Below are 57462 nucleotides of genomic sequence, written 5' to 3'. Positions count from 1 at the left end.
GCGAAAAGGCCCGCCAGGCCCAGGGCATGGCCCGTGAAGCGGCCGACAAGGTGCGCCATGCCGCGCATATGGATGGCCATGGCCACCAGGGTGCTGCGGCGCGTGGCCCGGCAGCGCCTGTGGCGCCAGTGACGCCTTCCGCACCGGTGGCATCGCACCACGATATCTTTGCCCCGGCACCTGCGCCGGTCGCATCTGCTGCACCTGCAGCGCCCGTGGCGCCAGTCCCTGCACCGGTGGCCGCGCCGGTACCCGCGCCTGCGCCTGTGCAGCCACCAGCCCCTGTCGCTCCGGCTCCTGTAGCCCCGGCGCCCGTGGTGGCTCCTGCCCCGGTGCAAGCCCCTGTGGCGCCAGCGCCAGCAGCCGGCCTGGGTACTGCAGCGGTAGCAGGCGGTGCGGCAGCCGCATCGGCCTTGCCGCCTACAGCAGCGCCAGCGGCACCGGCGGCCTCCGAGCCGTTGCTGCGCTGCCGCAGCTGCTTTGAAGTGGTGGCGGCCGACGATGTGTTCTGCGGCCACTGCGGTTTCCAGCTCAAGCCTTGACGGGTTGTGGCATTCTTTGAGGGCGCGCAAGCGCCCTTTTTTATGGCACTCTGTATCCGCCCGTAAGCGCGGCTTCATTGGTAAAAGAGTGTTGTCAATCCGGGCAAAACGGCAGACCGGCCGCGGCGATTCACGTCAGGCAGGTTACACTTTGCCGATTCATGTCCAGTAACTAGATCGGCTTATAACCATGTCAGGTGAAACGACCCAGCGCAGCGGTTTCGATATGAAAAGCGCCCAGTTGCCGGTGGTTGCGTTCGCTCTGCGTTCGGCCGACCTGGAGCAGTTGGCGCAGGAGTTTGCCGAGCGTTTTGGCAGCGATTCCGCCTTTTTCGACCATGACCCGGTGCTGGTCGATCTGGCGCAGCTGCGCGAGGCCGATGAGGACATCGACTTTGCCGCCCTGGTGGCCTTGCTGCGCCAGTACCGCACCACACCGGTGGCGGTGCGCGGCGGCAGCGAGGCGCAGATGGCCAGTGCCTATGCGGCCGGCCTGATTGCCGCGCCCGAGGCGCCACCGGCGCGCAAGGCGGCCGAGCCCGAAGTGCGCGAGGTCGAAGTCGAGGTCATCAAGGAAGTGCAGCTGCCGGCCAAGGCGACCATGCGGGTCGACAAACCGATGCGCTCGGGCCAGCAGGTCTATGCGGCGGGCAGCGATGTGATCGTCAACGCCATCGTCAGCTACGGCGCCGAGGTGATTGCCGATGGCAACGTCCATGTCTACGGGCCCTTGCGGGGCCGGGCCGTGGCCGGCGCCCGGGGGGACAAGAGTGCACGTATTTATTGCACCTGTTTTGAGCCGCAGCTGGTGTCCATCGCGGGCATCTACCGCACGGTCGAGTCGGATTGGCCCGCCGAGCTGTCGGGCAAGGCAGCCGTGGTGCGGCTTGAAGGTGAGAAACTGTTGATCGAGCCGCTGTGACAGGCGCACGGGGACGGCCCGCACCGGGCTTTGGACATTTGAGGACGTAAAGGGATCGGATCGAAAGATGGCAAAAATCGTCGTTGTAACTTCCGGCAAGGGCGGAGTTGGAAAAACTACCACCAGTGCAAGCTTTGCGGCCGGACTGGCACTGAGCGGCCACAAGACTGCGGTGATCGACTTCGATGTCGGCCTGCGCAATCTGGACCTGATCATGGGCTGCGAGCGCCGTGTGGTCTATGACCTGATCAATGTGATCCAGGGCGAGGCCAACCTCAACCAGGCGCTGATCAAGGACAAGCAGCTGGAGAACCTCTACATCCTGGCCGCCTCGCAAACGCGCGACAAGGATGCGCTGACGCAGGACGGGGTCGAGAAGATCCTCAAGGACCTGGCGGCGATGGACTTTGACTTCATCGTCTGCGACTCGCCCGCCGGTATCGAGAGCGGCGCGCTGATGGCGATGCACTTTGCTGACGAGGCGCTGGTGGTCACCAACCCTGAGGTGTCGTCCGTGCGTGACTCGGACCGCATTCTGGGCATGCTCAGTTCCAAGACCAAGCGCGCCGTCGATGGCGGCGATCCGATCAAGGAGCACTTGCTGATCACGCGCTACAACCCCAACCGGGTGCAGGACGGCCAGATGCTGTCGCTGGAAGATATCCAGGACATTCTGCGCATTCCGCTGATCGGTGTGATTCCCGAGTCGGAATCGGTGCTGCAGGCGTCCAACCAGGGCACGCCTGCGATCAACCTGAACCAGACCGATGTGTCCGAAGCCTACAAGGATGTGGTGGCACGCTTTTTGGGTGAAGACAAGCCGATGCGCTTTACCGATGCGCAAAAGCCTGGTTTCTTCAAACGCATTTTTGGGAGGTAAGTTCAATGTCCTTGCTGTCCCTGTTCTTGGGTGAAAAGAAAAAGACCGCGTCGGTCGCCAAGGAGCGGCTGCAGATTATTTTGGCGCGTGAGCGCACGGGCCGTAGCAACAACCAGCCAGACTATCTGCCTGCGCTGCAGAAGGAGCTGATGGCTGTCATTGCCAAGTATGTCTCCATCAACCCAGATGACGTCCGCGTCAATCTCGAACGACAAGACAATCTCGAAGTCTTGGAAGTGAAGATCGAGCTGCCGGATAAGTAAGTTTTCTAGGTCTGAAGTGTTTGTTCGTGGTGCATGTGTGCTGCGGCGAATGCTTAGTCTGGCTGGGGCTTGGGTGGTTTTCGTATGGGGGTGGCGATATGGGCCCGCATGCGTTGTTGTGGCGCCTTGCCATACCAAAGTATTGTCTGCGGCCCCACGCCTAGCCTGCGGGCCCATCTCGCCATTGGGGTGGGTGGCTTGGGCGCTGCGCGCGCTGCTGACTTTGCTGTTGAAAACCGAATTCCACTGTTGGGTTCCCTATTCGGTTCTCCAAAAACAAACGCGACCTTCGGGTCGCGTTTTCGTTGGGGGTAAGTCGGTGGATTTCTGGTGGGTCGTGGATAAGTTGGTGGCTTATCCACAAAACTATGCACATGGCTGTGCTTTTCCCCTCAGTTATGCACTGGGTTCGGCCGTGTTGTCGTAGGCGTGGGCTTTCCAGTATTTGAAGGTGCCTTGGGCGGTGGCCAGGATGCGGCGGTTGGCGTCGTAGATGTTGGCCTGGCAGGTGCACAGCGAGCGGCCCTGGTTGATGACCCAGCCTTCGGCGACCAGCGGGCCACGGCCCGGGTAGATGAAGCGCGAGGACATCTCGACGGTGACGGCGGTGCTTGACGGCGCGCCGGGCGCGAGCACGGCAGCGCGCGACATGGCCACGTCGAGCAGGGTCATCAGGATGCCGCCATGCGCGGCGGGCAGCTGGTTGCACAGCTCCTCGCGCAGGTCGGGCAGGTGCACGCGCACGATGCCGTCTTCAAAGTTCGGGTCCTGGCGCGCGCCGATGAGGCGCAAAAAGGGCACGCGGGTGTTGAGGTCCTCGATGCTCAGCTGCTGGCGGGGTGGGGTGGTGCTCATGCGGCGGCCTTGGCGTCGCGCACCATGTTGCGCGCAATGATGATCTGCTGGATCTGGGTGGTGCCCTCGTAGAGGCGGAACAGGCGCACATCGCGGTAGAAGCGCTCGATGCCGTACTCGGCCATATAGCCCGAGCCGCCCAGGATCTGCACCGCACGGTCGGCCACGCGGCCGCACATCTCGGTGGCAAACATCTTGGCGCTCGATGCCTCGGTCGAGACGTTCTGGCCCGCATCGCGGCGGCGCGCGGCGTCGATGGTCATGCACTCGGCGGCATAGAGCTCGGCCTGGCTGTCAGCCAGCATGGCCTGCACCAGCTGGAAGTCGCAGATCGCCTGGCCAAACTGCTTGCGCTCGAGCGAGTACTGCAGCGCATCGCGCAGGATGCGCTTGGCGCAGCCCACCGCTACGGCGGCGATGTGGATACGGCCCTTTTCCAGCACCTTCATCGCGGTCTTGAAGCCCCGGCCCTCTTGCAGGCCAATCAGGTTGGCTGCGGGCACCTTGACGTTGTCAAAGATCACATCGCAGGTGTGGGCGCCGCGCTGGCCCATCTTCTTGTCGTACTTGCCAAAGCTGATGCCCGGGCTCTTGGCATCGACGATGAAGGAGGACACGCCCCCGGCGCCCTTGTCGGCAGGGTTGGTGCGCGCCATCAGGGTGAACATGCCGGCATGGGGCGCATTGGTGATGAAGCGCTTGGTGCCGTTGACGAGGTAGTGGTCGCCCTGCTTGACGGCGGTGGTGCGCAGGGAGGCCGCGTCCGAGCCGGCTTCGGGCTCGGTCAGCGCAAACGAGGCGATCACCTCGCCGGTGGCCAGGCGCGGCAGCCATTCGGCCTTCTGGGCATCGGTGCCATCCATCAGGATGCCTTGCGAGCCGATGCCCACCGTGGTGCCGATCACCGAGCGGAAGGCGGGCGAGGTCTGGCACAGCTCCAGCAGCACATGCACTTCCTCTTCCATCGTCAGCTCCAGGCCGCCGAACGCTTCAGGAATGGTCAGGCCGAACAGGCCCAGATCGCGCATCTCCTGCACGATGGCTTCGGGGATCTCGTCGGTCTCGGCAACTTCGTTCTCGGCGGGCACCAGGCGCTCGCGTACAAAGCGGCGCACGCTGTCGAGCAGCGCGTCCAGGGTTTCTTGGTCTCGGATCATGGATGGTTCTCTGTTGCAGGGCTTTAGAGCGTTGCCGCCGTACCCAAAATCGCTGTGGCCTGGCTGGACAGGGTGCCGCCATTGCCGTGGGCCAGTGCGAGCTGGGCGCCCGCCACCTGGCGCTCGCCGCAGTTGCCGCGCAGCTGGCGCACTGCCTCGATCAGCGCAAAGATGCCGTACATGCCCGGGTGCACGCAGGACAGGCCGCCGCCATTGGTGTTGACCGGCAGGCTGCCGCCCGGTGCAATCGCGCCGCTGGCAACAAAGGCACCGGCCTCGCCCTTTTTGACAAAGCCCAGGTCCTCCAGGAAGAGCAGGGTGTTGATGGTGAAGGCGTCGTAGAGCTCGACCACATCCATGTCCTGCGCCGTCAGGCCCGCCATCGCAAAGGCCTGCGCGCCCGACTGGCTTGCGGCGGTGACGGTGAGGTCGGGCATCGACGAGATCTGGCGGTTCCAGCAAGCGGTCGCATTGCCCAGCACATAGATGGGCGCGTTCGGGCCGCGCTGGGCATCTTCGGCGCGGCTGAGCACAAAGGCGCCGCCGCCATCGGTCACCAGGCAGCAGTCGCGCACGGTGAAGGGATCGGCCACCATGCGCGCGCCCAGCACCTGCTCGATGGAGAGCGGATCGCGCATGAAGGCTTCGGGGTTCTTCTGCGCCCACTGGCGCGCCGAGACGGCGACGGCCGCAAGCTGCTCGCGCGTGGTGCCGTACTGGTGCATATGGCGCGCCGCAGCCATCGCATAGGCCGCGACCGGCATCGTGGGCTCAAACGGGTGCTCAAAAGGCTGCGGGTCCATGAACTTGCGCGCAGCGGTCGATTCTTTGCGGCCAAAGGCAGCAGAGCGCTGGGCGCTGCCGTAGCAGACCAGCACATGCTTGCACTGGCCGGCCTCCAAGGCCATGATCGACGGCAGCAGGTGGGCGATAAAGCTGGAGCCGCCCACCATGGTGCCGTTGATGTAGTTCGGGTAGATGCCCAGGTGCTCGATCACCGGCATGGGCCACATGGTGGCGTTGACGCTGCAGGTGGCCAGGCCGTCGATGTCCTGCATCGTCAGGCCCGCATCGGCCACGGCGGCGTGTGCAGCGCGGGCGAGCAGCAGCATATCGTCCGAGCCCGGGGCTTCGCCGCAGCCATAGGTGGCCACGCCGGTGATGGCGGCCTTGCCGCGCAGCGCGCGCAGGCCGCTGCTGGTATGTACTTGTGCCATGTTTTTATCCCTCGTTATGCGGCTTTGAACACCACCAGGCCCTTGCCGTTGTGCGCGATGACTTCGGCTTTCACCGCCATGCCGATCTTCACATCGGCCGGTGCCATGCCTTCGACGCGGCTCATCATGCGCGGGCCCTCTGCCAGGTCCACCAGCGCGACGTTGTAGTCGCCACCGGCCTCGGCCTTGCGGCGGATCACTGTGGTCGAGTAGACCGTGCCCTGGCCGCTGGGTTGCTCCCAGGCCAGCGCATCGCTGCCGCAATGCGGGCACAGCTCACGGGGGTAGAAGATGGCCTGGGCACAGGCCTTGCAGCGCTGAATCTGGAAGCTGCCCGTATCCAATGCAGCCTGGTACTGGCTTGACATCGAGGGTGTCATTGCGGAATCTTTCTGAGGAGATAGCGGATGGTGAAGCATGGCCCCATTGCCTGCTGCACGCAATTATTGGTTGCCGAAGAGGGGGTTTGGCCGCGCTTGACGAACCTGGGTGACACTGCTTTCGCTTCTGTGGGTATCAGGGTTTTCTAGGCTTTGGCGCAGGCTAAGGCGGCGCTTGGCAAATGCAGAAACCAGGGGGCCAGAAATCTCTAGCATCGTCTGTCAAACGCTTTCTATAAAACCGGAGACAAGACCATGAAAATGACCGCGCTGGCTTTGGCCATGGCCGCATGCTGCACGACGGGCGCGCAAGCGCAGGGCATCTCTGACGATGTCATCAAGATTGCCGTGCTCAGCGATATGTCCGGCCCCTATGCCGATACCGCAGGGCGGGGCTCGCTCGAAGCCGCGCGCATGGCGGTCGAGGACTTTGGCGGCACGGTCGGGGGCAAGAAGATCGAGGTGGTGTTTGCCGACCACCAGGGCAAGGCCGATGTCGGCGCCAGCCGCGCACGCACCTGGTTCGATACCGATGGCGTGGATGTGGTGGTGGACCTGAACAACTCGGCCGTCGCGATGGCGGTCTACAACCTGGCCAAGGAGCGCAACAAGCTGGTGCTGACCTCGGGCGGCGCATCGGATGCGCTGACCAGCGAAGCCTGCATCCCCACCGGCATCCACTACACCTATGACACCTATGCGATGGCCAGCGGCGTGGCCCACGCGATGCTGGAAAAAGGCAAGAAGGACTGGTACATCATGGCGGTGGACTATGCCTTCGGCAAGGCTGGCGCCGAGACGGTGACCAATATCGTCAGCAAGGGCGGCGGCAAGATCGTGGGGCGCACCAACTTCCCGCTCAATGCCAGCGATTTCTCATCCTTCGTGCTGCAGGCGCAAGAGTCGAAAGCCTCGGTGGTCACCCTGGTGAGCGCGGGCAATGACACCATCAATGCGATCAAGTCGGCCAAGCAGTTTGGCCTGATGCAAAAGCAGACGGTAGCGCCGCAGTTCATGTTCATCCAGGACGTGCATTCGCTGGGCCTCAAGACCGCGCAGGGCCTGACCTTTGCGACCGCCTTCTACTGGGACCGCACCCCCGAGACGCGCGCCTTCTCGCAGCGCTTTTTTGAGCGCATGGGCAAGAAGACCATGCCCTCGATGGTGCATGCCGGTACCTACTCGGCCGTGACCCAGTACCTGAAGGCCGTGGCCGCGACCAAGACCGACGACGGCCCAGCGGTGACCAAGTACCTCAAGTCCAACAAGATCGAGGATTTCTTCAGCCAGAACGGCCATGTGCGTGAGGACGGCCGCATGGTGCACGACCTCTACCTGGTGCAGGTCAAGTCGCCCGAGGAATCCAAAGGCCCTTGGGATTACTACAAGGTGCTGGCCACCATCCCGGGTGACCAGGCCTTCCGGCCCATGGCCGATGGCAAGTGTGGTTTCGTGAAGAAGTAACCACAGACTTATCCACAGGCAACGCGGTCTTCAGCGCTGAAAGACCGCGTTATGCATTCCAAACCCCCTTGCAGGAGCCCAGCATGTCCCAAGCTTATCCACAGTTGCAACTGTTTATCAACGGCCAATGGCTGTCCGCCGACGGCCGCAAGAGCGAGCCGGTCATCAACCCGCTTGATGAATCCACGCTGGGCCAGCTGCCCCATGCCAGCGCCGCCGATCTGCAGGCCGCCCTGCAGGCCGCCAACGCAGCGTTTGAAGGCTGGAAGCGCACCTCACCACTGGCCCGCTCGGACATCTTGCGCAAGGCCGCCAGCCTGATCCGTGAGCGTGCCGACCATATCGCCCGCTGCATGACCCTGGAGCAGGGCAAGCCCGTGCGCGAAGCCAAGCTCGAAGTGCTGGCCGCTGCCGACACCTACGACTGGTATGCCGAAGAAGGCCGCCGCAACTATGGCCGCCTGGTGCCGGGCAAGACCCCGACCCAGCGCATTGCCGTGCACCATGAGCCCGTCGGCGTCTGCGCCGCCTTTGCGCCCTGGAACTTCCCGGCCATCACCCCCGCGCGCAAGATCGCCGGCGCCTTGGCTGCGGGTTGCACCCTGGTGCTCAAGCCCGCTGAGGAAACCCCTGCCACCGCCCAGGAGCTGGTGCGCGTGCTGCACGATGCCGGCCTGCCCGCCGGTGTGCTGAACATGGTGTTTGGCGTGCCCGCCGAGGTCTCGGGCTACCTGCTCGACCAGCCCGAGGTGGCCAAGTTCTCGTTCACCGGCTCCACCGCCGTGGGCAAGATGCTGGCCTCGCATGCCGCCAAGAGCATGAAGCGCGCGACCTTGGAGCTGGGCGGCCATGCGCCGGTCATCGTCTGGAAGGATGCCGATATCAACAAGGCCGCTGACGCCCTGGTCGCCGGCAAGTTCCGCAACGCCGGCCAGGTCTGCATCTCGCCCACGCGCTTTTATGTACACCGCGATGTGTTCGACAGCTTTGTGACCGCCTTTGTCGAGCGCACCAAAAAGCTCAAGGTCGGCAATGGCCTGGACGAGAGTAGCCAGATGGGCCCGCTGGCCAACCCGCGCCGCATCGAGGCCCTCACCCGCCTGATCGCCGATGCGCAAGAAAAGGGCGCCACCCTGCACACCGGCGGCAAGCGCATGCCCGGCAAGGGCTTCTTCTGGGAGCCCACCGTCATCAGCAACCTGCCCGAAGACGCCGGCCTGATGAACGAGGAGCCCTTTGGCCCGGTCGCGCTGATCAATCCCATCGCCGACATGGACGAAGCGCTGCAGCGCGCCAACCGCCTGCAGTACGGCCTGGCGGCCTATGCCTTCACGCAGGACAGCGCCGTGCGCCAGCAGCTCTCCAACGGCGTGCAAACCGGCATGCTGGGCATCAACACCTTGAACATCTCCATGGCCGAGGCGCCCTTTGGCGGTGTCAAGGAAAGCGGCTGGGGCTCGGAATGCGGCATTGAAGGGCTGCAGGCTTACTGCAATATCAAGCTGGTCAGCGAAGACCAGTAACCGCTGCTGCTGCATCGCCGGCCCCTGCTGCGGGGCCGAGCGATGGAACCAAACACCGCGCCAGGTATTCAGACAGCAGATTCGCCGCTGGTGTGCCCGCACACCAGCGCCTTCTGTTTTTAAAAAATACAACGATGAGCGCAAGTTTGCAGATCGGGCCGTTCTCACTGCCCTGGGGTTTGGTCATTTTGATGCTGGCATGGCTTGCGGCCGATATGCTGCTGGCGCGCTGGGCGCGCAAGCGCGGCCTGTCCACGACGCCGCATGCCTGGCTGCTGCCGCTATTGGCGCTGGTGGCGGCGCGCCTGGGCTTTGTCGCCCGCTATGCCGATGAGTACCTGGCGCAGCCGCTGTCGATGCTCAATGTGCGCGATGGGGGCTGGGAGCCCTGGGCGGCGCTGGCGGTGGTGGTTGTCTATATGTGGTGGCTGTGGCTGCGCAAAAAGGCGGTGTTGCAGCCGCTGGCGGGTGCGGCGGCGCTGTTTGCGGCGCTGTGGCTGGGCGGCAATGCGCTGGTCTACAACTTCTCCGCCAGCGCCAAGGCCTTGCCGCCGCTGTCGCTGGTGGCGCTCGATGCCCAAACCCATGCGCTCGACCAGTTCAAGGGCAAGCCTGTGGTGATCAACCTCTGGGCCAGCTGGTGTACCCCTTGCGTGCGCGAGATGCCTGCGCTGCTGGAGGCGCAAAAGCGCTACCCGCAGGCGCAGTTTCTCTGGGTGAACCAGCAAGAGGCGCCTGAGGTGGTGCTGAAGGCCGCACGCGGCTTTGGCCTGCCCGATGGCCAGGTGCTGCTCGATCCGCGCAACAGCATGGGCGAGGTGGCCGGCAGCCGCGCGCTGCCCACCACCTTGTTCTATGACGCCAGCGGCCAGCTGCAGGGCCAGCGCGTGGGCGAGTTGTCTGCCGCCAGCCTGAACGATTTCATGCAGCAGATCGTGCCGGCTACGACGCCGTAGCGCTTGCGGGCGCGGCAGCGGCCTGCTCGGCCTCCAGCCGGGCCTGCAGCTCGCGCTTCATCACCTTGCCATTGGCATTCACCGGCAGCTCATCGATGGCGATGATGCGCGCCGGCCGCTTGTAGGGCGCCAGGTGTTCGCGCAGGTGTTCCTGCAGCGCCTGCGCATCGGGTGGATGGCGGGCATCCTGCACCACAAAGGCGATCACGGCCTCGTTGCCATCGGCCTCTTTCTGGCCCACGACGGCGGCGCGCTGGATGCCGGGGAAGCTGCCCAGCGTATGCTCGACCTCGCTGGGGTAGACGTTGAAGCCCGAGCGGATGATCATCTCCTTGAGGCGGCCGACGACGAACAGCGCGCCATCGGCATGCAGCTCGCCCAGGTCGCCGGTGGCATACCAGCCGCCTTCGCGCAAGGCGGCGGCCGTGGCCTCGGGGTCACGGAAGTAGCCGGGCATCAAACCCGTGCCACGCACCCAGATCTCGCCGCGCTCGCCGGTCGGAAGCGGCCGGCCGCTGTGCGGATCGACGATCTGCAGCTCCGCGCCATCGATGCAGTAGCCCGCGCTGGTGTCGCTGCGCGCCTCGTCGATGCGCGTCAGGTGCAGCGAGCCAGCGTATTCGCTCATCGCATAGCCGTGGTGCAGGGTCTGGCCAAACAGCGCCTCGACCTTGGTTTTCAGCGCCAGATCGAGCGGGCCGGCGCCGGTGTAGAGGTAGCGCAGATGCGGTGCCGCCGGTTGGCTGATGCCATGCTGCTCGCAGTACTGCAGCAGGCGCGCAAACAGGGTGGGTGGGCCTTGCAGCTGGGTGATGCCATGGTGGGCCAGCGCGTCCAGCAGGTCCGCGGGCTCGAACTGGCTGCGCATCTCCAGCGCAGCCCCTGCCGACAGCGAGGCCAGCAGCACGGTGCCCAGGCCAAAGATATGGGTCATCGGCACAAAGGCATAGACCTTGTCATCGGGCCCCAGCCTGCGCGACTGGGCCGAGACACGGGCAAAGTGCGCCACACCACGCTGGCTCATCAGCACACCCTTGGGGGTGCCGGTGGTGCCAGAGGTGAAGATGATGGCGGCGACCGGATTGCCGTCGGGCTCAGGCTCGGCCAGCGCATCGCTGCGTACTGCGGTGTGGGCTAGGCCGGGTACGCAAGAGGGGCTGACGCCATAGCGCTCGGCGTGGGCGGCTGCGGCCTTGGAGACGCGGTCGGTGAAGTAGACCACCCGCGCATCGGCCTTGTCGGCAAAGCCGCGCACCTCGCCGGGCGCCATGCGGGCATTGACGCCGCAGGCCCAGGCACCGACGCGGCTGCAGGCCAGCAGCAGCGCGGCATGCTCGGGGCAGTTCTCGGCGACCACCAGCACGCGGTCGCCGCTGCGCACCTGCAGCGCGCGCAGCTCCGCCTCCAGCGCATCGACCAGGCGGCCCAGGTCGGCATAGCTCAGGGTGCGATCCGGCAGGTAGATGAAGGGCCGGTCAGGGGCCTCCTGCAGCCAGCGGTCCAGAAACTGGTGAATGCGAAATTCCATCTTGGGTCCTATCAATCCACCACAATGCCCTGGGTCACGGTGGACCACATCTGGCGTTCCTTGGCGGCGCGTTCGACGAGAGTCTGGGGGCTGCCCGTCCATTCGTCGTAGCCCAGCTCCTTGTACTTGGCCTTCAGCTCGGGCTGGGCCAGCGCGGCGTTGATCGCCTTGTTCAGGCGCATCTGCAGCTCGGGCGACATGCCCTTGGGGCCGTAGACGGCGTACCAGCCGCCGACATCAAAGCCCTTGAGGCCTTCGATGCCGCTTTCGGCAAAGGTCGGCACATCGGGCAGGGCCGGGTTGCGCTGGGGCGAGGTCACGGCAATCGGGGTCACCTTCTTGCCGTGGATATAGGTGCCAGCGGTGCTGATGATGTCCATCATCATGTTGATCTGGCCGCCCATCACATCGGTCATCGCTGGTGCGTTGCCCCGGTAGGGCACATGGTTCAGCTCGATGCCGCTGCGCTTGGCAAACAGCAAGGTGCCCAGGTGGTTGGAGCCACCGACGCCGGCCGAGGCATAGCTGAGCTTGCCGGGGTGGGCCTTGGCATAGTCGACCAGCGCCTGCGTGGTCTTGAAGGGCTCGTTGTTGTTGGCCACCAGCACGTTGTAGTAGCTCAGCACCGGTGCGATCGGGGTCAGGTCCTTGACCGGGTCGAACTGCATCTTGCGCATCACATTGGGGCTGATGGTGATCGTGGGGCTGGCGGCAAACCACAGGGTCAGGCCATCGGGGTTGGCGCGCGAAGTTTCGTTGCCGGCCAGGGTGGCATTGGCGCCCGTCTTGTTGTCGACCACGACGGTGCTGCCCAGCTCCTTGGACAGCGCGATGGACAGCAGGCGTGCGCCCTGGTCCACGGGGCCGCCGGCCGAGTAGCCGACGATGAGGCGCACCGGCGCGCCCGATCCCAGGCCCCCCTGGGCATGGACAGAGGCGCAGAGGCTGAGGGCGGCTGCGGCCGTGGCGGCCAGCAGGCCGCGGCGGTGGATGAGGGTCATGTCTTGTCTCCTGGTTTTTTGTAAGCGATGGGGGTGGCGGGCGCTCAGTAGCGCTCGAACACGGCGGCAATGCCCTGGCCGCCGCCGATGCACATGGTCTCCAGGCCGTAGCGCCCCTTGCGGCGTTCGAGCTCATGCAGCAAGGTGGCCAGAATGCGCACACCGGTCGCGCCAATCGGGTGGCCCAGCGAGATGCCCGAGCCGTTCACATTCAGGCGCTCGGCGTCATTCCATTCCAGGCCCTGCAGCACGGCCAGCACCTGGCAGGCAAAGGCCTCGTTGATCTCGACCAGGTCCATGTCGTTCATCGAGAGGCCCAGCTTGCCCAGCAGCTTCTTGACGGCGGGCACCGGGCCAATGCCCATGCGCGAGGGCTCGCAGCCAGCGGCGGCCCAGCCCACCAGGCTGGCCATCGGCGTCAGGCCCAGCTCCTGGAGCTTGTCTTCAGCGACAATGAGGCAGGCGGCCGAGGCATCGTTTTGCTGGCTGGCATTGCCGGCGCTGACGGTGCCGCCCTTCATCAAGGCGCGCAGCTTGCCCAGCGAATCCATCGTGGCATCGGCGCGAAAGCCCTCGTCACGGCTGAACAGCGTGGGCTCGCCCTTGCGTTGCGGCACGCTGACGGGCACCACCTCGGCATCAAAGCGGCCGGCCTGCCAGGCGGCGGCAGCGCGCTGGTGGCTGCGCAGCGCAAAGGCGTCGGCCTCTTCGCGGCTGATGCCGTAGTCGCGCGCCAGGTTCTCGGCGGTCTCGATCATGCCGGAGATGACGCCAAAACGCTCCACCGGTTGCGAGCGCTCGCGGCCCCGGTCCAGGCGGTCATACATGGTGACGCTGCCGGCGCGCTTGCCCCAGCGCATATCGGTGGTGTAGTACTCGATATTGCTCATGCTCTCCACACCGCCGGCGATCACCACATCGGCGGCGCCGCTTTGCACCATCATGCAGGCGGTGACCACCGCTTGCAGGCCGCCACCGCAGCGGCGGTCCAGCTGCATGCCGGGCACTTCCACCGGCAGGCCGGCCTGCAGCGCGGCCCAGCGGCCTACGCAAGGCGTTTCGCTGCTGGCATAGGACTGGGCAAACACCACATCGTCGATGCGGCTGGGGTCGATGCCACTGCGCTCGACCACGGCACGCACGGTGGTGGCGGCCAGGTCCTCGACCGAGACGGGGCGCAGGCTGCCCCCGTAGGTGCCCACCGGGGTTCGCAAGGGGGTGACGATGGCGGCTTTACGCATTTCAATCTCTCCAGAAAAATTCAGTCAATTCAGCTGCTGGCGCGCTTGGGCCGCCAGCAGGTCTCGGTGTTCAGGTGCGGCAATCGCCAGCATGGCGCGCAGGCGTTGGCCCAGGCTCAGGCCGCGCAGGTCGGCAATGCCGTGTTCGGTGACGATCAGGCCGGCATCGGCACGCGGTGTGGAAACCGGCCCGGACAGCTGCGCGACGATGCGCGACTGGCCGCGCGCGGTGGAGGGCAGCGCCACAATCGGCAGGCCGCCATCGCAGGCGGCAGCGGCGCGCAGAAAGTCCATCGCACCGCCGACCGCGCCCAGGTACTGGCCCGCCACGACTTCGGCATTGATCTGGCCCGTTAGGTCGACCTCGATCGCCGAGTTGATGGCGGTGAGCTTCTGGGTCTGGCCCAGCACCCGGGCGTTGTGGGTGTAGTCGGTGCCGGCAATGCGCAGCGCGCCGTTGTGATGCGCCCAGCGCCGCGTGCGGGCACTGCCCATCAGCAGGCCGGTGACGCTGGTGCCCACATCGATGCCCTTGCGCGCATTGGTGATGACGCCGGCTTCCACCAGGTCCGCCACGCGGTCGCCAATGGTGCCGCTGTGCACGCCCAGATCGCGGTGACCTTGCAGCGCCTGCAGCACCGCATCGGGCAGGTTGCCAATGCCCAGCTGCAAGGTGGCGCCATCTTCCACACGGCTGGCGATCAGCTGCGCAATCGCCTCTTCAGCGGGGCCAATCTTGCCGGCAGGCACGTCGACGACGGCCTGGTCGCTTTGCACCCAGGCATCCACATCGGCCAGGCGCAAGCTGGCTCCCGCCACCCAGGGCACATCGGCGTTGACCTCGGCGATCACGCAGCGCGCATGGCGCATGGCAGTGACCAGGTAGTCATGGGCCAGGCCCAGGCTGCAGTCGCCGTCGGCATTGGGGGGCGAGACCTGGACAAACACCACATCAATGGGGATGCGGCGGCTGGCGATCAGCTGCGGTATTTGTGAGTAATGGCAGGGAATCGGATCGAGCACACCGGCCATGCCCAGCGTGCGGTGCGAGCCGCCAGCGGCATAGCCGCGCATGTCGATGGCATCGGCATGCGCGGGCTGCAAGGTGGTTGCGCCGCCAATGCCCAGAAAAACGCTGGTGCGGGCAAAGCGCTGGCGCTGGGCCACATAGGCCTGGATCAGCGACAGCGGCTCGGCGGCCGACTGGCCCCAGACGATGCTGTCGCCAGCGCGGATGAACTGCGCCAGGTCCAGGTCTGCCAGCGCCATCTGCTGGCCTTGGCCCATGCTCATGGCTGTGCAGCGGCCAGGCTGGCATTGCCATGGCTAAGCACGACAATGCCGCGCTCGACCACCAGCGCGCGGAACTGCAGCGCATCGCCTTCCTGCCAGACCTCGGTGCGCAAGGTCTCGCCCGGAAACACCGGCGACGAAAAGCGCGCATGCATGCTGCGCAGCAGGCTGGCATCGCCATTGCAGGCGGTCATCACCAGCGCATGGCAGACCATGCCGTAGGTGGCCAGGCCGTGCAGGATGGGCTTGTCAAAGCCAGCGGCCTGCGCCACCTGGGGGTCGGCATGCAGGGGGTTGTAATCGCCCATCAGGCGGTAGAGCAGGGCAGCCTCGGGGCGGATCGTGTGGGTATAGGTCCAGCGCGGTGCCGTGTCGGGCGTGGGCGCCAGTGCCGGCAGCGAGGCATCGCTGGGCTGGCCACCCAGCGCTTCGCTGTAGCCGCCATCACCCCGGCAGAACGTGACCTGCTCCAAGGTGGCATAGCGCGTGCCGTCTTCGCCTTCCAGGCTGCGTTCGCTGACCACAATCGCGCCCTTGCCCGCGCCCTTGTCGATCACCCGCGTCACCCGCGTCTTGCCCACCACCTTGGCCCCCACCGGCAGCGGCTGGTGGATGGTGGTGCGCTGCTCGCCATGCACCAGCTTGACCCAGTCAATCCCCGTATCCGCCTCCTTGGCCCAAAAGCCCGGATAGCCCAGCACCGAGCTCATCGTCGGCAGCGCCTGCAGCGGCTGCGCCATGCCCTCGTAGACCAGCGGCAGATTGCGCGTATCGAGCGGATCATTGCCCACCCCCAGACTCAGCGCATACAGCATCGTGTCGCGCTGCGAATAATCCTGGTGCACCGGCGCAAACGGCCGGGCCTTGAGTTGCTGGTAATTGATGGTCATGGTCGTTGTCTCTGGGGTTGTTGTGGTGCGAAGGCGGAAGGGAAACGGAACTTCGGTATCGGCTCTGGATATGCGCAGGAGGCTGTTCTGGAGGTTTTGCAGCGCCACCGAAGGGCATCTATGAAACGGTCAGAGCACACCTATAGGGCCGCGTTGTTAGATAACCGCCCGACCTACCGTACGCCACGCCAAAAACTGGCAGAGCCGATCTAACTGGCACCGACGAAGGGCCGCTCCCGCCCGGAGGGTGCCGTCCCCCTTCCCACGCGCAGCGTGAGAGAAGGGGGAAGCCGCAAAGCGGCTCAGGGGGAAGTCCAAGTCAAACCGGATCCCAGCTAAATACCTCCCCCGACCGCTCCATCGGCACAAACGAGGACTTGAGCGCCGGCATCGCATGCGAGGCGATGTCCTCGGGCGTCCAGCCTTCGCCCTGGTGCACCGAGCGCAGGGGGCGCGGTTGGCTCATCAGGAAGATCTCGTTATTGCGCACCGCAAACACCTGGGCGTTGACGTCCTTGGCCTGGTCGCTCAGCAGGTAGACGGCCAGCGGCGCAATCTTGTTGGGGGTCATCTGCTTGAGCTTGTCCACACGGGCCTGCTGCTCGGGCGTGTCGGTGGGGATGGAGCCGATCATGCGGCTCCAGGCAAAGGGCGAGATGCAGTTGCTGCGCACATGGAACTTGGCCATGTCCAGCGCAATGCTCTTGGACAGCGCGACGATGCCCAGCTTGGCGGCCGAGTAGTTGGCCTGGCCAAAGTTGCCGATCAGGCCGGAGGTGCTGGTCATGTGCACCATGGCGCCGCTCTCCTGCTCCTTGAAGTGGTTGGCCGCAGCGCGCGCCACGTAGTAGCTGCCGTAGAGGTGGACCTTGATGACGGCGTCCCACTCGTCCACGCTCATCTTGTGGAAGAAGCGGTCCCGCAGGATGCCGGCGTTGTTGACGATGCCGTCGAGCTTGCCAAAGCTGTCGAGTGCGCATTGCACGATCTTGGCCGCGGCATTGGCGTCCGAGACGCTGTCGGTATTGGCGACGGCCTCGCCGCCGGCGGCTTTGATCTCGTTGACGACCTGCTGCGCGGGGCCGTCGTCATGGCCTTCGCCGGTGGTGGAGGTGCCGATGTCGTTGACGACGACCTTGGCGCCCTGCTGGGCCATGGCCAGGGCCATATCACGGCCGATGCCGCCGCCAGAACCGGTGACGATAACGACTTTGCCTTCGAGCATGGTGGACATGTCTGCTTTTCCTTGGATCTGTGTGTGTCGATGAATGCCACCAGCATGCCGTCCATTAAGCGCATTGCCAATTCGCAAATGCGTAGGCAGGTCTTTGGCAAACTGAAACGACTGGCTCACAAATGCGCGTTAACCCGCTGTCTTCACCGCTGTAAAAGGAGAGGTTCCAATCTCTGCGATTGCGCTGGCGGGCGCAGCCTGCGACAGTGCCACCATGTCGCAAACCCCTGAACCTTCTGCCGCCTCGCTCTCTGCCGAGCAGGTCGCCCATTTGCAAAGCTGGATCAACAAGACCGAGACCATGCAGGACCTGGTGGCCCGCACGGCCGCGGCGGGCCTGTCGGCCACCCTGGACCGCGATGATGCCCCGGCCCAGGATGGCGACAGCCTGCCGCCGCTGTGGCACTGGATGAACTTTCTGCCGATGGCGCGGCAAAGCCTGCTGGGGCCCGATGGCCACCCGGCGCGTGGCGGCTTTCTGCCCCCGGTGCCGCTGCCCCGCCGCATGTGGGCGGGCGGGCGCCTGCAGTGGCAGGCAGACAACCCGCTGCGCATTGGCGAGAGTGTCGAGCGCGTCTCGCGCATCGCCTCGGTGGACCACAAGGTGGGCCGCTCGGGCGAACTGCTGTTTGTGCTGGTGCAGCACAGCTACCGCAATGCCCGGGGCCTGGCGCTGACCGAGGAGCATGACATCGTCTACCGCGCCGCCGCCCAGCCCAGCGACCCGGTGCCCCAGCCCACGGCCGCCCAGACGCAGGCCGCCTGGAAGCGCGAGATCAATGCCGACCCGGTGATGCTGTTCCGCTACTCGGCGCTCACCTTCAACGGCCACCGCATCCACTACGACCGCAGCTATGTCACGCAGGAGGAGGGCTACCCCGGCCTGATCGTGCATGGCCCGCTGATCGCAACCTTGTTGGTCGATCTGCTGCGCCGCAATGCGCCGGATGCCGTGCTGACCGACTTCTCGTTCAAGGCCATCCGCCCCACCTTTGATCTGCACCCTTTTACCGTGCTGGGCGAGCCCCAGGACGATGGCAAGACCATCAAGCTCTGGGCGCATGACCACGAGGGCTGGCTCACGATGCAGGCCACCGCCAAGATCCGCTGAGCGCCGCCACCAACAACGCTTTTCCCAACACCGGCGGGTGGCGCAGACGCTGAAAGCGCCGCCACCCCCAACGCCCGACCCAGAACCATGATCGAACATACCGGCTCCAACAACTTCCCCGAAATCCGCGATGCCATCCGTGCGCTCTGCGCCGAGTTCCCCGATGAGTATTTCCGCAAGGTCGATGAGGCCCGTGCCTACCCCGAAACCTTTGTCGAGGCGCTGACCAAGGCCGGCTGGCTGGCCGCGCTGATTCCGCAGGAATACGGCGGCTCCGGCCTGGGCCTGACGGAAGCCTCGGTCATCATGGAAGAGATCAACCGCTGCGGCGGCAACTCCGGCGCCTGCCACGGCCAGATGTACAACATGGGCACCTTGCTGCGCCATGGCTCGACCGCGCAGAAGGAAAAGTACCTGCCCAAGATCGCCAGCGGCGAGTGGCGCCTGCAATCGATGGGTGTGACCGAGCCCACCACCGGCACCGACACCACCAAGATCAAGACCACGGCCGTCAAGAAGGGCGACAAGTACGTCATCAACGGCCAGAAGGTCTGGATCAGCCGCATCCAGCACAGCGATTTCATGATTCTGCTGGCGCGCACCACGCCGCTGGCCGAGGTCAAGAAAAAGAGCGAAGGCATGTCGATCTTCATGGTCGACCTGCGCGAGGCCGAGAAAAAAGGCCTGACCGTGCGCCCCATCCTGAACATGGTCAACCACGAGACCAATGAGCTGTTCTTCGAGAACCTGGAGATCCCCGAGGAGAACCTGATCGGCGAAGAGGGCAAGGGCTTCAAGTACATCCTGGACGGCCTCAACGCCGAGCGCACCTTGATCGCTGCCGAGTGCATTGGCGACGGCTACTGGTTCCTCGACCGCGTGACCAACTATGTGCGCGACCGCGAGGTGTTTGGCCGCCCGATTGGCCAGAACCAGGGCGTGCAGTTCCCGATTGCCGATGCCTTCATCGAGGTCGAAGCGGCCAACCTGATGCGCTGGAAGGCCTGCGAGCTGTTTGACAAGCACGAGCCCATGGGCGCCCAGGCCAATATGGCCAAGTACCTGGCGGCCAAGGCGAGCTGGGAGGCGGCCAATGCCTGCCTGCAGTTCCACGGCGGCTTTGGCTTTGCCTGCGAATACGACGTCGAGCGCAAGTTCCGCGAGACGCGCCTGTACCAGGTGGCACCGATCTCGACCAACCTGATCTATTCCTACGTGGCCGAGCACATCCTGGGCCTGCCGCGCTCGTTCTGATGGCGCTGCGCAGCGAGAAAAACAGACAACCGGAGTCTTCATGACCAGACCATTGGATGGGATCACCGTCGTATCGCTGGAGCACGCAGTCGCTGCGCCTTTTTGCGCGCGCCAGCTGGCCGATCTGGGCGCGCGCGTCATCAAGGTGGAGCGGCCGGGCAGCGGCGATTTTGCGCGTGGCTATGACAGCCGGGTGCGCGGCCAGTCCTCGCATTTCACCTGGCTCAACCGCAACAAGGAAAGCCTGGCGCTGGACCTCAAGGATGCGGCATCCTTGGAGGCGCTCAAGCAGCTGCTGGGCTCGGCCGATGTGCTGCTGCAGAACCTGGCACCGGGCGCTGCGGCGCGCATGGGCCTGTCCTACGAGGCCTTGCATGCCGCCTTTCCGCGCCTGATCGTCTGCGACATCAGCGGCTATGGCGACAACGGCCCCTACCGCGACAAGAAGGCCTATGACCTGCTGATCCAGAGCGAGGCGGGCTTTCTGTCGGTGACCGGCACGCCCGAGACGCCGAGCAAATCGGGTATCTCGGTGGCCGATATTGCGGCGGGCATGTATGCCTACACGAACATCCTCTCGGCCCTGCTGCTGCGCGGCAAGACGGGCGAGGGCAGCCATATCGATGTGTCCATGCTCGAAGCGCTGGGCGAGTGGATGGGCTACCCGATGTACTACGCGTTTGAAGGCGCTGCGCCCCCACCGCGCACCGGCGCATCGCATGCCAGCATCTACCCCTATGGCCCCTTTGTGGCCGGCGATGGCGGCACGGTGATGCTGGGACTGCAAAACGAGCGCGAGTGGAAGATCTTCTGCGACCAGGTTCTGCTGGCACCGGCGCTGGCGACCGATGCGCGCTTTGACAGCAATGCCAAGCGCAATGCCAACCGCGCCGAGCTGCAGGCCGAGATTGTGCGCATCTTTGGCGCGCTCCATGCCAGCGATGTGGTGCAGCGCCTCGACGAAGCCGGTATTGCCAACGCCCATGTCAACGACATGGCGGGCCTGTGGGCACACCCGCAGCTGCTGGCACGCCAGCGCTTTGCGCAGGTGGATACGCCCGTGGGCACGGTGCCTGCGCTGCTGCCGCCCGGGCGCAACAACCAGTACGACTACCGCATGGATGCGGTGCCTGCGGTGGGCGAGCACACGGCCGCCATCCTCGATGCGCTGCAGCTGCCGGCCGATGCGCTGGCCGCAGTGCGCAAGGCCTCCGGCCTTTGATGCTATCTGTTGGAGAGACAAGAACATGACCACAGCAACCTCATCCCCCACGCCCGCCGCCCAACTGGCCCGCTTTGCGGCCGAGCTGCAATACAGCGACATTCCCGAATCCGTGCTGCAGAAAACCGAAGACCTCTGGGTCGACTGGTTTGGCTCGGTGGTGGCCGGCCACAATGCCCGCCCCGTGGCCAGCATCACCCGCTTTGCACTGGGCCAGGGCCCGGCCCAAGGCCCGGCCGAAGTGATCGGCCCCGAGGGCCGCAGCAGCAGCCCTTATCTGGCGGCCATGGCCAATGCCGCCGCCTCGCATGTGGCCGAGCAGGACGATGTGCACAACGGCTCGGTGTTCCACCCGGCAGCGGTCGTCTTCCCCCCGGCCGTGGCCGTGGCGCAGGCGCTGGGCAAGTCCGGCAAGGAGCTGCTGACCGCCTGCATCGCCGGCTATGAAGTGGGCATCCGCGTGGGCGAGTTTCTGGGCCGCTCGCACTACAAGATCTTCCACACCACCGGCACGGCCGGCACCTTGGCGGCGGCGGCGGCCGTGGGCCATCTGCTGGGCCTCAATGCGCAGCAAATGCTGCATGCCTTTGGCTCGGCGGGCACCCAATCGGCGGGCCTGTGGGAGTTCCTGCGCACTGCGGCCGACAGCAAGCAGCTGCACACCGCGCATGCCGCCGGTGCCGGCCTGATGGCCGCCTACCTGGCCAAGGATGGTTTTACCGGCGCGGCCGATATCTTCTGCGGCGCGCAAGGCATGGCCGCAGGCATGTCCAGCGACAGCGACCCGGCCCGCCTCATCGATGGCCTGGGCACACGCTGGGCGACGCCCGAGACATCGTTCAAATGGCATGCCTCCTGCCGCCACACCCACCCGGCCGCCGATGCGCTGCTGCAGGTGGTGCGCGCGCACCAGCTCAAGGTGTCGGACATTGCCGAGGTGGTGACCCATGTGCACCAGGCCGCGATCGATGTGCTGGGCCCCGTGGTGGACCCCAGCACGGTGCACCAGAGCAAATTCTCGATGGGAACGGTGCTGGCACTGGCCGCGCGCTTTGGCTTTGCCGGCCTCAACGAGTTCGACAACGAATTCCGCGCCGAAGACACGATGGCGCTGCGCGACAAGGTGCGCATGGTGCTCGACCCCGAGGTGGACGGCGCCTACCCGCAGCGCTGGATTGGCAAGGTGACCGTGACCACCACCGATGGCCGCGTGCTGGAAGGCCGGGTGGACGAGCCCAAGGGCGACCCGGGCAACACATTGAGCCGCGAGGAGCTGACCGACAAGGCGCTGCGCCTGGGCGAATTCAGCCGCGCCGTGCCCGCCGCGCAGATGCAGCAATCGGTGCAGAAACTGTGGCAAGTACGGGATTGGACCAGGGTCGAAAAGCTGTTGCTGGCCGTATAAAGAAAGCAGCAGCGCCGAAGCTGGGTGGCTGCGACGCGGGGGCCCGCCCGGGCCCCCACCCCATACCGGGATGGGCGATGTACCCTTCCCAAGACCAGGAGACAAAAATGCGCTTTCGCTTGTTGACCCCGGCAGCCGCTGCCGCCGTGATGGCCTGTACCGGCCTGGGCCTGCACCTCAACGCCCAGGCGGAGGACTGGCCGACCAAACCGGTGGTGCTGGTGGTGCCCTACTCGGCCGGTGGCCCTACCGATGTGGTGGCGCGCATGCTGGCCATTCCGATGGGCAAATCGCTGGGCCAGACCGTGGTGGTGGAAAACACCGTCGGCGCAGGCGGCACGATTGCACCGGCGCGCGTGGCCCGCGCCAAGAACGATGGCTACACCATCCTGATCCACCACATGGGCATGGCGACGGCGCCATCGCTGTACAAGAAGCTGCCCTATGACCCGCTGAAGGATTTCGAGTACATCGGCCAGGTGCTCGATGTGCCGATGACGCTGCTGTCGCGCAAGGACTTTCCGGCCAACAACTTCCAGGAGCTGATGGCCTATGTGAAGGCCAACCAGGAGAAGGTGTCGCTGGCCAATGCCGGCATTGGCGCGGTCTCGCAGCTGTGCGGCATGCTGTTCGCGTACCAGGCCGGCGTCAAGCTCACCACCGTGCCCTACAAGGGTGCGGGCCCGGCGATGAATGACTTGATGGGCGGCCAGGTCGATCTGCTCTGCGACCAGACCACGCAGACCGCGCCGGTCATCAAGGACGGCAACCGGGTCAAGGTGTTTGGCGTGACCACGCCCCAGCGCCTGACTGCCATGCCGCAGATCCCCACGCTCGATGAGCAGGGCCTGAAGGGCTTTGATGTCAAGGTCTGGCACGGCATGTATGCCCCCAAGGGCACGCCGGCCGAGGTGATCACCAAGATCAACACTGCCTTGAATGTGGCCTTGAAGGACCCCGTCGTGGTGCAGCGCATTGCCGACCTGAGCAGCGAGCTGGTCACCCCGGACCGCGCCACGCCGCAGAGCCTGAAGACCTTGCTGGAATCGGAAGTGAAACGCTGGAATACGGTGATCAAGGCAGCCGGCGTGACCGCCGAATAAGAGCCGCTAACACAACCCTTGATACGTCGTTGCCTGGCCGGCCGCGCCAAGCCTTGTCGTACTACTGTACTGCCTGCGGCTCGGCGCCTAGTCGGGGGCGCCCAGCCTCAACCGCAAACCTCCGGTTTGCTGGGCCGTGTTAGCGGCTCAAAGCCTGGCGCTTGACCCGCGCAGGAGCAGGGGCCATGGGCCCCTTTTTTGATAAACGGAAGACTGATGGACATGACTCTCAACACGCATCCGCTCGCCACCGCCACCTCCTGGCTGTTTGTACCGGCCAGCCGCCCCGAGCGCATTGCCAAGGCCCTGGCCAGTGGGGCCGATGCGGTGATCGTGGACCTGGAAGATGCGGTGGCGCCGCAGGACAAGGAAGGCGCCCGCGCCGCCTTGCTGGGCGCCTTTGGCCAGCTGCAGGCAGCAGAGCGCGCCCGCGTGCTGGTGCGCATCAATGCCCATGGCACGCCCTGGTTTGATGGCGACCTGCAGGCGCTGGCGCAGCTGGTGGCGCAGGGCGCTGCTGGCGTGGTGCTGCCCAAGGCCGAGACGGCCGAGGCAATGGCGCTGCTGCTGCCGGCGTTGGGCACGCAAGGGCTGCTGGTGCCCATCATCGAATCGGTGGCGGGCCTGCATGCCATCGATGCGATTGCGCGCGCGCCGCGCGTGCTGCGCCTGGCCTTTGGCCATCTGGATTTTCAGGTCGATGCCGGCATGGCCTGCGCCGAGGACGAGAGCGAACTGGTGCCGGTGCGCCTGGCCGTGGTGCTGGCTGCGCGCCGCGCCCAGCTGCCCGCCCCCATCGATGGCGTGACCGTCAACACCCAGGAGGCAGCCGTGGTGCAGGCCGATGCGGCGCGTGCGCTGCGCGGCGGCTTTGGTGGCAAGCTCAGCATCCACCCGATGCAGGTGGCGCCCATCAATGCCGCCTTTGCGCCGACGGATGCGCAGCTGCAGCGCGCCCAGCAGGTGCTGGCTGCCGCCGAGGCGGCGCAAGGCGGGGTCTGCGTGGTCGATGGCCGCATGGTCGATGCCCCCGTGATTGCACTCGCCCACAAGACCTTGCAACGCCACCAGCAGGCCCAGCGGCGCCTGCAAAGCGCGTCCTGAACAAGTTCTCAAAAAGCGGCCTGCACGGGGTGCAGGGCAGGACACTTTCTGACACAGACCTCCGCAATCTCGTCGATATACTCGCTCCACTACCGCGCCGCTACATTGGCGCACCGATATAGGAGAGCGACATGTTCAAACACGCGATTGCCTGGGCCGCCGTGGCCCTCACCGGGATGGCCCATGCCTACGTGCCCCAGGGCGGCACCTGGATCATCTCCGACGAAGTCAACGGCCGGCCCGGCCGTGGTTTTGCCGTCGATGTGCAAAACGACGTGCTGGTGATGCAGGTCTATGCCTATGAAAGCAGCGGCCAGCCCACCTTCTACATGGCCACCGGCCGCCTGAACGAGAACAGCGAGCTGACGACCACGCTGGGCCGCTACGAAGGCGGCCGTTTCCTGGGCAGCGGCGACCGCAGCGGCGTCGAGCGCGGCAGCCCCGGCAATGTGCGCATCCGCTTTGTCAGCGGCACCTTGGGCTACATCACGCTGCCGGGCGAAGGCGAGAAGGAAATCAAGCGCTACCAGTTTGGCTATGACAACTCGCCCGCCTCCTTACTGGGCCTGTGGAGCCTGGTCTATGGCGACAGCAATGGCAATATCGAAACCGAGACCATGCAGCTGACCCGTATCACCGGCGGCTCTTCCTTCAGCAGTGGCATGACCGTCTCTTACGACGGCCTGTTTGCCTGCGAGCAGATCATCCGGGGCGCCGATACCGGCAAGACCCAGTGCGTGAAGATGCGCAGCGGCACCTCGAGCGAGACGGTGCGGGCCTTCTGGATGAACTTCAGCGTCAACCAGGGCGAGGGCGACTGGAACAATACCCGGGGCTCGGGCAACGGCGCGCTGTACGCCAACCGCCTGATGCAGAACTCGGGCCGCATCACCGGCCTGCTGCGCAAGGTGACGCCGGATGCCGGCAGCGAGCAGGGCAACAATGACGATGCGCTGCGCGCCGCACTGGAAGCCCAGGCCAGCGCGCGCCAAAGCCGCTGATCTGCGTTGACTGCCCCATGAAAAATGCCCTGGCTTGCCAGGGCATTGTTGTTGGGGCCTGAGCCTTTTATTCGATGCGGGCGCCAGTGGCTTTGACGACAGCTGCCCAGCGCTCCATCTCGCGGTCGATATGGGCGCCCAGCGCTTCGGGCGTGGAGCCGACGGGCTCATAGCCGCTGGCGGCCAGCTGCGACTGCAGCGCGGGGTTTTGCAGCGCGGTCGCAATCTCGCGGCTGAGCTTGCCGGTGATGTCGGCCGGCGTACCCGCTGGCGCGATCACCGCATACCAGCCATTGATGTCAAAGCCGGGAAAGCCCTGCTCCTGCACGGTGGGGATCTCGGGGGCCAGCGCCGAGCGCTTGGCGCTGGTGACGGCCAGCGCATGGAGCTTGCCGCTGCGCACATGCGGGATCGAGGTGGAGATGCTGTCAAAGGTCAGGTCGATATCGCTGGCCAGCATCGCATTGACGACGCCGGCACTGCCCTTGTAGGGCACATGGGTCATCTTGACGCCGGCGGTGCTGGCAAACAGCGCCCCAGCCAGGTGGCCGGTGTTGCCATTGCCGGCCGAGCCATAGGTGAGCTTTTCCGGGGCGGCCTGCGCGGCCTTGACCAGCTCGCCAATGTTTTTGGCCTGCAGCTTGCTGCTGCCCACGACGATCATCGGCAGGTTGGCCACCAGCGAGACCGGTGCAAAGTCCTTGCGGGTGTCGTAGGGCAGCTTGGGGTAGAGGCTGTCATTGATCGCATGCGCGGCCAGCACCATCAGCACGGTGTAGCCATCGGGCTTGGCACGCGCCACATACTGCGAGGCCAGGGTGCCACCGGCGCCGGGCTTGTACTCCAGCACCACCGGCTGACCCAGCTGCTGCTGCAGCTGCAAGGCCAGCGGCCGGCCCAGCAGATCGGCACTGCCGCCCGGCGGGTAGGGGATGACCAGCTGAATCGGCTTGGTCGGCCAGGTGGCTGCTTGGGCCATGCCGGTCAGCAGGCTGCTGCCGGCAACAGCCAGGCCCGCGAGCAGGCCGGCCAGCTGCCTGCGCCGGTGGGTGGTGGGGTGGCGATAGGTCATGTTATGTCTCCTGGTCTTGTTCTTGGATGGGCGCTGGCGGGTGCTCAGGCCGCTGAGGCGCTGGTCTGGCTGGTTTGGCTCGCGTAGAGCGTGCGCAGCTCGCGCTTGAGCACCTTGCCGATCTCGCTGCGCGGCAGCTGGCTGTGGATGACCAGGTCGGCCACGCGCTGGGTCTTGCCCACGCGGCTGTTGAGCCACTGCTGCAGCTCGGCCGCCAGGGGGCTGCTGCCGGGCTGGGGCACCACATAGGCGACGGGGCTCTCGCCCCAGGCGTCCGAGGGCACGCCGATCACCGCGCATTCGCGCACCTCGGGGTGCTGCAGCATGACGGCCTCGATATCGCTGGGGTAGACGTTGAAGCCGCCGGTGATGATCATGTCCTTCTTGCGGTCGCCCAGCACGATGAAGCCATCGGCATCCATCTGGCCCACATCGCCGCTGCGGATAAAGCGCTCGCCGCTGGGGCTGATCCACTCGGCCTCGCGGGTCTTGTCGGGCTGGCGGTGGTAGCCGGTCATCATGCCGGCCGAGCGGCCGACGATCTCGCCCTGCGCGCCTGGGGGCAGCTCCTGGCCGTCCTCGTCGATAAAGCGCAGATCGGCATCCGGCCCGGCGCGGCCGACGGTGTGCAGCTTGTCGGGGAACTGGTGGCAGTGCAGCTCGCAGCGCACGCCCCCTTCGGTCATGCCGTAGTACTCGATCAGGCGCCCGGGCCAGCGGCGCAGCACCTCGGCCTTGAGCGCGGTCTTGAACGGCGCGCTGGTGCAGAACTTGTGCTGCAGCAAGTGCAGATTGGTCTGGTCAAACGCCGGGCAGTCGAGCAGGCGCTGGTATTGCACGGGCACCAGCATGGTGTGGGTGGCGCGCTCCTGCTGAGCCAGCTGCAGGTACTGGGCCGCATCGAACTTGCGCATCATCACCAAGGTGCCGCCCAGGGCCAAGGTGGGCAGGACCGCCACCAAGCTGGTGTTGGAGTACAGCGGCGTTGCGCACAGCGATACCGCATCAGGCCCATAGCCGTTGGTGACCGCGCGGTTCACATGCGACCAGCGCATGCCCCAGCTTTGCACAATGCCCTTGGGCACGCCGGTGGTGCCCGAGGAGTAGATCAGGTTGAAGGGCCACTGCGGCGTGGGCTGCACGGGTTGGGGCTCCTGTCCGGCGGGCACCTGGGCCAGCCAGTCGCTCCACGGTGTGCCGGCCTGCGCGGCATCGTCCAGCGCGATGCAGGGGCGCTCGGCCGTGCTGGCCAGCGGCCACTGGGCGGCGACCTCGGCATCGCGCAGCAGCAGCTTGGCCTCGGCGTTGTCCAGCATCGCGCTCAGGTGCTCGGCCGTGGCCGATGGCGCCAGCGGCGCCACGACGACACCGGCCTGCAGCGCGCCCAGGTAGGCCAGCACATAGGGCACCGAGGTGCTGGCGCAGATGGCCACCACATCACCGGCCTGCAGGCCTTGCTGCTGCAGCGCGCAGGCCACCTGGCGCATGCCCTGGGCCAGCTGGGCGTAGTTCAGGCGCGTGGCGCCCAGCACCAGCGCGGTGTGCTCGGGGCGCTCCCGGGCCTGGGCCAGCACCAGGGCGGGGATGGAGCCAAAGGGCTGGGCGAGTTGGAAGGAGGAAGTGTCAGACATAGCAAACATGCAAACGAAGGAAATCAGTCCAGGGACAGGTTGGCGGCGCGGACGATCTCGGCCCAGCGCTTGCGCTCCTGCGCGATGAAGGTGTCGTGCTCGGCCGCCGTCTCGCCGCCGGGCACACCGCCCAGCTCGGCAAAGGTGCGGCGGATGTCGGCGCTTTGCAGTGCCTCATGCGCTGCCTGCTGCAGGCGGTTGACGATGGCGTCCGGTGTGCCCGCCGGGGCGAGCAGGTCAAACCAGGCGGTCACATCCATCGGCACGCCGGCCTCGCGCATCGTCGGCACATCGGGCAGCTGGGCCGAGCGCTCGCGGCTGGTAATGGCCAGTGCCCGGAACTTGCCCGACTGGATGTGCGGCATCGAGCTGGGCAGGTTGTCGATCATGAAATCGACCTGCTGGCCCAGCAGGGCGGTGACGGCGGGCGCTGCGCCGCTGTGGGGCACCAGGGTCACATCCAGCCCGCTTTGCTGGCGGAACAGCTCGGTGGACATATGCGGCGACTGGCCCACGCCCGAGGTCGCGGCCGTCAGCGGCTTTTGCTTGCCCAGTGCGACGAGCTGCTGCACGTTCTGGATGGGGGAGTTGGCATGCACCACCAGGATGTTGGGCACCGAGATCACATTGGTGATGCCGCGCAGGTCGTTGGGGCCGTAGGACAGCTTTTTGTAAAGGCTGAAATTGATGGCCACCGGGCCGATGTTGCCCATCAGCAAGGTGTAGCCATCGGGCTTGGCGCGCGCCACATAGGCGGTGCCGATGCTGCCGCCGCCGCCGGCCTTGTTCTCGACGATGACGCTGGTCTTGAGCGAGGAGCCCATCTTCTGGGCCAGCAGGCGCGCTGCGATATCGGTGGTGCCGCCCGCAGCGGCGGGCACGACGATGGTGATGGGGCGGGACGGCCAGTCGGCCGCGAAGGCCAGCAGGGGTGAAAGCAGCAGGGCCGCGAGGGCGCGGCGGCGCGCAAAGCGCATGGCGTTGTCTCCGTATTTATCGTTAGGGGTTCACGATAGGGAGTTCCACCCAGCGGCGTGATGGGGTTTGCCTGCACCAGCGCGCATTGGGCCTTCGCACTTGCGAAAGCCATGCTTTGCGTGCGCGGAAGCAGGGCCAAAAAAAAGCGGCCCGAAGGCCGCTGATGAAGCGTGGAATAGCGCTGACTTTATGGGTACAGACCGCGTGCTTCGCGTGCGTGCAGAATGCGGCGGCAGGCGATGATGAAGGTGGCGGTACGCAGGGAGACCTTGTTCTCTTGCGCCACTTGCCACACGGCGGCAAAGGCTTCTTGCATGATGCGCACCAGACGGGCGTTGATCTCGTCCTCGCTCCAGAAGAAGCTGGAGAAATCCTGCACCCATTCGAAGTAGCTCACCGTCACGCCGCCGGCGTTGGCGATCACATCGGGCAGCACCAGCACACCCTTGTCATGCAGGATGTCATCGGCTTCGGTGGTGGTGGGGCCGTTGGCGCCCTCGATCACCATCTTGGCCTTGATCTTGCCGGCATTCTTGCCGTTGATCTGGCCTTCCAGCGCAGCAGGGATCAGGATGTCGCAGTCGACGGACCAGAAGTCGTCGTTGGCCATCTTGTCGGCGCCCTTGAAGCCGCCCACGCCACCGGTGTTGGCCACGTGCTCGAGCACGGCGGGCACATCCAGGCCCTTGGCGTTGAAGATGGTGCCGGTGTGGTCCTGCACGGCCACGACGATGGCGCCCGCTTCGGCAAACAGCTTGCCGGCCGTGCCACCCACATTACCAAAACCTTGCACCGCCACCTTGGCGCCTTGCAGGGCCAGGCCCGACAGCTTGGCAGCCTCGACGCCCACGGTGAACACGCCGCGGCCGGTGGCCTCGACACGGCCGAGCGAGCCGCCCAGATCGATAGGCTTGCCGGTGACCACGCCGGTAGCGGTGGCGCCGGTGTTCATCGAGTAGGTGTCCATCATCCAGGCCATGATCTGGCCGTTGGTGTTCACGTCGGGCGCCGGGATGTCCTTGGACGGGCCGATGAACAGGCCGATTTCGCTGGTGTAGCGGCGGGTCAGGCGTTCGAGCTCACCCTTGGACAGGGTCTTGGGATCGACACGGATACCGCCCTTGGCGCCACCGTAGGGCACGTTCACGGCGGCATTCTTGATCGACATCCAGGCCGACAGGGCCATCACTTCGGACAGGGTCACATCCTGGTGGAAGCGCACACCGCCCTTGCCTGGGCCACGGCTCAGGTTGTGCTGCACGCGGTAGCCTTCAAAGTGGGCGATCGTGCCGTTGTCCATCTCGATGGGCACATCCACGATCAGCGCGCGCTTGGGGCGCTTGAGCGTCTCGACCCAGCGGGCCAGCGAGCCCAGGTAAGGCGTGACGCGGTCGACCTGCTGCAGGTAGTTGCCCCAGGGGCCCAGGTGCTTGTGGTCGAGGTAGGAAGGCAGCGCGTGTTGTGCTGCGGCGGGAGTGCTGTTGGACGGCATACGATCCATGCGGTTGAAAAGGTCTGTACAGCTTAAATCCGCTCTATACCCTTTGTCCAAGGCCGGATGATTGGGATGGAATGCTTTTTTTGCATAACCTGGCACGGGTGCTGCTTACATGTCGCGCTTTTGCTGCGGTGACAGGGGCAGGCAGCGCTGTCCGTTACGCTATGCCGATTGGACTTTTTACACTTTCGGACCCATCGCCATGCCCTCTGCCAACACCGCTTTGACCTTCCAACCCGCTGCACTGGCCCAGGCGCTGCAGACCGCCACCTCGGCCGGCGCCGCCATCGATGCAGGCGCCTGGCCTGCCAGCCTGGCGCCTGCCGACATCATCGCCGTGCACCGCGAGCGGGCCCAGCGCTGGGGTGACGCCGCCCAAGCGCCCCAGTACTGGAAATCGGGTGGCCCCAGCCGCAGCCAGCCGCTGGGCCATGCGCCTCTGCCACCCCAAGGGGTGCATGGTGGCGGCGCCGATCTAGGGGCTACGCCGTTTTTTCTGCGTGGCGTCGAGGCGGAGATTGCGCTGCGCCTGGGCCACGCGGTCGATGCGGACCAGGCCGCTGCGCTCGATGAGGCCAGCGCGGCCGAGCTGATCGATGCGATGGCGGTAAGCATCGAGATGGTTGATTCGCGCTGGCAGCAGCAGCTGCAGGCGCCTGCGGCCTTGAAGGCGGCGGACCTGCTCTGCCATGGCGCGCTGGTGCTGGGTGCCTGGCAGCCCTACCGCCCGGTGGACGGCAGCACGCAGCGCTGCACGGTACAGATCGGTGCGCAGCCCGCCCAGGGGTTTGAGAACAGCTACGGCCTGCAGGACCCGGCCTGGCTGCTGCCGCAGTGGCTGCGCCATGCAACGGCCCACTTTGGCAGCCTGCGCGCCGGCACCGTGGTGACCACCGGCAGCTGGTGCGGCTTGCTGCAGGCCGCAGCTGGCGATGCAGTGCGGGTGCAGTTTGACGGCATTGGCGAGCTGCGCGTGCAGCTGTAGTGCGCGTATCCACGCCAGAAAGCACAACGCACACCGTTCGCCATGGGCGAGGGTGTGCGTCGCACAGCGGGTGGCCGGCCCCTGCCGGCGCAGGCTATCAGTTCTGGGCGATGGCCGAGGGGTGCTGGGCCAGCGGCGTGACCGAGATCTTCATGTAGGGGAACAGCGGCAGCGCCTGCAGCAGGCCGTGGAGCTCGTCGTTCGATTCCACATCGAACACGCTGTAGTTCGCATACTCGCCCGCCACGCGCCAGATGTGCTTCCAGCGGCCATCGCGCTGCAGATCTTGCGAATAGGCCTTCTCGCGGGCCTTGATCTCTTGGGCCTGCTCTTGGGGCAGGTCATGGGGAATGTTCACATCCATGCGAACCAGGTACAGCATTGTTTTCTCCTTGGCGGCGCCCCAGCGGGCCGGCCGGGGGGCCGGCCCCCGGGCGCCATGGGTCGATCGGTTGGTCTGGGCCCTGCGGACAGGGCCACGGCGCATTGTCCGCCCAGAGGCAAGCCAACAGGGTCTCGTCGGCTAATCGTTGCTTGGGAAACTTTTTGGATCCTGGATGAGGGGTGGCCGGCTAGGTGCGGCCGGTGAGGTGTGGCCGGCAAGGTGTCCTCGGCTGGGCACGGCCGACTGGGCGCCCCCGGTTAGGCACGGCCGGTTAGGCGCCTCCAGCTAGGCGCCCCCAGCTAGGCGCCTCCTCGCTCAGGCGCTGGCGCAAAGCTCATGAACAGGCCGTAGATGCCCAGCTGCGCCGCAATCTGGGGCAAAAAGCTGAACAGCATGTACAAGGGCAAGGTCACGAGCAGGCTGAACTGCTGGGCCAGCCAGGCGAGCGAGGCGGCCTGCAGCGGGATGCTGACAACCAGCATCAGCATGCCGGTCATCGTGGCGGCGACCTTGTGCAGCACGGGGATCGGGAAGATGTAGAGCACCAGCGCATGCACAGCCGGCAGCAGCCAGAGCATGGCCAGGCCCATGTCCAGGATGTTGTCGGCCAGCAGGCGGTTGACGTCGCTGACGGCCAGCGTGGGCAGGAACTCGTAGGACAGCAGCCCCACGATGCCCAGCAGCGCGACAATGCGCAGGCCGTAGATCAGCGGCAGGCGCTCGCGCGAGAGCACAAAGGACAGCGCCATCAGCCCCAGCGACAGCAGCGCGCCGCCCCACCACTGCCAGAGATTGGGTGGCGGCACGTAGAAATGCGTGCGCACCACCTCGATGGGCACGCCCAGCAGCGATGTGGTCTGCACCTCCACGCCCTCGCTGCTGCCCAGGCCCAGATGCGGCCAGGCCCAGCCCAGCACATCGGCCCAGCGGTGCATCAACAGCGGCGCAGCCCACCACAGCACCAGCCAGAAGGCCAGCAGCAGCACCAGCAACTGGGCGCTGTGCTGCCAGGTCCAGATGTAGCTTCTGAGGCCCCGGTGCTGGCGGGTCATGCGCAACGACATGGCCTGGCCTTAGAAGTCGAAGAACACCGCAGCGCTCAGGCCCTTGCGGTTGTAGTAGGGGTTGCGGTAGAACTGGCCGCCGACCAGGTAGCCCCAGTCCTTGCCCAGCCACTGGCGCCATTGCAGGCTCAGCTCGGTGGACTGGAAGCCGACCTGGTCACCGGCACCGTTGGCGATGGCGCCGGTGGGCAGGTAGCCTTCCTTGCCATGGTCGATGCGGGCGGTGAAATAGTGCTGTTTTTCGCGGCCCATGGTCAGCGCGGCAAAGCCGCGGTAGCCTTCGACCGAGCCGGGGTTGGACTTGTTGTAGACCACGCCGCCTTCGCCGACCCAGTCATTGGCCGAGTAGTAGGCCACCGACGCGGTGATGCCGGTGTCGCGGTGGATGCCGTCGCGGCTGGCCGACTTCATCAGCGCCAGGCCGGTCACCCACTGCTGGCTCTCGGTCCACTTTCGGTAGATGGCGATGTCGCCGCGGTACTTGTTCTGGAAATCGGCCGAGCCGGAGCTGGCGCCCACCGACATGTACCACCAGGGCGACAAGGTCTGCGTCAGCGACAGCGCGCCCACGGTACCGCGCTGGTCAAAGTGGCGCTGGCTGGCCAGGTCCCAGTTCAGCACGGTGCCAGGCTTGAGGCCGACATAGCCGCGCACGTACTCGTCGTTCCAGTTGCTGTTGCCGCCGGTCAGGCTGGAAAAGCCCGCGCCGATATCAACGCGGCCGCGCTGGCCGGGCTCGAAGTCTGCGGCCGGTGCTGCCGGCGCGGCGGCTGGCTCGGTGATGGGAGCTGCGGCGCTGGCGGCCGTGGTCTGGGCCATGGCAGGGGCCAGCAAGGCGGCGGCGCTCAGGGCCAGGGAGCTGCGCAGGAAGATGGTGTTCATGGTGTTCTTGTGTTGGTTTTTAGAGGGAGGTTGGCTGCAGGTGGCGGGCAATCGCGGCGGCAATCTGCACGCCGCTGCTGCCATCGCCAAAGGGGTTGTCGACGGTGACCGGTGGCTGGCCGGGCAACTGGCCCGTGGCCAGCACATGGCTGGCGGCCGAGAGGATGCGTGCAGCCTCGGTGCCCACCAGCAGGCCGGCGCCGCAGGTGATGACTTCCGGGCGCTCGGTCACATCGCGCATCACCAGCAGTGGCTTGTGCAGCGACAGGCCTTCTTCCTGGATGCCGCCCGAATCGGTCAGCAGCAGCTGGGCCGCGTCCATGATCTCGACCATGGGCGCATAGTCCAGCGGGGCCGTCAGGCGCCAGCGGCTCTGCACCTCGGCAGCACTGGTGGCATGCACGCTGCGCACCACGTCCTGCACCAGCGGGTTCAGGTGCACCGGCCAGATCACGGCGGCATCGGGGTGTTGCTCGAGCAGTCGGGCCACCGACCGGGCAATCGCCACCATGGGCTCGCCCCAGTTCTCGCGCCGGTGCGCGGTCACCAGCACCAGCTGGCGCAGGCCGCTGTCGACAAACCACTGGTAGTCCGGGTTGGCCACCGGCTGGCCGGCAGCGCGCTGCTGGCGCACATGGCGCGCGGCCAGCAGCACGGCATCGACGACGGTGTTGCCGACCACCGCGATCTCACCGGGCACGTTTTCCTTCTCCAGGTTCTCGCGGGCCTGGCCGGTGGGCGCAAAGTGCCATTGGCTCACGCGGCCGATCAGGCTGCGGTTGATCTCTTCGGGGAAGGGCTCGGAGATGCGGCCCGAGCGCAGACCGGCCTCGACATGGCCGACGGGAATCTGCAGGTAGGCGGCCGCGAGCGCGCCCATGGCGGCGCTGCTGGTGTCGCCATGCACCAATGCCACAGCGGGTTGGAGGCTGGCCAGGGTGCTGCCGATGGCCGACATCAGCTCGCTCGACAGCGCCGGCAGGGTGGCGACCTCGCGCTTGAGGCGGATCACCTCCTGGGGGGCGATGCCGAAGAATTCATACAGCGGCCAGGCCATCTCCTCGTGCTGGCCGGTGTGCAGCACATGGGTGGTGATGCCGCGCTGGCGCAGTGCCAGCACCACCGGGGCCATCTTGATGATCTCGGGCCGGGTGCCCATGATGGCGGCCACGCAGAAGGGGGAGGAGGGATTGGAGGAGCTCATGGTTGGCGATGCAGTTCAAGGCTGAGGTCTTTGCCGTCCTGCACGCGGACCAGCCAGGCGTCGTCGGTGGCTTGCACCTGGGCCTGCCCGGCGCGCACGCGCACGGCATCGTATTTTTTCTTGGGCACGGTCCAGGTCATCGTGGCCAGGGACTGGGCGTGGCTGGCGCTGAGCAGGTCGTTGTCGCCCTCGGCCGTGATGGACCACTGCACCTGGTTGCGCCGGCTGAGGAAGTCGGCCGCCTCGCCCATCGAGATGAACTGGCATTGATGGCGGTCCGCACAGGCCTGCACGCTGTCGATGTAGGCCTTCACGGCGGGCAGGTAGTCCACCGCGCCAATGGGGTGGAAATAGCTCAGGCGGATGCTGCGGGTGTGCTCGATAAAGCCCGCGACCTGCTGCAGCCACTGGCCGAACTCGGCAACCGGTATCTTCTGGAACGAGGCCTCTTCGGCCGACGCGACCTGGCCATAGGTCAGCACCGGGAAGGCCCAGGACTGGTCGACCTGGCGCGAGCCCAGCCACAGCCGCGTGGGCGGCATGCCGACGTTGGCCACCGTGTAATAGGCCTGCACGCCATGCTCGGCCATCCAGTCATAGGTCCACAGCGGGGTGTTGCCATTGGGGGCCGAGTATTCCTTGGGCTGCAGGCCCTGGTTGGCCTTGGTGACCGAGGCATTGTTCAGATCGAGAAACGGCATGAAATCGTCGGCGTTGTCGTCTGAGGCGTTGTTGCCGAAATAGTTGTGGATCCAGCCGCCATGGTTGCCGATGGTGTGGCCCTGGCTGAGTAGCTTCTGGATCATCTGCTGGGCGTCTTCGTTGTAGTCCAGGTCCATGCCCAGGCCGTCGCCCGGCTTGTTCACATCGGGGCCGGCGGTGAAGTGCAGGGACTGGTGGCCGTGGTCAAAAACACCGGCGTCCTGCAACTCGTGCAAAAAGCCGATGGCCCGGCCGTCGTCGTTGTGCCAGTTCAGCACCAGCGCGCCCATGCCATCGGGCGAGGCCAGCAGTTGCGGCTGCTGCACCAGCTGCTGGGCAAAGTAGCCCAGAAAGCCGTGCAGAAAAATGCCGTCAGTGCGCTGCAGTAAATAGGTCAGCGGCAGGTTGATGAACATCGCCTGGCCCTTGCCCCAGCGGTTGACGCTGGCCACCACATCGCCATTGCTCGATTGCAGCAGGATGCGTGCGCCCTGGGGACGGTCGGTCTTGAGCACGGTAAAGCGCTGCGAATCCTTGGTGTAGCCGGCGATGAAGCTGGGAAAGCCCGGTTCATCGACCGCCAGCTCCTCGGGGTCGATCGCGGTGAGCTTGGCAGCGGCCTTGGCATCGAGGTAGCGCCCTGGCGGTATGCCCAGCAGCTCCATCGTGGCGGGCGCGCCCCGGATCTCTTCATAGTCGGACAGCTGGTCCTTGTAGGTGTCGTAGTCGCCATAGCGCACACCCAGCATCTGCGACAGGCGTGATGTGCCCTTGCTGTAGTAGCCACGCTCGTCCAGCATGCCGCCGTCCTGCACCACCATGGCCTTGCCGCCAGCCTGCACCACGTCGATCAGGGTCTGCACTGCCGCATCCGAGATATTGCGGTGGAAGGTATCGGGCAGGATCACCGCCTGCTGCGCAGCGGGGGCGCCATAGTGGATGCCGCGCATCCATTCGCTGATCGCCAGCGGCTTGAGCAGCACGCCGCGCTCGCGCGCCGCCTCGCTCCAGATCTGGACCTGGGGCGCATTGGCGGGCAGGCCATCGGGAACCAGCAAGCTGATGGTGGCGTAGTGCTGGCTGGCCTGCAGGCTGCGCGACTGGTGCCAGCCAATGACGGCGAGCAGGCACAGCACCACGGCGGTGGCGGCCAGCCATTTCTTCCAGCGCAAGAGCTTGTTCATGGTGTCAGCCTCAAGGGTTGGCAGCCGGGGCGGGCGCGGGCATCGTGGCCATTGCAAAAGGGCACTGGGTGCTGATTCCCGTGTGCGCCAGTGCGTGGTCAATCATTGCATCGAGCACCGTCCAGCCCACCGTGGGCTGGAAGGGCCGCAGCGATGCACGCCAGCAGGCGGCCTGGATCGGTGCGGTTTGGCGCATTTTCCATGCAACCAGGCCCCATGCATAGTGGTCTTCGCTGCGCGAGAGCCAGGCGCTGCCATGCTGGGCCAGCCACTGGGCGGTGGCGCGGTCCGATTCGGCGCGCGAAATAACGCCGGTCTGCCACAGGTAGGCGCTGGCCAGGGTGTGGGGATAAAAGCGTGGCTGGTCGTATTCGGGCAAGGCCGGTTTCCAGTCGCTGCCGCTGCGAAAACGCCGGTTGATGGCCGCTGCCAGCTGCCTGGAGGCGGGGCCGGCCTGCGCCCCTTCGGCCACGCGCAGCGCCTCGTAGACCTCGATGTTGTCCATCAGGTAGTACAGCTCGGTGTCCAGCAAGGCTTTGTAGAGCTGGTTCTTGGGGTTGCGCAGGCGCGCGAGCAGCTGTTGGCTGCGTGCAACGGCTTGCTGGGCGGCGGCCTGCTGGCCCGGCTCCAGCCATTTCTTGTGCTGCGCCTGGTGCAGCATCTCGATCGTGGTGGCGGCCATGGAGTCGTCGGCATCGGCACCCATGCAGCTGCGCCAGGCCTTGTCGGCCGTGGGGCAAAAGCGGTCAAAGCCGCCATCCTGGCGCTGGCGCGGCAGCAGCCAGGCCAGCCACTGCTGCAGCTCGGCCTGCAGTGGCACATCCGCCTGCAGCGCGATGGTGAAGCCCTTGTTGATGAAGTAAGGATCCACTACCTGGCCGCCCAAGGTGGTGTAGTAGGCGCCATCGCCCGTCGCAAAGGCGGCCAGCGCCGGGGGCTCGGCTGGCTGCGCTGCGCCCGCCAGCTGCCAGGCCATGGCCGCCGAGGCGATCCAGAGATTGCGTGTTTTCATAGCACCACCTGTCCGGAACGTACGGCAGCCATACTGCCATAGACCCGCACACTGGCGTGCAAGGCAATGGTCCAGGCCGAGACACTGCTGGGGCAGTCCTTGTCGCCCACCTGGCTGTCGGGGCCCAGCTGCAGGCGCTTGCCGGCGCACAAGGGCCCTTCGACATAGTTGTTGCCCTTGGTCTGCAGGTCGCCCTGCACGAACACCGCGCCCTGCACACAGGCGCTCTGGGCCAGCACGGCATTGCCATGCACCTTGATATGGCCCACGACCACGGACATCTCTTCCATCAGCAGGTTGCCGGTGACCACCAGGCCGCCGCGCACAATGGTGCCGGCGGGAATGCGCAGGTCGCCTTCATGGCGCCGCTGCAGCGTCGTCAGCGGCATGCCGGTGCCCAGCTCGGGCAGCGGGAACTGCAGCGAGCGCTTGAGGGGCCAGGTAAAGATGCAGGCGGCCGAGAGGCGCAAAAAGCGCGCACCGGGCGACAGCACGATATGGCGCTCGGCGCTGGTCAGGCGGGCCAGCTGGGCCGGGCCCAGGCAGTGGATGCTCTTGGCATGCAGCACGCGCTGCACCACGCTGTTGGCCTGCAGCTCGACGACGTCGCTGGAGACAAGGCTGCGCAGCTGCGATCTGAAGCCGATCACGACCGGTACCTCGGTCCGGGCCATCAGGCGCGATTGGCCACGGGGCACCATCAGGCGCCCCTGGTCATCGTGCTGCCATTGGGCCACGCGGGGCATGGCCTCGAGCAGATCGAGCTGCTCGGCCATGCGCTGGGCGGTGTAGTCTGTGCGGCCGTTGTCCAGCGGATCGATGGCCAGCGCATCGGCATCGCTGCGCGAATACAGCTCGCGCAGCGCCGGCAGCAGCGGCAACAGGAAGACCAGGGCGGTCACGGTCAGCCACATGCTGCCAAACAGCAGGGGGTGGACGGGGGCGGTCATACACGTGCTTCAGGCAGGGCGGAGGGGGAGACGGCGGCGGCGGCGGCGGGGGCAGTAGCGGGCGCCTGGCGGTAGCGCACGGTCTTGTCCCATTTGAACTGGCGCTTGAACAGCTTGTCGAGCAGCAGCCCGTCGATCGTGGCCTTGGAAACCGCCACCATGCTGACGACAAAGCCCGTCAGCAGCAGCGGCAAGAGGCGCAGGCGGCGCTGGTGGCCGTCGAGGTGCACGGCAGCGGCCACTTCAAAGAAGGCGGCGAAGTTGCCCACGCAGGCAAAACCGGTGGCGATCAGCAGCATCAGCAAGGCAATGTTCACATTGGCGCCGATGCCGTAGCCGGTCACCGTCAGCACCAGGGCCAGCAGCCAGCCCACCAGCAAGATGGGCGACATCAGGAACACGCCCAAAAGTGCCACGCCGTCGACACGCTCCATCCAGCGCAGGCCCTTGCGGGTCAGCATCTCGGTGCCCAGCTTGGTCATCACCTGGTTGTGGCCCTTGGCCCAGCGGCTGATCTGGCGAAAACGCACGGCCCAGCTCTCAGGCACTTCCTCATAGCATTCGGCGTAGCCCAGGTAGGCGGTTTGCCAGCCCTTGAGCAGCAGGCGGTAGGTCAGGTCGGTGTCCTCGGCCAGCACCTCGGGGGTCCAGCCGCCCACATCCTGCAGCGCGCTCAGGCGAATGCCGCCCACGGTGCCGCCGTACTGCGCCACCGCACCCATGTTGAAGCGGGCCTGCTGGTCGACCTGGTAGCCGCCGGAGCGCTCCAGATCCAGCAGGCGGGTGAGCAGGTTCACGCCGGCGTTCTGCGGCACGACGCGGCCCATGACGGCGCCCACCTCGGGGTCGAGGAAGGGGGCGACGAGCTGCTTGATGATTTTCTTGCCCGGCAGGTAGTCGGCGTCGAACACCACGATCAGCTCGGACTCGCCCCGGGCCTGGACGATGGCGGTGGCATCGGCCAGCGCCGCGGCCTTGCCTGGAGGGCCTTCCTGGCGGTGGAACAGCTGCAGGCGGCCAGGGTGGCGGTCGGCATAGCTGTCGATGATCTGGCGCGTGCCATCGGTCGAGCGGTCATTGACCGGCATGATCGTCAGGCGATCGCGCGGGTAGTCCACATCCAGGAGCGCCTCGATGCAGCCCGAGATCACGGCCTCTTCGTTGTGCGCTGCAATAAAGACGGTGATGTGCGGCCAGTGCGCCTGCTCGATGCCGGCATACAGCGGGCGCTGGCGTGCGAACAGGCGGTTGAGCGTGAACGCGTAGTGGCGGAAGGTGTAGAGCGCCTCCAGCAGCACCACCACCAGCAGAGCGGCCAGGCACAGGCCCAACCCCCAGGTGGCCCAGCTGGCCTGGTAAGGCCGCAGTGGCTGGGCATGGGCCAGCACAGGCAAAAGGCCCAGGAACGCTGCGCAGAGGGCAGGGGCCTGAAAGGAGGGGGCGGAGCGCTTGGGCATGGTGATTGATAGAAAAAAATTCTCACGACTTGTGATTCGATTATATCAATCACCACAAACGCATGAATAGTGTTTCAACAAGTATCCGAGTAAAAAGTAAGTATTCATTAACGATAAAGGGAATAACTATCAACGATTTGCCAAAAGATGGCACTGAGCAGGTTACAAATTGATGCTTGATTTGGAAGCCTTTTTTAACGATCAAATGTAAAAAATGCTGCGGCGCATCAAAATTTTATGTGTCTGGATGATGCTTTTCTTGAGGGGTCTGATGCCTACCCCATAGAAAAATGACAAGGCATGCTTGGGGCTTGGCGACAACGCTGCGCCCTGCATCAGCGCTGGCAGCGTGGCGCAGACCATCCGGGCGCGATGGGGCAGCGCCCAGACGCAGGCGGTTTGGGCGATGGAGGAGGGGAGGAGGGAAAACGGCGAAGGGGCTCCGCTGGGGGAGCCCCGGCTCAGCTGGCGATGCCGGCTGCTGGCAAAGTGCAATCAGGGGGTGGGGGCCTGCCGGGTGCTTCAGTGCTCGCCAAACCGGGCCATATAGGCCTGGGGCTCGCCGGTCTTGAAGGCGTTGGCAAATTCCTGCACGCTGTCTTCGATGGCCTGGTCGAGCGATTGCTTTTCCCAGGCGCGCAGCATGCGTTTTTGCTGGCGCAGCGCCTGCGGGCCGTAGCCGGCCAGCTTGTGGGCCATGTGCTCCACCTCGTCGTCGAGCCGCTGTGGCGGCACCACCTGGTCGAGCAGGCCCCACTGCAGCGCCTGCGCGGCATCGATGTTGTCGCCGGTCAGCAGCAGCCACTGCGTGCGCGCCGCGCCAATCAGCCGGGGCAGCATCGCGGCATGGATCACCGAGGGGATACCGACCTGGACCTCGGGCATACCGCACTGCACGCGGTTGCTGGCAATGCGGATATCGCAGGCGCAGGCCAGCTCCAGCCCGCCGCCCAGCGTCCAGCCCGGCAGGCGGGCAATCACCGGCGTGGGGAACTGGCGCGCGGCTTCGCAGACGCGGCGCAGCCGGGTGATGAAGGCAGCGGCATTGTCGGGCGTAAGCGCGCGCATTTCCTTGATATCAGCGCCCGCGACAAAGGCCTTGTCGCCGGTGCCGCGCAGCACCAGCACGCGGATGCGGCTGTCCTTTGCCAGCGTATCGAATGCCTGGGCCAGCGCTTCGAGCACCGGTGACGACAGGATATTGAGGCTGCCGGCATGGCGAATCGTCAAGGTGGCGACGCCGTTGTCTTGCAAGGCAGCGTGGGCATGGTGCAGGTCGATCAAAAGCATCTGGCCATTGTGAAGATGCCACAGGATGGGGCCGGTCCCCACAGAGACAAAACACGGTGACAGCCCGAGAAATAGCCCTGCAGTGCTATGATTTCAAAGGAGAATTTACATATTGAAACTATTACATGTACACATCACATGTAATGGCTGTTATCGTCATCCCATGGACCAAAAAACATCTGCCCACTACCAGCGACTGCACCGCCAACGGCTGCGGGAGCAGGGTTTGGTGAAAAAAGAGGTCTGGGTACTCCCTGAGTACAGCGCGGCCCTGCACCTGCTCGAAAAGCAGATGCGCCAGCCGCAGGCACAACCGGGTTCATTGACCATCTACCGACAGGAGGGGAGCATGGAAAGCAGCAAGCACCATTACCGCAGCATTCAGGCGCTGGCCGACGAGCTGGGCGCATCGGCGCTGGCCCGCGAGGGCAAGTTGCAGATAGAGCTACTGGAGGGGGCCGAGACCAGTGTGCTGGTCACCCTGTCCGATTTTGGCGATCTGCCCGTGCATGTGGCCCTGTCGGGTGAGCAATTGGTGGTCGAGGCCTTTTTGTGGCCCGCCAACCAGGTGCGCGATGGCGCCGGCCTCAATGCACAGATCCTGCGCCTGCAAAAGCTGTTCCCGTTCACGACGATGGCGCTGGAGCCGCTGACCCGGGGCGGTGAGGGCTATGTGATGTTTGCCGCCATGCGCGCCAACAGCAGCACGGACGACATCCTGGCCGAGATCCTGATCCTGGCCGACAGCGTGATCCAGGCCACCGAGGCGCTGGCCCCCTATCTGACCCTGGCGCAGGTCTGAGCGCAGCCCGTCCCCGACCCCACAGTACAAGGAGAGCATCATGACCGTATGGAACAAGCTGGTGACTGCGCTGCGCGGCGCCGCGCACGAGGCGGGTGAAGCCGTCACCGACAGCCAGGCGCTGCGCATCCTGGACCAGGAAATCCGCGATGCCGACAATGACCTGAACAGCTCCAAGGAAGCGCTGGCCGAGATCATGGCCAAGCAAAAGCTGTCCGCCGGCAAGCTGCAGACCACGCAAGCCAAGATTGCCGAGTACGAAGGCTATGCGATGAAGGCGCTGGAAACCCAGGACGAGGCGCTGGCACTGGAAGTCGCCGGCAAGGTCGCCCTGCTCGAAACCCAGCGTGATGAGGAAGAGGCCCAGCTGGGCGCCTTCACCCAGAGCGTGGAGCAGCTGCGCGGCGCGATCCAGACCGCGCAGTCCAATATCAAGCGGCTCAAGCAGCAGGCCGACACCGTCAAGGCCACCGAGAGCGTGCAGCGCGCCCAGGCCACGGTGGCGGGCCGCTACACCGGCTCGCAGTCGCGCGTGCAGACGGCGCTCGATTCGCTCGAACGCATCAAGCAAAAGCAGGCCGAGCGCGGCGCCCGCATGGAGAGCGCGGCCGAGCTGGCGCACAGCAGCAGCGAAGACGCGCTCGACGCCAAGCTGCGTGCCGCCGGCATCACCGCCGCTGCCGGCAATGCGCAGTCGGTGCTCGAGCGCCTCAAGGCGCAGCGCGCCGGCTCCAAGGAGGGCTGATCGCGCCCGGGGCCCTGGCTGGCCCGACCAGACACACAACAAGTGAGGAGCCGGCGCCACGCCCGCTACCGCACACCTAGAAGAGGGACTGCCATGTCGACCTTTCTGCACTATGCGCTGGGCTTTCCGACCTTCATCTTCGGCGCATTGCTGCTGTGCATGCTGCTGTACTGGCTGATCGCCCTGGTCGGCCTGGTGGAGACCGATTCGCTGGACCAATGGCTGCTGTTCGATGGCAGCGACCATGCCCATGGCGTGGAGCATTCGGTCAGCGCGCTCGCGGGCCTGCTGCTCAAGGTCGGGCTGGGCGGTATTCCGGCCACCGTCATCCTGACGGTGTTGCTGCTGCTGTCCTGGCTGGCCTCCTATGTGCTGTGCCACCTGGTGCCGATGCCCGAGGGCTGGACCCTGGTCAACCTGATCACTGGCAGCGCGCTGGCGCTGGCTGCGCTGGTGCTGGGCTTTGCCGCCACCGTCGTGGTGCTGCGGCCGCTGCGCGGCCTGGTGGCGCGCATTGCGCCGCCCGAAACCCCGCAGGTGCTGCTGGGCCGCACAGGCCTGGTGCGCAGCGGTGTCGTCAACGGCACACAGGGCTACGGCAGCGTCGATGACGGCGGCGGCGGGCTCAATGTGCAGATGCGCTCGCCCGAGCGCGAGTTGCCGCGCGGCACCGAGATCGTGCTGATCGAGCACCTGCCGGCGCACAACGCCTGGCGCGTGGTCAGCAAGGCCGAGTTCGACGGCAGCGAGATACCGGGCCTGCACCCACCTGTTTGATAGAAGCGGCTCGCCAGCGCCAGCACGGCGGGCCCGCATCGCATTTTTTTAGAAATTGATACTGATAGGGAGCTACGCATGAATTGGGGAAATCTGGAGTGGTACATCGTCGCGGGGGTGGTGATCGGCACCGTCTTCATCGTCATCCTGGGCCTGTTTGCGCTGGTCAAGGCCTTCTACATCAAGGTGCCCCAGGGCACGGCCTTGATCATCAATGACACGACCTCGCAGCCCAAGGTGAAGTTCACCGGCGGCATGGTGCTGCCGGTGATCCACAAGAAGGAGTTCATGCGCATCTCGCTGATCACCTTGGAGATTGACCGCCGTGGCAAGGAAGGCCTGATCTGCCGCGACAACATGCGGGCCGACATCACCGTGGCCTTCTACCTGCGCGTCAACGAGACCGCTGCCGACGTGCTCAAGGTGGCCAAGGCCATCGGTGTGGAGCGTGCGTCGGAGAAGGGCGCCGTCAATGAGCTGTTCAATGCCAAGTTCTCCGAGGCCTTGAAGACCGTGGGCAAGCAGATCGACTTTGTCAAACTGTTCGAGAACCGCCAGGATTTCCGCGACCAGATCATCCATGTGATCGGCAATGACCTCAACGGCTATGTGCTCGAAGACGTGGCCATCGACTACCTGGAGCAGACCTCCAAGGCCTCGCTGGACCCGAACAACATCCTGGACGCCGAAGGTATTCGCAAGATCACCGAGCTGACGGCCAACCAGAACATCGTCACCAACGAGCTCGAGCGCAATGCCGAGCTGGCCGTGACCAAGAAGAACGTCGAGACCAAGGAAGCGATGCTGGCGCTCGAGCGCCAGCAGGCCGATGCCGAGGCGCGGCAGAAGCGCGAGATCGCCACCATCCAGGCGCGCGAGCAGGCCGAGACCCAGAAGGTGCAGGAAGAAGAGCGCTTGAAAGCCGAGCAGGCCCGCATCCAGACGCAGGAGCAGCTCGACATCCGCGAAGAAAACCGCCAGCGCGAAGTCGCAGTGGCGCAGCAGAACCGCGAGCGCGCGGTGGTGATCGAGATTGAAAAGGTCACCCGCGCCAAGGACCTGGAAGTGGTCTCGCGCCAGCGCGAAGTGGAGCTGCAGCGCATCGAGAAGGAAAAGGCCATCGAGGTCGAGAAGGCCAATATCGCCAATGTCATCCGCGAGCGCGTGGTGGTCGAAAAGGGCGTGGCCCAGGAAGAGGAGCGCATCAAGGAAGTGCGCGTGGTGTCCGAGGCCGAACGCATGAAGCAGGTCACCGTGCTGACTGCCCAGGCCCAGGCCGAAGAAGACATGGTGCGCCAGGTCAAGAAGGCCGAGGCCGACGAGTCGGCATCGCGCCACAAGGCCGTTGAGGTGACCACCTTGGCCCAGGCCGAGCTGGAAGCGGCGGGCAAGACCGCCGAAGCCAAGAAGAAGATGGCCGAGGCCATCGAGGTCGAGCGCGCAGCGCCGGGCCTGGCCGACGCCAAGGTGCGCGAAGTGACGGCAGCGGCCATCGAGCGCGAAGGCATGGTGCAGGCCAAGATCATTGCCGAAAAGCTGATCGCCCAGGCGCGCGGCGAAGAGGAAAAGGGCCTGGCCGAAGTGCGCGTGATCGAGGCGCAGGCCGATGCCAACGAGAAGCTGGGCCTGGCCGATGCCAAGGTGCTGGAAGAGCGCCTGATGGCACAGGCCCGTGGTGAAGCCCAGGTGGGCAACACCAAGGCGGTGGTGACCCGCGATGTGGGCCAGTCCGAAGCCGATGTGCTGCGCGACAAGCTGTTCGCCGAGGCCAAGGGCCTGACCGAAAAGTTCACGGCGCTCGCGTCGCTGTCCGACCAGGCCCGCTCGCACGAAGAGTTCCGCATGCAGCTGGAGAAGAATTTCGAGCAGGCGCTGGCCGCCATCGAGGCGAACAAGACCGTGGCGCAGGAGCAGGCCGAGGTGCTGTCGGCCGCGCTGTCCAAGGCCAATATCGACATCGTCGGCGGCGGTGGCGACTTCTTCAACAACTTTGCCAAGGCGCTGTCGGTGGGCAAGGCGGTCGAAGGTGTCTCGGCCAAGAGCCCCATCGTGCAGGAGCTGCTGCAGAAGTTCATCGGCGGCAAGGGCCTGCCCACGGATGCACTGAGCAACCTGCTGGGCGGCGGCCAGGACAAGAAGAGCCTGCCGCCATCGGCGGCCGAGTCCTGAGTCCAGGCCCTGGCCTAGCCCGCCTGGCCCGGCGGCGCCCTGTGCGCCGCTGGGCGGGCCACTCCCATCGCAGGCCCCAGCCCCCGTGCTGGCCGGCCTTGCCCCACCGCATTCTCTGCCGCTCTAGCCATGTCCACTATCCCCACCAACGACCCACCGGACCGTTCTGCCGTTGACGACGCCGTCGCCAGCGGCGGCTCCTATGAAGTGCTGGCCAAGCGGCTCGATGCCCAGGGCCAGGCGCTGGAGACGCTGGCGCGCGAACTCAACGAAGCGCGGCTGGAGGAGTTTGGCCGCAGCCAGATGGAGGTCATCGCCCGCATGCGGGTGCGCACCGAAAACAACTGCCTGGGCCGCGACATCGCCCAGGTCGGCGGCTTTTTGCTGTTCGGCTACAACGTGTTCATGGGCCTCAAGCAGGAGACGCGCATCGAGGATGTGTTTGCGCTCTACCGCCTGCACGAGGGCGAGCAGGGCTACGAAGTCACGCCGGTCGAGCTCAAGGACAGCTTCCTGGGCATCCAGAGCTTTGTGCAGGATTTCCAGGAGCTCTACGCCTACTACAAGCACACCAAGCTGATGCAGCTGGCGGTGCGCGATGGCAAGCTGCTGGCCAGTTTTCAGATCGGCGAGCGCCTGGGCGATGTGCGGGTGTTCCGCTGGTCGGTCTCGCCCGATGGCCAGCAGATCCGCTACATCGACAACCGGGGCGAGCGCGATATCGAGCTGCCCGCGCCCCATGATTTTGAATGGCAGCGCGCCGGCCGCGAGCACCTGGTGCAGGGCCGCCATCCGCACATCAATATCCTCGACAAGGTGTTTGTCGAGACGCTCGATGGTGACCTGACCATCAAGGTCGAGAACAACACCAACGACGGCCTGGGCATCTACCGCGAGCCGGTGCAGGAGAAGAACCAGTCGCTCGATGACGCGGTGTTTGAATACGCGGCCGTCGGCAGCCTGGTGCTGCTCAAGATCCTGCCCTACCGCGAGGACCACTGGCGCTACCTGGTCTACAACACCTTGTCGCGCCAGGTGCTGCGCATGGACGCGATTGGCGCGGCCTGCATCCAGCTGCCGCAGGACCACGGCATCATCTTCCCCGGCGGCTACTACCTGCAAAACGGCGAACACCGCGCCTTCGAGCAGAACATGCAGGGCATGCGCTACCGCCGCAGCATCCGCTCGCCCAATGGCGAGGATGTGCTCTATGTGTTCTACGAGCCCGAGAGCGGGCGCATGGCGCTGTTCAAGTACAACCTGATCGAGCGGGCGCTGCAGCCGCCCCTCATCGGTCACGGCTATGCGCGCATGGACGATGGCCGCATCGTCATCTTTGCTGCCGAGAGCAATGAGGCCTCGCGCGTGCACCCGATGCAGCTATGGCGCACGCCCTTTGCGTCGGACGACTATGCCGCGCGCCAGCCGCAAAAGGACAGCGTGCTGGGCCGCATCGGCAATGCCGAGCTGGTCAGCGGCATTTCCGACCTGTACAGCGTGCGCAAGGAGATTGCCGCCACCGAGGTCTCGCTGCCGCGCTATGAGCGGCTGATCGACACGGCGCGGCGCCTCTTTGAGCGCTACCACTGGCTCAGCAGCGCGGGCATGCAGGCGCTGCACGAGAACCTTCTGGGCATCGTCGCCACCGGCGACGCGGTGCTGGACGAGTACGAAAAGGTCGAGAGCATCCGCCAGGCCTCGGCCAAGGCCATGGGCGAGGTCAGCAGCCGCCATGTGCAGCTGCTCAAGCAGATTCGCCTGTCGGACGGCGACAGCATCGATGCCTATGTGGGGGCGCTCACCGATCTGGCGGCCCTGCGCGGCCAGCTGCTGGCCACCCGCGAGCTGCGCTATGTCGATGCCACAGCGATCGAGGCGATGGTGCAGACGGCCGAGGAGGCACAGGCCGAGGTATCGCAGCGCACGGCCGGCTTTATTGCCACCGATGCCGCGATGCAGCCCTATGTCGATCAGCTGCAGGCGCTGGACCAGCAGGCCCAGGCAGCGACCACGGTGGTGCAACTGGCCGAGCCGCTGGCGCAGATGGCCCAGATGTCGGCCGCGCTCGATCTGCTGTCCGAGCTGATGGGCAGCCTCAAGATCGACGACGCCACCCAGCGCACGGCCGTGGTGGACCGCATCTCGTCCATCTACGCCCGCTTGAACCAGGTGCGCGCACGCGCTGAGCAGCGCAAATCCGGCCTGGGCAGTGCCGAGAACCTGGCCCAGTTTGCCGCGCAGCTGGCGCTGTTCTCGCAGAGCATCGTCAGCGGCCTGAACCTGGCCCAGACGCCCGAGAAATGCGATGAGCAACTGGCGCGCCTCTTGGTACAGCTCGAAGACATCGAGAGCCAGTTTGGCGAGCATGCGCAGTTTCTCTCGGACATCATCGCCAAGCGCGAAGAGGTGCTGGAGACCTTCGAGGCGCGCAAGCAGTCCTTGCAGGACGAGCGCCAGCGCCGCGCCCAGGGCGTGCTCGATGCCGGGCTGCGCATTGTGCAAGGCCTGCCCAAGCGCACCGAAAAGATCGCCAGCCCTGAGGCGCTGCACGCGTTCTTTGCCGGCGATCCGCTGATTGCCAAGCTCAAGGAACTGGCCGGTCGCCTGCGCGGCGAGCTGCAGGACCCCGTCAAGGCCGATGACATCGACGGCCGCATCAAGACGCTGCGCGACCAGGCCTTCCGCGCGCTGCAGGACCGCAATGATTTGTACGAGGGCGATGGCAAGCTGATCCGCCTGGGCCGCCACCGCTTCTCGGTCGGCAACCAGGACCTGGACCTGACCTTGCTGCCGCGCGACGGCCAGCTCTACCTGCACCTGGTGGGCACCGAGTACTTCGAGCCGGTGGACAACGCCGAGCTCGCCGGCCTGCAGGCCTACTGGGATGCCTCGTCGCCGGCCGAATCGGCCGAGATGTACCGGGGCGAGTACCTGGCGCTGGAGGTGGTGCAGGCCGTGCGTGCCGGGCGCGAAGGCTGGAGCCAGGACCGCCTGCGCCAGCTGCTGCCCGATGCGGAGGCACTGACCCAGGCGATCCGCGATTTTTCAGCGCCGCGCTACCGCGACGGCTATGAGCGCGGCATCCACGACCATGATGCGGCCGTTATCTTGCAGGCGCTGGTGCCGCTGGCCGATGGCGCCGGTGTGCTGCGCCATGCGCCGCAGGCACGCACCCTGGCGCTGCTGTTCTGGAGCCAGCAGGCCCATATCCAGCAGCCGCAGCTGGCCAGCAGCATTGCGCGCTGGCCCGAGCGCGCGCAGCAGGCCCAGGCCATGCAGCAGCTGCTGGGCAGCGAGACCGAGCGCCTGGCGCTGCAGACCGACATCATGGCCCAGTTGCGCGCCTTTGCGCAGGACCAGGGCCTGCTCGATGCACTGCTGCGCGCCGACCCGGCCAGCCCCTTGCTGGCAGCGGCCGCAATCGATGCGGGAGAGTGGGACAGCGAGGCCGACAACCTGCTGCGCGCCGCTGCCGATTACCTGCAGGCCGAGCTGGCGCACAAGGCGCTGCGCTTGCATTTCTCGGGCGCCAGCCAGGCGGTGGTGGCCGCGCTGCAGCAGGCGCTCAAGGCCGGCCCCAAGGAAGGCCTGCACTGGGCCGATCTGCAGCGCTACTGGGCGGGCGGCGAGGCCGGCCAGGCCAGCCGCGAACGCGGCGCCGCGCCGCTGGCCCAGCGCTGGCGCAGCGCGCTGCATTGGCTGCAGACGGTGGCCCAGGCCGCCCCCGAGGCCGAGCGGGCCGCCTGGCTGCCCTACTGCAGCGAAGCCGCCGCCTGGCTGGTCTGCCAGAGCGAGCTACCGCACCAGGTCAGCAATGTGGATCTGCGCTGCGAGGTGCTGGGCCTGCTGGGCCAGCATGGCCGGGTGGATGCGGGCCGCATGCAGATTCAGCTCGACGAGCTGACCACGCGTGCGGCGCGCCACTACCGCCGCTACCTGCCGCAGTGGGAGCGCTACCAGGCGCTGCGCCAGCAGCTGCTGGGCGAGTACCGCGCGCGCTTCCGGCTCGAGGAGTTCAAGGCCCGGCCGCTGTCGTCCTTTGTGCGCAACCGCTTGATCAACGAGATCTACCTGCCGGTGATTGGCGACAACCTGGCCAAGCAGATCGGCGTCGTGGGCGAGAACAAGCGCACGGACCAGATGGGCCTGCTGATGATGATCTCGCCGCCTGGCTACGGCAAGACCACGTTGATGGAGTACGTGGCCAACCGGCTGGGCCTCATTTTCATGAAGATCAACGGCCCGGCGCTGGGCCATTCGGTGCGCTCGCTCGACCCGGCGCAGGCGCCCGATGCGACGGCGGCCAAGGAGCTCGAAAAGCTCAACCTGGCGCTGGAGATGGCCAACAACGTGATGCTGTACATCGACGATATCCAGCACACGCATCCCGAGTTTCTGCAGAAGTTCATCTCGCTGTCCGATGGCACGCGCCGCATCGAAGGGGTGTGGAGGGGCCAGACCAAGACCCATGACATGCGCGGCAAGCGCTTTTGCGTGGTCATGTCGGGCAACCCCTATACCGAATCGGGCGAGGTGTTCAAGATCCCGGACATGCTGGCCAACCGCGCCGACATCTACAACCTGGGTGATGTGCTGGGCGGCATGGACGAGGTCTTCAAGCTCAGCTATATCGAGAACAGCATGACCTCGAACGCGGTGCTCGCGCCGATGGCCACACGCAGCCTGCAGGACCTGTACCTGCTGCTCGACCGGGTGCAGGGCAAGGAGGTGTCGGCCAATGCGCTGTCGCACGACTATGCGGCCGCCGAGCTGCGCGAGATGGAAGCGGTGCTCCAGCGCATGCTGCAGGTGCGCGAGCTGGTGTTCAAGGTGAACCAGCAGTACATCCACAGCGCCGCGCAGGACGACAGCTACCGCACCGAGCCGCCGTTCAAGCTGCAGGGCAGCTACCGCAACATGAACAAGCTCGCCGAGAAGATCACCCCGGTGATGAACGACGCCGAGATGGCGCAGATGCTGAGCGACCATTACCAGGGCGAGGCGCAGATGCTGACCGGTGGCGCCGAGGAGAACCTGCTCAAGCTCGCCGAGCTGCGCGGTAGCGCCGATGCGCAGGCCCAGGCGCGCTGGGCCGAGATCAAGGCCCAGTTCCAGCGCCAGCAGGCCGCTGGCGGCGCCAATGCCGATGCCGCCACCCGCGTGACCACCCAGCTGGTCGACCTGGTCGCCGCCACCCGGGCCATGGCCCAGACCCAGCAGGCCCGCCACCAGGGCGACAGCGCCGCGCAAGAGGGTCTGCAGCGCATGCTGGCCCAATGGGGCCAGGCGCAAACGGCCGTGGGCCAGTCGCTCGATGGCATCCGCCAGGCGGTGCTGGACAGTGCGCCGGCGCCGCAGCCCGCGCCCCAGGCCGACGCGCCGCCGTTGGACCTGGCCGTGCAGCAGCTGGGCCAGCTGGTGCTGCAGTCGCTGCAGCCGGTCGTCGAGCACCTGGACCAGAGCCGGCGCCAGCAGCTGGGGCTGCACCGCGTGCTGATGCAGGTCGCCACCCGCATGCAGGAGCAGATCGACCAGCAGCGCGCCGGCCGCCAGCCGCTGCAGGCCACCTTGCAGGCCGACGATATCGACAAGGCCTTTGACCGCATGCAGGACCGCCGGCCACCGCGCTGAGCATCCCGGCGTCCCTGGCAGTTGCAGCTGCCAGGGACGTTGAAAGCATTGTTATCAGGTGCAAGCAGCGCCCTTGTCCTAGGTTCGGGCTCTCTCGCCTGCCGATACACTGTGCCGATGCAAGCCTCCCCCCCTTCTTTGTCTGCCCGCCAGGGCCTGCCACGCTGGTGGCTGCCGGCCCTGTGGCTGCTGCTGTGCGCCTGCTTGCTGCCATCGGCAGCGACGGCACAGTCGCTGACCTCGCTGGCGGGCCTGGGCGGCAGTTCATCGAGCAGCAGCAGCGATGAAGAGCGCGCCATCCAGGCGCAGCGCGAGGCCACGACCACGGCCGAGCAGGAGGCCGATGCGCTGACCCAGTCGCTCGAGCGCCTGCGCAGCCGCGTGCAGACGCCCGCTGGCGCGCCCCCCGCACCGCTGAGCGACCAGGAGCTGGGCCAGATACAGGCGCGCTGGGAAGAGCGCGTGCCCGCCAATGCCAGCCAGGAAGTGCTGGAAAAGCTGCTCACCGACGAGCGCGAAGCGATTGCCGCGCTCAAGGCCGGCATCGAGAAATCGGCGGCCGAACAGGCCAACCTGGTGGCCCAACCCGGCAATGGCCGCAGCGACCTGGCCAGCCTGCAGCAGCGCGTGCAGGAGACAGCGACGCCGGTGACGGCCGAGCCGGGAGAATCGAAGGCGTTGACCCAGGCGCGCCAGCAGCGCCGCAGCGCCGAACACCGCCGCGCTACGCAGGAGCTGGCGCTGCGCCAGGAAGAGCAGTCGACCATCGAGACCCGCCAGCGCCTGCTCGATGTGCAGCTGCAGACCCAGCGCCGCGAGTTGCTCGAGCGCACGCCGCGCGTGGCCTGGCTGAACCAGCGCATTGCCGACCGCGCCCGCCAGCAGCTCGAGCAACAGGTGCAGCAAACGCAGGCCGCCGAGAACGACACGGCCGAGGCGTCAGCTGCCGTGCGCGAGCTGGCGCAGCAAAACAGCGCGCTGGCTGCCCAGATCCTGGCGCACAACGACCGCCTGGTCAAAGAGCGCCAGGACCTGGCGAGCGACGAATACCGCCAAAGCCAGCTGGCCTCGGCCTTGCGCGACACGCAGGCGCGCCTGCGCCTGGGCGGCAGCGCATCGGTGGGCCAGTGGCTGTGGAAGCAGCGCGTGGCGCTGCCCACCGTCAACACCATCCAGTCGCGCCGCAAGGCCACATTGCGGCAGCTGGCCGAGCTGCGGCTGGCGCTGTTCAATGCCAGCGAGCGGCGCTTCAGCCTCAACGGCACGGCCACGGGTGGCGGCAACTCGGGCATGACCACGCGGGGCAGCAGCCAGAGCACGGCCTTGTGGACCAAGCAGGCCGCGCTGATTGACCAGCTCCAGCCCTTGCTGCTGCGGCGTATCGCGGTGCTGGAGCAGACCGATGCCGCGCTGCAATCGACCCTGAACAGCGGCAACGCGCTGCGCCAGGTGATGGACAAGGAGCTGCTGTGGTTCCCCAGCCATCTGGCGATGGGCGGCGCCTGGCTGGACGAATGGCGCTCGGTGCTGCGCAGCTCGGACGGCGCCGCACTGGAGCAGGGCGCCAGCGCCTCGCCCTGGAACACCGCGCGGGCGCTGGGCGCGAGCATGCTGCGCAATCTCTGGATCTATGCCGGCATCTTTGCCGGCGTGCTGCTGCTGCTGGGCCTGCGCCGCTATGCCTTGCAAAAGCTGCAGGCGATTGCCACGCAGGTCGACAACTTCTCGCAGGACCACTTTGGCCTGACCTTGATGGCGCTGGGCTGGAGCCTGCTGTATGCACTGCCCTGGAGCTTTGCCACCGCCGCGCTGGGCACCCTGCTGCAATCGACGGCAGCGCCGGTGGCGCTTGAGCCGCTGGGCCAGGCGCTCGAGCAGCTGAGTGCCTTTGTCTTTGTCGTGACCCTGCTCAACGTGCTGTTCCGCCCCTGCGGGCTGGCGGTGGCGCATTTTGGCTGGCCGCGCGAGCGCGTGCAGGTGCTGCGCCAGATGGTGCTGCGCGCCACCTGGCTGATCGTGCCCATCGATCTGCTGGGGGGCCTGGCGTTCTTCAGCCACGATGATTCGGCGATCAGCACCTGGGGCCGCATGTGCCTGCTGGTGCTGACCCTGGGCCTGGGCTGGATGGCCTTGCGCTACCTGCGCCAAAGCCTGCGCAAGCAGCGCCCGGGCTTGCGCTGGAGCCAGGTGGTGAGCGTGGCCGTGCTGCTGGTGCTGGCCGTGACCCTGGTAGGCATCGGGCTGGGCTATGTCTACACCGCCACCGAAGTGATCCAGGCGCTGCTGAGCAGCTTTGTGTTTCTGGCGGCGGCCGAGGTGCTGGTCAGCCTGCTGCGGCGCTGGCTGCTGCTGGGCGAGCGCCGCCTGGCGCTCAACCGCCTGCGCGCTGCCGCCTTGCAGCGCCAGGCGGCCAATGCGGCAGCGGCTGCCGATGCCGCCGCTGGTGGCGGAACCGCCCCCACGGCCAACAACAATGCCGCCGATGAGCAAAGCCAGATGGCGCTGGTCACCGTCAGCACGCAGGCGCACCGCCTGCTGGGCCTGCTGCAGCGGGTGCTGGTGGCGCTGAGCCTGGTGTACGCCTGGTCGCCGGTGCTGCCGGCGCTGCTGCGCTTTGAGGGCGTGGTGCTGTGGTACACCACCAATACCGAGGCCAGCGGCATTGCCCGCCCCGCGCCGGTGAGCCTGATGGACCTGCTGGTGGGCGCGCTGATCCTGCTGATGACCTTCAGCCTGACGCGCAACCTGCCCGGCCTGGTCGAGGTGGTGTTCTCCAGCACGCGCCGGGTCAGCAGCTCGGACCGCTACACGATGGCGACCTTGGCGCGCTACGGCATCACCATTGCAGGCACGGTCAGCGCGCTGTCCTTGCTGGGCCTGCGCTGGAGCCAGCTGCAGTGGATGGCCGCCGCGCTGACCGTGGGTCTAGGTTTTGGCCTGCAGGAGATCTTTGCCAACTTTGTCTCGGGCCTGATCCTGCTGGTCGAGCGGCCCTTCCGGGTCGGCGATGTGATCACCATCAACCAGCACACCGGCACCGTCACGCGCATCCGCACGCGCGCGACCACGGTGCTGGATTTCGACAACCAGGAAATCGTCATCCCGAACAAGACCTTCATCACCGGCCAGGTGACCAACTGGACCTTGAGCGACGATGTGACGCGCCTGATCATCGATGTCTCGGTCGCGCACGGCAGCGATCCGGCCGAGGTGCAGCGCATGCTGCTGGCGATTGCGGCCGAGCACCCCAAGGTGCTGCGCGAGCCCGAGGCCAACTGCTGGTTCATGGCGCTCGAAGGCCAGGGCCAGAAGTTCGAGCTGCGCGTCTATGTGGGTGCGGTGGACGACCGCCTGCCGGTGCGCAATGACCTCAACCGCAGCATCAACGCGCGGCTGAAGGCGGCCGGCATTGCGGTGGCCTTCCCGCAGATGGACATCCATGTGCGCGACCTGCCGCCAGCCCCGGCTGCAGCGCAGGAGACGCAGGGCGCTTAAGGCGTTTGGGAGGCCGCCTGCACCAGCGCCACAAAGCGCTTGGCGGCCAGGCCCATCGGGTGCTCCTTGGACCAGACCACATCCACATAGAGCTGGGCGCCATTGCTGAGGTTGGCAAACTCCATCGCCACCAGCGCGCCCGATTGCAGCAGCGGTGCCACCAGCGGCTGGGGCAGCCAGCCCCAGCCAATGCCGGCGCTGACCATCTGCAGGGCGGCCACATGGTTGTCGGTGCGCCAGACATCGCGGGCATAGACCAGGCGCTCATGGTCCAGCGACCAGTCGCGGCTGGCAACGATGATCTGGCGCGTATTGGTCAGGTGGTGCTCGCGCAGCTGAGGCCGGGCGGCCTCACCGGGCGCAGGCGCCTGGCCCAGCGCCTGCATCAGCGGGTGGCTGGGGGCGATGACCGCCAGCAAGGTCTCGGTCGCCACTTCCTGAAAACCCTCGCGGCCGTCGAGGCTGGGCCGCTCAAACACCAGCGCCAGCTGCGCGCGGCCGCTGTGCAGCATGGTCAGCGCATCGGCCTGGGGGGCCGTGAGCACCTCGACGGCCAGCTGCGGGTACTCCTGCGCCAAGGCGGCCAGCGGCGCGGCCCAGGGGGCCGAGAGCAGCTCCGGGGCCATCACCAGGCTCAGCCGTGACTCCAGCCCTTGCTCCAGCGCCAGCGCATGGGCGTTGAGCTGCTGCAGCTGCGCGGCCAGCAGGCGCGCCTGTGGCTCCAGCGCCAATGCGGCGGGCAGCGGCCGGGGCTCGCGCCCTTCGCGCGCAAACAGCGGCATCTGCAGCTCGGCTTCGAGCTGGGCGATCTGCATGCTGACGGCCGAGGGCACCTTGCCCAGCGCCCGGGCTGCGGCCGAGAAGCTGCCATGGTCAAGCACGGCCAGCAGGGTCTGGATCGTGTCCGAGTCAAAGGGGGCAAAGGCGCTGCGCATTGATGTATCAGTTTTTCTGAAAGATTCTGACTTATGTTATCAGTTCATGACACATAAGATAGCGCCCTATGTCAGTTCAAAAAATACACAACAGCCCTTGGTCTCTGCAGGGGCCCATGCGGCGCGTGGTCTATGTGGCCTTGTACGAAGCGATTGCGATTGTGGCCGCCACGGCAGGCCTGTCGGCCCTGTCCGGACAGGGCGCGGCGCACTCCGGCGTCGTGGCCGCTGCCTCGTCGGCCATCGCGATTCTGTGGAATGTCGTCTGGAACCATTTGTTCGAGCGCTGGGAAGCCACCCAGCCCACCCGTGGGCGTGGCCTGGGCCGCCGCATTGCACATGCGCTGGGCATGGAAGGGGGTCTCGTCTTCATGCTCGTCCCCCTGTTTGCCTGGTGGTTCGAGGTCAGCCTCTGGGATGCGCTGGTGATGGACATCGGCCTGCTGCTGTTCTTCCTGGTCTACACCTTTGTGTTTAACTGGTCGTTTGACCGCCTGTTTGGCCTGCCGCAGTCGGCACAGTAGGGGTCTGAAAAAGCAACGGGGCGCCGTGTTACCACTGGCGCCCCGTTGCTGTTAATGGCTGTGCTTTAGCGCAGCCAGGCAATCATCAGCTGCAGCACAAAGGCATTGATGATGTCGATAAAGAACGCACCCACCAACGGCACGATCAAGAAGGCCTTGTGCGAGGGCCCGTACTGGCTGGTGATGGCCTGCATGTTGGCCACAGCCGTGGGCGTGGCGCCCATGCCAAAGCCGCAGTGGCCGGCGGCCAGCACGGCGGCATCGTAGTTGCGGCCCATGGTGCGGAAGGTGATGAAAACGGCAAACAGCGCCAGCGCCACGGTCTGCACGGCCAGGATGAGCATCAGCGGCCCGGCCAGATCGGCCAGCTCCCAGAGCTTGAGTGACAGCAGCGCAATGGCCAGGTAGATCGACAGGCCGGCGTTGCCAAACACGTCGATGGCGCGGTCAAACACCTTGAAGCCAAAGCCGTAGTCCAGCACATTGCGGATCACCACGCCGCCGCCCAGCGCCCAGACAAAGGTGGGCAGCTGCAGCATCGTGC

General features: G+C 66.1%; 47 protein-coding genes (2 of these 47 running past the window's edge). 22 read left to right on the top strand and 25 right to left on the bottom strand.

Going from position 1 to position 57462, the window contains the following annotated elements:
* The 4 genes from WH265_RS21010 to minE form a co-directional block, all read left to right on the top strand.
* Positions 1 to 542 carry the end of a hypothetical protein gene (locus WH265_RS21010; RefSeq protein ID WP_339559545.1) on the top strand. It extends 937 nt beyond the left edge of the window, so only the last 542 of its 1479 coding nucleotides appear in the window; its start codon lies off the left edge, out of view; the stop codon is at positions 540 to 542.
* A gap of 190 nt (positions 543 to 732) precedes the next feature.
* Positions 733 to 1464, top strand: a complete 732-nt coding sequence (gene minC / locus WH265_RS21005) for a septum site-determining protein MinC (protein WP_021027474.1) — start codon at positions 733 to 735, stop codon at positions 1462 to 1464.
* A 67-nt stretch (positions 1465 to 1531) separates the two neighbouring features.
* Entirely contained in the window at positions 1532 to 2344 is an 813-nt protein-coding gene (gene minD, locus WH265_RS21000; RefSeq protein ID WP_021027473.1) for a septum site-determining protein MinD, read from the top strand.
* A 5-nt stretch (positions 2345 to 2349) separates the two neighbouring features.
* The gene (gene minE / locus WH265_RS20995; protein WP_021027472.1) at positions 2350 to 2607 is read left to right on the top strand and encodes a cell division topological specificity factor MinE; all 258 of its coding nucleotides are present in this window, start codon (positions 2350 to 2352) and stop codon (positions 2605 to 2607) included.
* A 396-nt stretch (positions 2608 to 3003) separates the two neighbouring features.
* Here the strand turns inward: minE and WH265_RS20990 are convergent, their stop codons facing one another.
* From WH265_RS20990 to WH265_RS20975, 4 genes are read right to left on the bottom strand one after another with little or no spacing between them, the layout of a single operon-like run.
* Entirely contained in the window at positions 3004 to 3462 is a 459-nt protein-coding gene (locus tag WH265_RS20990; protein ID WP_021027471.1) for a PaaI family thioesterase, read from the bottom strand.
* Entirely contained in the window at positions 3459 to 4619 is a 1161-nt protein-coding gene (locus WH265_RS20985) for an acyl-CoA dehydrogenase family protein (protein WP_021027470.1), read from the bottom strand. Before WH265_RS20985 ends, WH265_RS20990 begins: the two co-directional genes overlap by 4 nt.
* A 23-nt stretch (positions 4620 to 4642) precedes the next feature.
* Positions 4643 to 5836: a thiolase gene (locus tag WH265_RS20980; protein ID WP_339559544.1), complete on the bottom strand. Its 1194-nt coding sequence runs from the start codon at positions 5834 to 5836 to the stop codon at positions 4643 to 4645.
* Positions 5837 to 5850: 14 nt separating this feature from the next.
* On the bottom strand, positions 5851 to 6216 hold the full coding sequence (locus WH265_RS20975; protein ID WP_312988047.1) for a Zn-ribbon domain-containing OB-fold protein: 366 nt from the start codon (positions 6214 to 6216) through the stop codon (positions 5851 to 5853).
* 255 nt (positions 6217 to 6471) lie between these two features.
* On the opposite strand from WH265_RS20975, the gene WH265_RS20970 reads away from it, so the two are divergent.
* The 3 genes from WH265_RS20970 (at position 6472) to WH265_RS20960 (ending at position 10159) form a co-directional block, all read left to right on the top strand.
* Positions 6472 to 7680 carry an ABC transporter substrate-binding protein gene (locus tag WH265_RS20970; protein ID WP_339559543.1) on the top strand — a complete coding sequence of 403 codons (1209 nt, stop codon included), beginning with the start codon at positions 6472 to 6474 and terminating at the stop codon, positions 7678 to 7680.
* Between the two features lie 83 nt (positions 7681 to 7763).
* Positions 7764 to 9203 (top strand): NAD-dependent succinate-semialdehyde dehydrogenase, encoded by a 1440-nt coding sequence (locus WH265_RS20965; protein WP_021027466.1) that lies wholly within the window; start codon positions 7764 to 7766, stop codon positions 9201 to 9203.
* 134 nt (positions 9204 to 9337) lie between these two features.
* Positions 9338 to 10159: a TlpA disulfide reductase family protein gene (locus tag WH265_RS20960; protein ID WP_339559542.1), complete on the top strand. Its 822-nt coding sequence runs from the start codon at positions 9338 to 9340 to the stop codon at positions 10157 to 10159.
* Here WH265_RS20960 and WH265_RS20955 read toward each other — a convergent pair.
* The 6 genes from WH265_RS20955 to WH265_RS20930 all read right to left on the bottom strand — a co-directional run bounded on the left by WH265_RS20955 (position 10146) and on the right by WH265_RS20930 (position 17337).
* Complete coding sequence (locus WH265_RS20955; RefSeq protein WP_339559541.1) at positions 10146 to 11687, bottom strand: class I adenylate-forming enzyme family protein; 1542 nt, start codon at positions 11685 to 11687, stop codon at positions 10146 to 10148. The genes WH265_RS20960 and WH265_RS20955 overlap by 14 nt on opposite strands.
* Positions 11688 to 11698: 11 nt before the next feature.
* The gene (locus WH265_RS20950) at positions 11699 to 12688 is read right to left on the bottom strand and encodes a Bug family tripartite tricarboxylate transporter substrate binding protein (RefSeq protein WP_339536670.1); all 990 of its coding nucleotides are present in this window, start codon (positions 12686 to 12688) and stop codon (positions 11699 to 11701) included.
* Positions 12689 to 12732: 44 nt separating this feature from the next.
* Positions 12733 to 13929: an acetyl-CoA C-acetyltransferase gene (locus WH265_RS20945; RefSeq protein WP_021025404.1), complete on the bottom strand. Its 1197-nt coding sequence runs from the start codon at positions 13927 to 13929 to the stop codon at positions 12733 to 12735.
* A gap of 24 nt (positions 13930 to 13953) precedes the next feature.
* Positions 13954 to 15222: an acetyl-CoA hydrolase/transferase family protein gene (locus tag WH265_RS20940; RefSeq protein ID WP_445228561.1), complete on the bottom strand. Its 1269-nt coding sequence runs from the start codon at positions 15220 to 15222 to the stop codon at positions 13954 to 13956.
* On the bottom strand, positions 15219 to 16112 hold the full coding sequence (locus WH265_RS20935) for a MaoC/PaaZ C-terminal domain-containing protein (RefSeq protein WP_133856714.1): 894 nt from the start codon (positions 16110 to 16112) through the stop codon (positions 15219 to 15221). The genes WH265_RS20940 and WH265_RS20935 overlap by 4 nt, the downstream gene beginning before the upstream one ends.
* Before the next feature lie 319 nt (positions 16113 to 16431).
* Positions 16432 to 17337 carry an SDR family NAD(P)-dependent oxidoreductase gene (locus tag WH265_RS20930; protein WP_027010539.1) on the bottom strand — a complete coding sequence of 302 codons (906 nt, stop codon included), beginning with the start codon at positions 17335 to 17337 and terminating at the stop codon, positions 16432 to 16434.
* 223 nt (positions 17338 to 17560) lie between these two features.
* Here WH265_RS20930 and WH265_RS20925 point away from each other — a divergent pair, with 223 nt between their 5' ends.
* The 7 genes from WH265_RS20925 (at position 17561) to WH265_RS20895 (ending at position 25546) form a co-directional block, all read left to right on the top strand.
* Positions 17561 to 18457, top strand: a complete 897-nt coding sequence (locus tag WH265_RS20925) for an FAS1-like dehydratase domain-containing protein (protein ID WP_339559540.1) — start codon at positions 17561 to 17563, stop codon at positions 18455 to 18457.
* Positions 18458 to 18544: 87 nt separating this feature from the next.
* The gene (locus WH265_RS20920) at positions 18545 to 19711 is read left to right on the top strand and encodes an acyl-CoA dehydrogenase family protein (protein WP_021025399.1); all 1167 of its coding nucleotides are present in this window, start codon (positions 18545 to 18547) and stop codon (positions 19709 to 19711) included.
* A 40-nt stretch (positions 19712 to 19751) separates the two neighbouring features.
* Complete coding sequence (locus tag WH265_RS20915; RefSeq protein WP_339536667.1) at positions 19752 to 20933, top strand: CaiB/BaiF CoA transferase family protein; 1182 nt, start codon at positions 19752 to 19754, stop codon at positions 20931 to 20933.
* A gap of 25 nt (positions 20934 to 20958) precedes the next feature.
* On the top strand, positions 20959 to 22338 hold the full coding sequence (locus tag WH265_RS20910) for an MmgE/PrpD family protein (protein ID WP_339559539.1): 1380 nt from the start codon (positions 20959 to 20961) through the stop codon (positions 22336 to 22338).
* A gap of 149 nt (positions 22339 to 22487) precedes the next feature.
* A complete protein-coding gene (locus WH265_RS20905; protein ID WP_052329736.1) occupies positions 22488 to 23441 on the top strand; it encodes a tripartite tricarboxylate transporter substrate-binding protein in 954 nt (317 codons plus the stop codon).
* A gap of 222 nt (positions 23442 to 23663) precedes the next feature.
* On the top strand, positions 23664 to 24545 hold the full coding sequence (locus WH265_RS20900) for an HpcH/HpaI aldolase/citrate lyase family protein (RefSeq protein WP_339559538.1): 882 nt from the start codon (positions 23664 to 23666) through the stop codon (positions 24543 to 24545).
* A 131-nt stretch (positions 24546 to 24676) separates the two neighbouring features.
* Entirely contained in the window at positions 24677 to 25546 is an 870-nt protein-coding gene (locus WH265_RS20895) for a hypothetical protein (RefSeq protein WP_339536665.1), read from the top strand.
* 67 nt (positions 25547 to 25613) lie between these two features.
* On the opposite strand, the gene WH265_RS20890 is transcribed toward WH265_RS20895, so the two are convergent.
* From WH265_RS20890 to WH265_RS20875, 4 genes are all read right to left on the bottom strand, one after another.
* Positions 25614 to 26618, bottom strand: a complete 1005-nt coding sequence (locus WH265_RS20890; RefSeq protein WP_339559537.1) for a tripartite tricarboxylate transporter substrate binding protein — start codon at positions 26616 to 26618, stop codon at positions 25614 to 25616.
* A gap of 44 nt (positions 26619 to 26662) precedes the next feature.
* Positions 26663 to 28249, bottom strand: coding sequence for a class I adenylate-forming enzyme family protein (locus WH265_RS20885; protein WP_339559536.1), 1587 nt, complete (start codon positions 28247 to 28249; stop codon positions 26663 to 26665).
* Positions 28250 to 28272: 23 nt separating this feature from the next.
* The gene (locus WH265_RS20880) at positions 28273 to 29226 is read right to left on the bottom strand and encodes a Bug family tripartite tricarboxylate transporter substrate binding protein (RefSeq protein ID WP_339559535.1); all 954 of its coding nucleotides are present in this window, start codon (positions 29224 to 29226) and stop codon (positions 28273 to 28275) included.
* 188 nt (positions 29227 to 29414) lie between these two features.
* Positions 29415 to 30719 carry a Glu/Leu/Phe/Val family dehydrogenase gene (locus WH265_RS20875; RefSeq protein WP_339536661.1) on the bottom strand — a complete coding sequence of 435 codons (1305 nt, stop codon included), beginning with the start codon at positions 30717 to 30719 and terminating at the stop codon, positions 29415 to 29417.
* 208 nt (positions 30720 to 30927) lie between these two features.
* On the opposite strand from WH265_RS20875, the gene WH265_RS20870 reads away from it, so the two are divergent.
* On the top strand, positions 30928 to 31710 hold the full coding sequence (locus WH265_RS20870; protein ID WP_339559534.1) for a fumarylacetoacetate hydrolase family protein: 783 nt from the start codon (positions 30928 to 30930) through the stop codon (positions 31708 to 31710).
* 97 nt (positions 31711 to 31807) lie between these two features.
* Here the strand turns inward: WH265_RS20870 and catC are convergent, their stop codons facing one another.
* From catC to WH265_RS20825, 9 genes are all read right to left on the bottom strand, one after another.
* Complete coding sequence (gene catC / locus WH265_RS20865; RefSeq protein WP_021026843.1) at positions 31808 to 32092, bottom strand: muconolactone Delta-isomerase; 285 nt, start codon at positions 32090 to 32092, stop codon at positions 31808 to 31810.
* Positions 32093 to 32394: 302 nt separating this feature from the next.
* A complete protein-coding gene (locus tag WH265_RS20860) occupies positions 32395 to 33159 on the bottom strand; it encodes a hypothetical protein (protein ID WP_339516826.1) in 765 nt (254 codons plus the stop codon).
* Between the two features lie 9 nt (positions 33160 to 33168).
* On the bottom strand, positions 33169 to 34041 hold the full coding sequence (locus WH265_RS20855; RefSeq protein WP_312988072.1) for a YaiO family outer membrane beta-barrel protein: 873 nt from the start codon (positions 34039 to 34041) through the stop codon (positions 33169 to 33171).
* A 19-nt stretch (positions 34042 to 34060) separates the two neighbouring features.
* Positions 34061 to 35245: a non-hydrolyzing UDP-N-acetylglucosamine 2-epimerase gene (gene wecB, locus WH265_RS20850; RefSeq protein ID WP_339559533.1), complete on the bottom strand. Its 1185-nt coding sequence runs from the start codon at positions 35243 to 35245 to the stop codon at positions 34061 to 34063.
* On the bottom strand, positions 35242 to 37131 hold the full coding sequence (locus WH265_RS20845; protein WP_339536658.1) for a hypothetical protein: 1890 nt from the start codon (positions 37129 to 37131) through the stop codon (positions 35242 to 35244). Before WH265_RS20845 ends, wecB begins: the two co-directional genes overlap by 4 nt.
* A gap of 10 nt (positions 37132 to 37141) precedes the next feature.
* The gene (locus tag WH265_RS20840) at positions 37142 to 38143 is read right to left on the bottom strand and encodes a hypothetical protein (protein WP_339516820.1); all 1002 of its coding nucleotides are present in this window, start codon (positions 38141 to 38143) and stop codon (positions 37142 to 37144) included.
* Positions 38140 to 39093: a polymer-forming cytoskeletal protein gene (locus WH265_RS20835; RefSeq protein WP_021026848.1), complete on the bottom strand. Its 954-nt coding sequence runs from the start codon at positions 39091 to 39093 to the stop codon at positions 38140 to 38142. Before WH265_RS20835 ends, WH265_RS20840 begins: the two co-directional genes overlap by 4 nt.
* Positions 39090 to 40550, bottom strand: coding sequence for a glycosyltransferase family 2 protein (locus WH265_RS20830; protein WP_339559532.1), 1461 nt, complete (start codon positions 40548 to 40550; stop codon positions 39090 to 39092). The genes WH265_RS20835 and WH265_RS20830 overlap by 4 nt, the downstream gene beginning before the upstream one ends.
* A gap of 522 nt (positions 40551 to 41072) precedes the next feature.
* Positions 41073 to 41840 (bottom strand): enoyl-CoA hydratase, encoded by a 768-nt coding sequence (locus WH265_RS20825; protein WP_339559531.1) that lies wholly within the window; start codon positions 41838 to 41840, stop codon positions 41073 to 41075.
* Positions 41841 to 42189: 349 nt separating this feature from the next.
* Between WH265_RS20825 and WH265_RS20820 the strand changes: the two genes are divergently transcribed.
* From WH265_RS20820 to WH265_RS20795, 6 genes are all read left to right on the top strand, one after another.
* The gene (locus WH265_RS20820; protein ID WP_239644952.1) at positions 42190 to 42642 is read left to right on the top strand and encodes a YjfI family protein; all 453 of its coding nucleotides are present in this window, start codon (positions 42190 to 42192) and stop codon (positions 42640 to 42642) included.
* A 40-nt stretch (positions 42643 to 42682) separates the two neighbouring features.
* Positions 42683 to 43387: a PspA/IM30 family protein gene (locus tag WH265_RS20815; RefSeq protein WP_312988081.1), complete on the top strand. Its 705-nt coding sequence runs from the start codon at positions 42683 to 42685 to the stop codon at positions 43385 to 43387.
* Positions 43388 to 43480: 93 nt separating this feature from the next.
* The gene (locus WH265_RS20810) at positions 43481 to 44164 is read left to right on the top strand and encodes a ubiquinone biosynthesis protein UbiH (RefSeq protein ID WP_339559530.1); all 684 of its coding nucleotides are present in this window, start codon (positions 43481 to 43483) and stop codon (positions 44162 to 44164) included.
* 78 nt (positions 44165 to 44242) lie between these two features.
* Positions 44243 to 46333 (top strand): flotillin family protein, encoded by a 2091-nt coding sequence (locus WH265_RS20805; protein ID WP_116927464.1) that lies wholly within the window; start codon positions 44243 to 44245, stop codon positions 46331 to 46333.
* Between the two features lie 129 nt (positions 46334 to 46462).
* The gene (locus WH265_RS20800; RefSeq protein ID WP_339559529.1) at positions 46463 to 51964 is read left to right on the top strand and encodes a DNA repair ATPase; all 5502 of its coding nucleotides are present in this window, start codon (positions 46463 to 46465) and stop codon (positions 51962 to 51964) included.
* Between the two features lie 117 nt (positions 51965 to 52081).
* The gene (locus WH265_RS20795; protein WP_339559528.1) at positions 52082 to 55459 is read left to right on the top strand and encodes a mechanosensitive ion channel domain-containing protein; all 3378 of its coding nucleotides are present in this window, start codon (positions 52082 to 52084) and stop codon (positions 55457 to 55459) included.
* Here the strand turns inward: WH265_RS20795 and WH265_RS20790 are convergent.
* Complete coding sequence (locus WH265_RS20790; protein WP_312988888.1) at positions 55456 to 56394, bottom strand: LysR family transcriptional regulator; 939 nt, start codon at positions 56392 to 56394, stop codon at positions 55456 to 55458. The two genes, WH265_RS20795 and WH265_RS20790, sit on opposite strands and share 4 nt — an antisense overlap.
* 68 nt (positions 56395 to 56462) lie before the next feature.
* On the opposite strand from WH265_RS20790, the gene WH265_RS20785 reads away from it, so the two are divergent.
* Positions 56463 to 56918, top strand: a complete 456-nt coding sequence (locus tag WH265_RS20785) for a PACE efflux transporter (protein ID WP_021025337.1) — start codon at positions 56463 to 56465, stop codon at positions 56916 to 56918.
* A 65-nt stretch (positions 56919 to 56983) separates the two neighbouring features.
* Here WH265_RS20785 and gltS read toward each other — a convergent pair whose 3' ends face one another.
* Positions 56984 to 57462, bottom strand: the end of a protein-coding gene (gene gltS / locus WH265_RS20780; protein ID WP_339559527.1) for a sodium/glutamate symporter. 760 nt of this gene lie beyond the right edge of the window; 479 of the gene's 1239 nt are visible here — the last part of the coding sequence; its start codon lies beyond the right edge, outside the window; it ends in the stop codon at positions 56984 to 56986.

It is taken from the genome of Comamonas sp. MYb396 (assembly GCF_037479555.1).
In the GTDB taxonomy this organism is placed as follows: domain Bacteria; phylum Pseudomonadota; class Gammaproteobacteria; order Burkholderiales; family Burkholderiaceae_C; genus Comamonas.
This window is presented reverse-complemented; position numbering and strand designations above follow the sequence as displayed.

Excerpts from the sequence above, each read along its gene's own strand:
- minC (WP_021027474.1), top strand. The coding sequence starts at position 733 with ATGTCAGGTGAAACGACCCAGCGCAGCGGTTTCGATATGAAAAGCGCC.
- minD (WP_021027473.1), top strand. The coding sequence starts at position 1,532 with ATGGCAAAAATCGTCGTTGTAACTTCCGGCAAGGGCGGAGTTGGAAAA.
- minE (WP_021027472.1), top strand. The coding sequence starts at position 2,350 with ATGTCCTTGCTGTCCCTGTTCTTGGGTGAAAAGAAAAAGACCGCGTCG.
- WH265_RS20990 (WP_021027471.1), bottom strand. The coding sequence starts at position 3,462 with ATGAGCACCACCCCACCCCGCCAGCAGCTGAGCATCGAGGACCTCAAC.
- WH265_RS20985 (WP_021027470.1), bottom strand. The coding sequence starts at position 4,619 with ATGATCCGAGACCAAGAAACCCTGGACGCGCTGCTCGACAGCGTGCGC.
- WH265_RS20980 (WP_339559544.1), bottom strand. The coding sequence starts at position 5,836 with ATGGCACAAGTACATACCAGCAGCGGCCTGCGCGCGCTGCGCGGCAAG.
- WH265_RS20975 (WP_312988047.1), bottom strand. The coding sequence starts at position 6,216 with ATGACACCCTCGATGTCAAGCCAGTACCAGGCTGCATTGGATACGGGC.
- WH265_RS20970 (WP_339559543.1), top strand. The coding sequence starts at position 6,472 with ATGAAAATGACCGCGCTGGCTTTGGCCATGGCCGCATGCTGCACGACG.
- WH265_RS20965 (WP_021027466.1), top strand. The coding sequence starts at position 7,764 with ATGTCCCAAGCTTATCCACAGTTGCAACTGTTTATCAACGGCCAATGG.
- WH265_RS20960 (WP_339559542.1), top strand. The coding sequence starts at position 9,338 with ATGAGCGCAAGTTTGCAGATCGGGCCGTTCTCACTGCCCTGGGGTTTG.
- WH265_RS20955 (WP_339559541.1), bottom strand. The coding sequence starts at position 11,687 with ATGGAATTTCGCATTCACCAGTTTCTGGACCGCTGGCTGCAGGAGGCC.
- WH265_RS20950 (WP_339536670.1), bottom strand. The coding sequence starts at position 12,688 with ATGACCCTCATCCACCGCCGCGGCCTGCTGGCCGCCACGGCCGCAGCC.
- WH265_RS20945 (WP_021025404.1), bottom strand. The coding sequence starts at position 13,929 with ATGCGTAAAGCCGCCATCGTCACCCCCTTGCGAACCCCGGTGGGCACC.
- WH265_RS20940 (WP_445228561.1), bottom strand. The coding sequence starts at position 15,222 with ATGAGCATGGGCCAAGGCCAGCAGATGGCGCTGGCAGACCTGGACCTG.
- WH265_RS20935 (WP_133856714.1), bottom strand. The coding sequence starts at position 16,112 with ATGACCATCAATTACCAGCAACTCAAGGCCCGGCCGTTTGCGCCGGTG.
- WH265_RS20930 (WP_027010539.1), bottom strand. The coding sequence starts at position 17,337 with ATGCTCGAAGGCAAAGTCGTTATCGTCACCGGTTCTGGCGGCGGCATC.
- WH265_RS20925 (WP_339559540.1), top strand. The coding sequence starts at position 17,561 with ATGTCGCAAACCCCTGAACCTTCTGCCGCCTCGCTCTCTGCCGAGCAG.
- WH265_RS20920 (WP_021025399.1), top strand. The coding sequence starts at position 18,545 with ATGATCGAACATACCGGCTCCAACAACTTCCCCGAAATCCGCGATGCC.
- WH265_RS20915 (WP_339536667.1), top strand. The coding sequence starts at position 19,752 with ATGACCAGACCATTGGATGGGATCACCGTCGTATCGCTGGAGCACGCA.
- WH265_RS20910 (WP_339559539.1), top strand. The coding sequence starts at position 20,959 with ATGACCACAGCAACCTCATCCCCCACGCCCGCCGCCCAACTGGCCCGC.
- WH265_RS20905 (WP_052329736.1), top strand. The coding sequence starts at position 22,488 with ATGGCCTGTACCGGCCTGGGCCTGCACCTCAACGCCCAGGCGGAGGAC.
- WH265_RS20900 (WP_339559538.1), top strand. The coding sequence starts at position 23,664 with ATGACTCTCAACACGCATCCGCTCGCCACCGCCACCTCCTGGCTGTTT.
- WH265_RS20895 (WP_339536665.1), top strand. The coding sequence starts at position 24,677 with ATGTTCAAACACGCGATTGCCTGGGCCGCCGTGGCCCTCACCGGGATG.
- WH265_RS20890 (WP_339559537.1), bottom strand. The coding sequence starts at position 26,618 with ATGACCTATCGCCACCCCACCACCCACCGGCGCAGGCAGCTGGCCGGC.
- WH265_RS20885 (WP_339559536.1), bottom strand. The coding sequence starts at position 28,249 with ATGTCTGACACTTCCTCCTTCCAACTCGCCCAGCCCTTTGGCTCCATC.
- WH265_RS20880 (WP_339559535.1), bottom strand. The coding sequence starts at position 29,226 with ATGCGCTTTGCGCGCCGCCGCGCCCTCGCGGCCCTGCTGCTTTCACCC.
- WH265_RS20875 (WP_339536661.1), bottom strand. The coding sequence starts at position 30,719 with ATGCCGTCCAACAGCACTCCCGCCGCAGCACAACACGCGCTGCCTTCC.
- WH265_RS20870 (WP_339559534.1), top strand. The coding sequence starts at position 30,928 with ATGCCCTCTGCCAACACCGCTTTGACCTTCCAACCCGCTGCACTGGCC.
- catC (WP_021026843.1), bottom strand. The coding sequence starts at position 32,092 with ATGCTGTACCTGGTTCGCATGGATGTGAACATTCCCCATGACCTGCCC.
- WH265_RS20860 (WP_339516826.1), bottom strand. The coding sequence starts at position 33,159 with ATGTCGTTGCGCATGACCCGCCAGCACCGGGGCCTCAGAAGCTACATC.
- WH265_RS20855 (WP_312988072.1), bottom strand. The coding sequence starts at position 34,041 with ATGAACACCATCTTCCTGCGCAGCTCCCTGGCCCTGAGCGCCGCCGCC.
- wecB (WP_339559533.1), bottom strand. The coding sequence starts at position 35,245 with ATGAGCTCCTCCAATCCCTCCTCCCCCTTCTGCGTGGCCGCCATCATG.
- WH265_RS20845 (WP_339536658.1), bottom strand. The coding sequence starts at position 37,131 with ATGAACAAGCTCTTGCGCTGGAAGAAATGGCTGGCCGCCACCGCCGTG.
- WH265_RS20840 (WP_339516820.1), bottom strand. The coding sequence starts at position 38,143 with ATGAAAACACGCAATCTCTGGATCGCCTCGGCGGCCATGGCCTGGCAG.
- WH265_RS20835 (WP_021026848.1), bottom strand. The coding sequence starts at position 39,093 with ATGACCGCCCCCGTCCACCCCCTGCTGTTTGGCAGCATGTGGCTGACC.
- WH265_RS20830 (WP_339559532.1), bottom strand. The coding sequence starts at position 40,550 with ATGCCCAAGCGCTCCGCCCCCTCCTTTCAGGCCCCTGCCCTCTGCGCA.
- WH265_RS20825 (WP_339559531.1), bottom strand. The coding sequence starts at position 41,840 with ATGCTTTTGATCGACCTGCACCATGCCCACGCTGCCTTGCAAGACAAC.
- WH265_RS20820 (WP_239644952.1), top strand. The coding sequence starts at position 42,190 with ATGGAAAGCAGCAAGCACCATTACCGCAGCATTCAGGCGCTGGCCGAC.
- WH265_RS20815 (WP_312988081.1), top strand. The coding sequence starts at position 42,683 with ATGACCGTATGGAACAAGCTGGTGACTGCGCTGCGCGGCGCCGCGCAC.
- WH265_RS20810 (WP_339559530.1), top strand. The coding sequence starts at position 43,481 with ATGTCGACCTTTCTGCACTATGCGCTGGGCTTTCCGACCTTCATCTTC.
- WH265_RS20805 (WP_116927464.1), top strand. The coding sequence starts at position 44,243 with ATGAATTGGGGAAATCTGGAGTGGTACATCGTCGCGGGGGTGGTGATC.
- WH265_RS20800 (WP_339559529.1), top strand. The coding sequence starts at position 46,463 with ATGTCCACTATCCCCACCAACGACCCACCGGACCGTTCTGCCGTTGAC.
- WH265_RS20795 (WP_339559528.1), top strand. The coding sequence starts at position 52,082 with ATGCAAGCCTCCCCCCCTTCTTTGTCTGCCCGCCAGGGCCTGCCACGC.
- WH265_RS20790 (WP_312988888.1), bottom strand. The coding sequence starts at position 56,394 with ATGCGCAGCGCCTTTGCCCCCTTTGACTCGGACACGATCCAGACCCTG.
- WH265_RS20785 (WP_021025337.1), top strand. The coding sequence starts at position 56,463 with ATGTCAGTTCAAAAAATACACAACAGCCCTTGGTCTCTGCAGGGGCCC.